The sequence below is a fragment of the Streptomyces sp. NPDC005574 genome, assembly GCF_040605435.1.
GTDB lineage: Bacteria > Actinomycetota > Actinomycetes > Streptomycetales > Streptomycetaceae > Streptomyces.
This window is the reverse complement of sequence record NZ_JBEXCW010000069.1, coordinates 1-46,074: the sequence shown is the minus strand read 5'-3', so window position 1 is coordinate 46,074 and position 46,074 is coordinate 1. Positions and strand designations below refer to the sequence as shown.

General features: G+C 72.6%; 41 protein-coding genes and 1 riboswitch. Of the genes, 26 read left to right on the top strand and 15 right to left on the bottom strand.

Annotated features, from left to right (window positions below; genetic code table 11):
* Positions 1-170 precede the first annotated feature (170 nt).
* Entirely contained in the window at positions 171-422 is a 252-nt protein-coding gene (locus tag ABZT03_RS31700) for a (2Fe-2S)-binding protein (RefSeq protein WP_356045805.1), read from the top strand.
* A 14-nt stretch (positions 423-436) separates the two neighbouring features.
* Here ABZT03_RS31700 and bfr read toward each other — a convergent pair whose 3' ends face one another.
* Positions 437-916 carry a bacterioferritin gene (gene bfr / locus ABZT03_RS31695; RefSeq protein WP_356045803.1) on the bottom strand — a complete coding sequence of 160 codons (480 nt, stop codon included), beginning with the start codon at positions 914-916 and terminating at the stop codon, positions 437-439.
* A gap of 173 nt (positions 917-1,089) precedes the next feature.
* Between bfr and ABZT03_RS31690 the strand changes: the two genes are divergently transcribed.
* The gene (locus tag ABZT03_RS31690) at positions 1,090-1,722 is read left to right on the top strand and encodes a sulfite oxidase-like oxidoreductase (RefSeq protein WP_356045801.1); all 633 of its coding nucleotides are present in this window, start codon (positions 1,090-1,092) and stop codon (positions 1,720-1,722) included.
* 13 nt (positions 1,723-1,735) lie between these two features.
* On the opposite strand, the gene ABZT03_RS31685 is transcribed toward ABZT03_RS31690, so the two are convergent.
* The 5 genes from ABZT03_RS31685 to thiO form a co-directional block, all read right to left on the bottom strand.
* Positions 1,736-2,614 carry a deoxyribonuclease IV gene (locus tag ABZT03_RS31685; protein WP_356045799.1) on the bottom strand — a complete coding sequence of 293 codons (879 nt, stop codon included), beginning with the start codon at positions 2,612-2,614 and terminating at the stop codon, positions 1,736-1,738.
* A gap of 34 nt (positions 2,615-2,648) precedes the next feature.
* Entirely contained in the window at positions 2,649-4,586 is a 1,938-nt protein-coding gene (pknB, locus tag ABZT03_RS31680; RefSeq protein ID WP_356045797.1) for a Stk1 family PASTA domain-containing Ser/Thr kinase, read from the bottom strand.
* Between the two features lie 136 nt (positions 4,587-4,722).
* The gene (locus tag ABZT03_RS31675; RefSeq protein ID WP_356045795.1) at positions 4,723-5,517 is read right to left on the bottom strand and encodes a thiazole synthase; all 795 of its coding nucleotides are present in this window, start codon (positions 5,515-5,517) and stop codon (positions 4,723-4,725) included.
* A gap of 3 nt (positions 5,518-5,520) precedes the next feature.
* Positions 5,521-5,721, bottom strand: coding sequence for a sulfur carrier protein ThiS (gene thiS / locus ABZT03_RS31670; protein ID WP_356045793.1), 201 nt, complete (start codon positions 5,719-5,721; stop codon positions 5,521-5,523).
* Positions 5,718-6,884 (bottom strand): glycine oxidase ThiO, encoded by a 1,167-nt coding sequence (gene thiO / locus ABZT03_RS31665; protein WP_356045791.1) that lies wholly within the window; start codon positions 6,882-6,884, stop codon positions 5,718-5,720. Before thiO ends, thiS begins: the two co-directional genes overlap by 4 nt.
* Positions 6,882-6,993: riboswitch (TPP riboswitch) on the bottom strand. (Overlaps the previous gene by 3 nt.)
* Before the next feature lie 141 nt (positions 6,994-7,134).
* On the opposite strand from thiO, the gene ABZT03_RS31660 reads away from it, so the two are divergent.
* The 5 genes from ABZT03_RS31660 (at position 7,135) to ABZT03_RS31640 (ending at position 11,680) form a co-directional block, all read left to right on the top strand.
* On the top strand, positions 7,135-8,361 hold the full coding sequence (locus tag ABZT03_RS31660) for an FAD-dependent oxidoreductase (protein ID WP_356045789.1): 1,227 nt from the start codon (positions 7,135-7,137) through the stop codon (positions 8,359-8,361).
* Between the two features lie 104 nt (positions 8,362-8,465).
* Positions 8,466-8,831: an Rv2175c family DNA-binding protein gene (locus ABZT03_RS31655; RefSeq protein WP_356045787.1), complete on the top strand. Its 366-nt coding sequence runs from the start codon at positions 8,466-8,468 to the stop codon at positions 8,829-8,831.
* 133 nt (positions 8,832-8,964) lie between these two features.
* Entirely contained in the window at positions 8,965-9,621 is a 657-nt protein-coding gene (thiE, locus tag ABZT03_RS31650) for a thiamine phosphate synthase (RefSeq protein WP_356045785.1), read from the top strand.
* 98 nt (positions 9,622-9,719) lie between these two features.
* Positions 9,720-10,643: a methylenetetrahydrofolate reductase [NAD(P)H] gene (gene metF, locus ABZT03_RS31645; protein ID WP_356045783.1), complete on the top strand. Its 924-nt coding sequence runs from the start codon at positions 9,720-9,722 to the stop codon at positions 10,641-10,643.
* A gap of 56 nt (positions 10,644-10,699) precedes the next feature.
* Positions 10,700-11,680, top strand: coding sequence for a hypothetical protein (locus ABZT03_RS31640; RefSeq protein WP_356045781.1), 981 nt, complete (start codon positions 10,700-10,702; stop codon positions 11,678-11,680).
* A gap of 61 nt (positions 11,681-11,741) precedes the next feature.
* Here ABZT03_RS31640 and ABZT03_RS31635 read toward each other — a convergent pair whose 3' ends face one another.
* The 5 genes from ABZT03_RS31635 to ABZT03_RS31615 all read right to left on the bottom strand — a co-directional run bounded on the left by ABZT03_RS31635 (position 11,742) and on the right by ABZT03_RS31615 (position 18,058).
* The gene (locus ABZT03_RS31635) at positions 11,742-13,250 is read right to left on the bottom strand and encodes an NAD(P)/FAD-dependent oxidoreductase (RefSeq protein WP_356045779.1); all 1,509 of its coding nucleotides are present in this window, start codon (positions 13,248-13,250) and stop codon (positions 11,742-11,744) included.
* Positions 13,251-13,329: 79 nt separating this feature from the next.
* Complete coding sequence (locus tag ABZT03_RS31630; protein ID WP_356045777.1) at positions 13,330-13,944, bottom strand: DUF4126 domain-containing protein; 615 nt, start codon at positions 13,942-13,944, stop codon at positions 13,330-13,332.
* A gap of 514 nt (positions 13,945-14,458) precedes the next feature.
* Positions 14,459-15,088: a TetR/AcrR family transcriptional regulator gene (locus tag ABZT03_RS31625; RefSeq protein ID WP_356045775.1), complete on the bottom strand. Its 630-nt coding sequence runs from the start codon at positions 15,086-15,088 to the stop codon at positions 14,459-14,461.
* Positions 15,089-15,162: 74 nt separating this feature from the next.
* Positions 15,163-17,247, bottom strand: a complete 2,085-nt coding sequence (locus tag ABZT03_RS31620) for a YhgE/Pip domain-containing protein (RefSeq protein ID WP_356045773.1) — start codon at positions 17,245-17,247, stop codon at positions 15,163-15,165.
* On the bottom strand, positions 17,219-18,058 hold the full coding sequence (locus ABZT03_RS31615) for an ATP-binding cassette domain-containing protein (RefSeq protein ID WP_356045771.1): 840 nt from the start codon (positions 18,056-18,058) through the stop codon (positions 17,219-17,221). Before ABZT03_RS31615 ends, ABZT03_RS31620 begins: the two co-directional genes overlap by 29 nt.
* Before the next feature lie 163 nt (positions 18,059-18,221).
* Here ABZT03_RS31615 and ABZT03_RS31610 point away from each other — a divergent pair, with 163 nt between their 5' ends.
* The 3 genes from ABZT03_RS31610 (at position 18,222) to ABZT03_RS31600 (ending at position 20,798) form a co-directional block, all read left to right on the top strand.
* Positions 18,222-18,788: an SAV_6107 family HEPN domain-containing protein gene (locus ABZT03_RS31610; RefSeq protein ID WP_356045769.1), complete on the top strand. Its 567-nt coding sequence runs from the start codon at positions 18,222-18,224 to the stop codon at positions 18,786-18,788.
* Between the two features lie 463 nt (positions 18,789-19,251).
* A complete protein-coding gene (locus ABZT03_RS31605; RefSeq protein ID WP_356045767.1) occupies positions 19,252-20,079 on the top strand; it encodes a methyltransferase in 828 nt (275 codons plus the stop codon).
* A gap of 317 nt (positions 20,080-20,396) precedes the next feature.
* Positions 20,397-20,798, top strand: coding sequence for a DUF3040 domain-containing protein (locus tag ABZT03_RS31600; protein ID WP_356045765.1), 402 nt, complete (start codon positions 20,397-20,399; stop codon positions 20,796-20,798).
* Positions 20,799-21,589: 791 nt separating this feature from the next.
* On the opposite strand, the gene ABZT03_RS31595 is transcribed toward ABZT03_RS31600, so the two are convergent.
* The 4 genes from ABZT03_RS31595 to ABZT03_RS31580 form a co-directional block, all read right to left on the bottom strand.
* Positions 21,590-23,974 (bottom strand): DUF3488 and transglutaminase-like domain-containing protein, encoded by a 2,385-nt coding sequence (locus ABZT03_RS31595; protein ID WP_356045763.1) that lies wholly within the window; start codon positions 23,972-23,974, stop codon positions 21,590-21,592.
* A complete protein-coding gene (locus ABZT03_RS31590; protein WP_356045761.1) occupies positions 23,971-25,344 on the bottom strand; it encodes a DUF58 domain-containing protein in 1,374 nt (457 codons plus the stop codon). Before ABZT03_RS31590 ends, ABZT03_RS31595 begins: the two co-directional genes overlap by 4 nt.
* Complete coding sequence (locus ABZT03_RS31585) at positions 25,344-26,378, bottom strand: MoxR family ATPase (RefSeq protein WP_356045759.1); 1,035 nt, start codon at positions 26,376-26,378, stop codon at positions 25,344-25,346. The genes ABZT03_RS31590 and ABZT03_RS31585 overlap by 1 nt, the downstream gene beginning before the upstream one ends.
* Positions 26,379-26,614: 236 nt before the next feature.
* A complete protein-coding gene (locus ABZT03_RS31580; RefSeq protein ID WP_356045757.1) occupies positions 26,615-27,163 on the bottom strand; it encodes a carbonic anhydrase in 549 nt (182 codons plus the stop codon).
* A 434-nt stretch (positions 27,164-27,597) separates the two neighbouring features.
* Here ABZT03_RS31580 and rsmH point away from each other — a divergent pair, with 434 nt between their 5' ends.
* The 16 genes from rsmH (at position 27,598) to ABZT03_RS31500 (ending at position 45,847) form a co-directional block, all read left to right on the top strand.
* Entirely contained in the window at positions 27,598-28,599 is a 1,002-nt protein-coding gene (gene rsmH, locus ABZT03_RS31575; RefSeq protein WP_356045755.1) for a 16S rRNA (cytosine(1402)-N(4))-methyltransferase RsmH, read from the top strand.
* Positions 28,600-28,653: 54 nt separating this feature from the next.
* On the top strand, positions 28,654-29,220 hold the full coding sequence (locus ABZT03_RS31570) for a hypothetical protein (protein ID WP_356045753.1): 567 nt from the start codon (positions 28,654-28,656) through the stop codon (positions 29,218-29,220).
* Between the two features lie 5 nt (positions 29,221-29,225).
* Entirely contained in the window at positions 29,226-31,175 is a 1,950-nt protein-coding gene (locus ABZT03_RS31565; RefSeq protein ID WP_356045751.1) for a penicillin-binding protein 2, read from the top strand.
* A 221-nt stretch (positions 31,176-31,396) separates the two neighbouring features.
* Positions 31,397-33,061 carry a UDP-N-acetylmuramoyl-L-alanyl-D-glutamate--2,6-diaminopimelate ligase gene (locus tag ABZT03_RS31560; protein ID WP_356045749.1) on the top strand — a complete coding sequence of 555 codons (1,665 nt, stop codon included), beginning with the start codon at positions 31,397-31,399 and terminating at the stop codon, positions 33,059-33,061.
* A gap of 4 nt (positions 33,062-33,065) precedes the next feature.
* Complete coding sequence (murF, locus tag ABZT03_RS31555; protein ID WP_356045747.1) at positions 33,066-34,496, top strand: UDP-N-acetylmuramoyl-tripeptide--D-alanyl-D-alanine ligase; 1,431 nt, start codon at positions 33,066-33,068, stop codon at positions 34,494-34,496.
* Complete coding sequence (gene mraY / locus ABZT03_RS31550) at positions 34,493-35,566, top strand: phospho-N-acetylmuramoyl-pentapeptide-transferase (RefSeq protein ID WP_356045745.1); 1,074 nt, start codon at positions 34,493-34,495, stop codon at positions 35,564-35,566. The genes murF and mraY overlap by 4 nt, the downstream gene beginning before the upstream one ends.
* Positions 35,548-36,966 carry a UDP-N-acetylmuramoyl-L-alanine--D-glutamate ligase gene (gene murD / locus ABZT03_RS31545; protein WP_356045743.1) on the top strand — a complete coding sequence of 473 codons (1,419 nt, stop codon included), beginning with the start codon at positions 35,548-35,550 and terminating at the stop codon, positions 36,964-36,966. Before mraY ends, murD begins: the two co-directional genes overlap by 19 nt.
* 76 nt (positions 36,967-37,042) lie before the next feature.
* Positions 37,043-38,404: a putative lipid II flippase FtsW gene (gene ftsW / locus ABZT03_RS31540; protein WP_356045741.1), complete on the top strand. Its 1,362-nt coding sequence runs from the start codon at positions 37,043-37,045 to the stop codon at positions 38,402-38,404.
* A gap of 6 nt (positions 38,405-38,410) precedes the next feature.
* Positions 38,411-39,505, top strand: coding sequence for an undecaprenyldiphospho-muramoylpentapeptide beta-N-acetylglucosaminyltransferase (murG, locus tag ABZT03_RS31535; RefSeq protein WP_356045739.1), 1,095 nt, complete (start codon positions 38,411-38,413; stop codon positions 39,503-39,505).
* A 139-nt stretch (positions 39,506-39,644) separates the two neighbouring features.
* The gene (locus ABZT03_RS31530) at positions 39,645-40,439 is read left to right on the top strand and encodes an FtsQ-type POTRA domain-containing protein (RefSeq protein WP_356045737.1); all 795 of its coding nucleotides are present in this window, start codon (positions 39,645-39,647) and stop codon (positions 40,437-40,439) included.
* Positions 40,440-40,718: 279 nt separating this feature from the next.
* Positions 40,719-41,921: a cell division protein FtsZ gene (ftsZ, locus tag ABZT03_RS31525; RefSeq protein WP_356045736.1), complete on the top strand. Its 1,203-nt coding sequence runs from the start codon at positions 40,719-40,721 to the stop codon at positions 41,919-41,921.
* Complete coding sequence (gene pgeF, locus ABZT03_RS31520; protein ID WP_356045734.1) at positions 41,918-42,658, top strand: peptidoglycan editing factor PgeF; 741 nt, start codon at positions 41,918-41,920, stop codon at positions 42,656-42,658. The genes ftsZ and pgeF overlap by 4 nt, the downstream gene beginning before the upstream one ends.
* Positions 42,659-42,664: 6 nt before the next feature.
* A complete protein-coding gene (locus ABZT03_RS31515) occupies positions 42,665-43,384 on the top strand; it encodes a YggS family pyridoxal phosphate-dependent enzyme (RefSeq protein WP_356045732.1) in 720 nt (239 codons plus the stop codon).
* A 129-nt stretch (positions 43,385-43,513) separates the two neighbouring features.
* Positions 43,514-44,164: a cell division protein SepF gene (gene sepF, locus ABZT03_RS31510; protein WP_356045807.1), complete on the top strand. Its 651-nt coding sequence runs from the start codon at positions 43,514-43,516 to the stop codon at positions 44,162-44,164.
* Positions 44,165-44,226: 62 nt separating this feature from the next.
* Positions 44,227-44,511, top strand: coding sequence for a YggT family protein (locus tag ABZT03_RS31505; protein ID WP_033318070.1), 285 nt, complete (start codon positions 44,227-44,229; stop codon positions 44,509-44,511).
* A 46-nt stretch (positions 44,512-44,557) separates the two neighbouring features.
* On the top strand, positions 44,558-45,847 hold the full coding sequence (locus tag ABZT03_RS31500; protein WP_356045730.1) for a DivIVA domain-containing protein: 1,290 nt from the start codon (positions 44,558-44,560) through the stop codon (positions 45,845-45,847).
* The last annotated feature ends 227 nt before the right edge of the window (positions 45,848-46,074 follow it).

Sequence of the window (46,074 nt, the reverse complement as noted above, 5' to 3'; positions counted from 1 at the left end):
GGCCCCGGGGCCCCTGCCACCCCGGGTTGATGTGGGGCGCGTATCACATACCATCCGCCCCCCACCCCACTTTTGCGGCTCCTGAGCGCCAGGTAAGGTTAGGTTAGCCTCACCGATCAACGGGCGCCCGGCCCATCGGTACGGCACGACCTGTCCATCCCGTCGGGGAGGTGAACCGCGTGTACGTGTGCAGCTGCTTCGGTGTGACCGAGGCGCAGGTGAAGCGGCACGCGGAGGGCGGTGCCTGCACCCCCCGCCAGATAGCCTCGGCCTGCAAGGCCGGCACGGACTGCGGTTCGTGCGTGCGCCGCATCCAGGCGCTGCTGGGACGGGACGCCCGCCCGCGCCGTGACCTCGCCGAGCAGGGGCAGCCGGTGTCGGCCACCCTCGGTGACCTCGACGAACTGGACGAGGCGGCCTGACTTCCCCCGGGGACTCAGCTCTCCGGCTGCTCGATCAGCTGCGCGATGTACAACGCCTCACCGAGCTTCTCCAGCAGTTCCAGCTGGGTGTCCAGATAGTCGATGTGGTGCTCCTCGTCGGCGAGGATCGACTCGAAGATGTTCGCGGACGTGATGTCGCCCTTGGTGCGCATCACCTCGATGCCCCGCCTGAGCCGGTCGATCGCCTCGACCTCGACCTGCCGGTCCGCCTCGAACATCTCCCGGACGGTCTGGCCCACCCGGACGTGGAAGAGCCGCTGGTAGTTCGGCAGCCCCTCCAGGAAGAGGATCCGGTCGGTGAGCACCTCCGCGTGCTTCATCTCGTCGAACGACTCGTGTCGCGTGTACTTCGCGAGCTTCGTCCAGCCGAAGTTCTCCTGCATCTTGGCGTGCAGGAAGTACTGGTTGATCGCGGTGAGCTCGCCGGTCAGCTGCTCGTTGAGGAATTCGATGACCTCGGGGTCGCCCTGCATCGCAGAGGCTCCTTCCAACCGGGGGAACTGGCAGATTGCGCCGCATGATTGCATCGGTCACGAAGATCGTCCAGTAAGTGTTCACTTAGTAAGTAAGTGCGGTCTCGGACCGAATTGCCCGGATGGGGAAGGGGGCGGTCGGCGCACCGTCCCCGGTCTGTCAGGATGGAGTCATGGGTCAGCCGGTGGAACGCGAGTCGGGAGCAGCGGCACACTCCGAGCTACCACCGGGGCAACGCCTGCAGCGCGGCTGGCCCGTCACCCACTACGGCCCGGTCCCCAAGTTCCGGCCCGAGCGCTGGGAGTTCCGGGTCTTCGGCGCGACCGCCGACGGCGAGAAGCGCTGCTGGACCCACGAGGAGTTCACGGCCCTGCCGTACGCCACGGTCCTGGCCGACCTGCACTGCGTCACGAAGTTCAGCATGATCGGCGCCGAGTGGGGCGGCATCCCGGCCCGCACCATCCTGGAGACCGCCCCGCCCGCACCCGGCGTCACCCATGTGATGGTGTGGGCGGAGTACGGCTTCAGCTCGAATGTGCGACTGTCGGACTTCGCGTCCGAGAGCACGATCTTCGCCACCCACAAGGACGGCGAGCTGCTGACCGCCGAGCACGGCTTCCCGCTCCGCCTGGTCGTCCCCCACCTGTACGCCTGGAAGGGACCCAAGTGGGTCCGCGGTGTGGAGTACATGACCGCCGACCGCCGCGGCTTCTGGGAGGAGCGCGGCTATCACAACATCGGCGACCCCTGGCGGGAGCAGCGGTACTCCTACCAGGAGGAGCCCGGCGAGGGCCCCGAGCTCTGACCCGCCCGCGCGGTCAGCCGTCCCGCAGCTTCTTCAGCCGCTCCACGTCCGCCGCGTGGCCCTCCCGGCCCCCGGGCGTCTCGATCACCAGCGGTACCCCGGCCGTGGCCGGGTGGGTGAACAGCGCCCGGAACGGGTCCTCGCCGATGTGGCCGGCGCCGATGTTCTCGTGCCGGTCCTTGTGGGCGCCGGCCACGTCCTTGGAGTCGTTGGCGTGGATGAGCCGCAGCCGGCCCTCGCCGACCGTGTCCACCAGCAGGTCCAGCGTCTGGTGCATGCCGTTCGGCCCCGTCAGGTCGTGCCCGGCCGCGAAGATGTGGCACGTGTCCAGGCACACCCCGAGCCTCGGATGGGCGTCCAGCGCCTCGAAGTACGGCCCGAAGTCCCAGGTGCGGGAGCAGAGCGAGGAGCCCTGTCCGGCGGTCGACTCCAGCAGAAGGTACGGATCGTCGTCGTGGGTGAGCTCCTCCAGCAGCGGCAGCAGGTACTCCCGCACCTGCTTCAGGGCCACCGACCGCTCCCGGCCGCCGGTCGCGCTCCCCGTGTGCACGACCACGCCCCGGGCGCCGATCGCCCGCCCCCGGCGCAGCGAATGCCGCAACGAGGTGACCGAGTTCTCAGCCGTCGCCGCGGTGTGCGAACCGAAGTTGATCAGGTACGGCGCGTGCACGTACGCCGGGATCGACTCCGCCTCGCACCCCGCGCGGAACGCCTCGTCCTGCCGCGGGTCGCCGGCGGGGGTGGCCCAGCCGCGCGGGTTGGCGACGAAGACCTGCACGGTCTCGGCCCCCAGTTCACGGGCGTAGGACAGGCCCACGGAGTGCAGGCCGCCGGCCACGGGGATGTGGCCGCCGACGGGGTTGCGGGACGGACCGGGTTGCTGGCTCTTCACCCGTTCAGGGTGTCATGGGCACGGGAGTGCCCGGTCACCTGATCTTGATGGTGATCGTGGACCCCTTGGGGGCCGTCTCCCCGCCCTCCACGGACTGGCTCCTGACGGTGTCGCCGAACAGCCCGAGCAGGCCCCGGCTCTCGTCGACCTCGAAGCCGGCGTCCTCGAGGGCCGACTTCGCGTCGTCCACGCTGTCCCCGACGACGTCCGGGACCTCGACCATCTCCGGTCCCTTGGACAGCGTCAGCGTCACCGTGTCGCCCTCCGCGGCCTCGGCGCCGTCCCCCGGGGTCTGCCGGGCGACCTGGCCCTTGTCGAACTCGGAGGTGACCTGCTCGGCGGACACCTTCACCTTCAGGCCCGCCTCGTCCAGGTCGGCGCGGGCCTCGTCGAGGCTCTCGCCGGTGACGTCGGGGACGTCCACCGGGCTGCCCTTGCTGACGAGGAGGGCGATCGCCGAGTCAGCGTGCCGTGTCGTGCCCGCGCCCGGCTCCGTGCTGATCACGGACCCCCTGGCGACCTCGTCGCTGAAGTCGCGGGTCACCATGCCGGGCGCCAGCCCGGCCTTGCGCAGCCGGCTCCTCGCCTCGTCGAGACGGACGCCCTCCAGGTCCGGCACCCGCACGGTCTCCGGGCCGTCGGAGATCGTCAGGGTCACGGTGTCGTGGTCGCGGATACGGCTGCGCGGGGCCGGGTCGGTCGTGATGACCGTGCCGCGCCGCACGGTGTCGCTGTAGTCGTGCTTCGACCTGCCGGCCTCCAGTCCGGCCGCCTCCAGCCGGCCCTTCGCCTTCGCCTCGGTCTGCCCCAGCACCGCGGGGACGGTGGTGAACTGACCGGAGTTGATGTACCAGACGCCCGCACCGACGCCCAGGACCAGCAGCACGGCGGCGATCAGGGTGACGAGCCCGCGCCGGGGCCGGGAGCGGCGGCGCGGCGGCAGCGGCGGGGGGCTCTCCAGCCGGCTGGTGCGGTTGAACACCGCCTGCTGCCCGGCCGTGGCGTCGTGGTCCTCGTTGACGGGCAGTGGGCGCACGGTCAGCGAACGCGGGATCACGCTCGTGCGGTCCTCGGCGTGCGCGGCGCCCGACGTGATCGCGCGCGGCGGCTCCGCGTCCAGCTGATCCTCGCCGAGCAGGGCGCGCACCACCCGGACCCGCGCCAGCAGCTCCACCGCGTCGTACGGGCGGACGCCGGCATCGCGCGCGGTCGCCGAGGCGACCAGCTCGTCCAGCTGGTGGGGCAGCCCCGGCACGACGGCCGAGGGCGGGGGCACGTCCTCATGGAGGTGCTTGTAGAGCACCACGGCGGCGGAGTCCCCGCCGTGCGGCTTCTCGCCGGTCAGCATCTCGTAGAACACGACACCGCACGCGTACACGTCGACGCGGGGGTCGGCGGCGCCGTCCGCGATCTGCTCCGGCGCGAGGTAGGAGACGGTGCCGAGCAGCGTTCCGGTGGTGCTGGTGACGGTGTCGACGGACCGGACGAGTCCGAAGTCGGCGACCTTGACCCGCCCGTCGTCCCCGATCAGCACGTTCTCGGGCTTCATGTCCCGGTGCACGAACCCGGCGCGGTGCGCGGCGCCCAGCGCGGCGAGCACCGGCTCCAGGATGTCCAGGGCGGCGCGCGGCTGCAGCGCCCCGCGCTCGCGCAGCACGTCCCGCAGGGTGCAGCCGGCGACGTACTCCATGGCGAGATAGACGTACGACCCGTCGGTGCCCTGGTCGAAGACCTGCACGACGTTGGGGTGCGCGAGCCGGGCCACGGACTTCGCCTCGCGGATGAACCGCTCGACGAAGGAACCGTCGGCCGCCAGCGCCGGGTGCATCACCTTCAGCGCGAGCACACGGTCCAGGCGGGTGTCCAGGGCCCGGTAGACCGTGGCCATCCCGCCGACCGCGATCCGCGCGTCGACGCGGTAGCGGCCGTCGAGCACCTGCCCGACAAGCGGGTCCTGAAGGGTCGTATCCACGCAGGTGAGTGTACGAGCCGCCACGGACAGCCCCACGGTTTCACCCGATATCGGGGCGGGACTGCAGCCGACCTGTGACGCTTCGCACACCGTGCCGAGGCCGCCGCGGACCGCCCGGCGGGGCCCGCGGCGCAGCTCAGAACGCGGGACGCTCCGGGTCCAGCACGGCCAGGCCCTCGCCGGGGGACGACGCCTGCGCGAAGTGCCGCCGCGGAATGCGGCCCGCCAGCCGGGCCAGCCGGCCCGCCTCCACCCCGGCCCGCATCGCGGCGGCCATCAGCACCGGCTCCTGCGCGCGGGTCACCGCCGAGGCCAGCATCACCCCGGCGCACCCCAGCTCCATCGCCAGCGCCACGTCGGAGGCCGTACCGGCGCCCGCGTCCAGGATCACCGGCACGCGCGCGTGCTCCACGATCAGCTGGAAGTTGTGCGGGTTGCGGATGCCGAGGCCCGAGCCGATCGGCGAGCCCAGCGGCATCACGGCGGCGCAGCCGACATCCTCCAGCTTCCGCGCCAGCACCGGGTCGTCGTTGGTGTACGGCAGCACGGTGAACCCGTCGTCGACGAGGGTCTCCGCCGCCTCCAGCAGCTCGACCGGGTCCGGCAGCAGGGTGCGCTCGTCGGCGATGACCTCCAGCTTCACCAGGGCGGTGCCCAGCGCCTCGCGGGCCAGCCGGGCGGTCAGCACCGCCTCGCCCGCGGTGAAGCAGCCCGCCGTGTTGGGCAGGACCCGGATGCCCAGCCGCTCCAGCACCGACAGGACGGAGCCGTGCACCGAGGGGTTCACACGCCGCATCGCGACGGTCGTCAGCTCCGTCCCGGACGCCACCAGCGCGCGTTCCAGGACGTCGAGGCTGGGCGCGCCGCCCGTACCCATGATCAGACGGGAGGTGAAGGGCGTACCGCCCAGGACGAAGGGGTCGTCGGCCATCGGTCAGCCTCCTTGGACGGCGGTGAGGACTTCCACGCGGTCTCCCTCGCGCAGGGAGGTGGCGGACCACCGCGCGCGCGGGACGACGGTCTCGTTGAGCGCGGCGGCCACGCCCGAGGGCGCCGCGGTGAGGGAGCGCACGAGGGTGTCCAGGCCGGTGCCCGGCTCGACCCGCAGGGGTTCACCGTTGACGGAGATGTTCATACGGGCTGCTCCACGCGGACGGCGGCGCCGAAGCGACGGGGTGTGAAGGGGCGGGCCTCGTCGGGCAGTTCACCCGTGGTCAGGGCGTGTGCCAGGACGTCGCCGGTGACCGGTGTCAGCAGCACGCCGTTGCGGTGGTGCCCGGTGGCCAGCAGCAGGCCCGGCAGGGCGGTCGGGCCCAGCAGCGGCGCGTTGTCGGGCGAGCCGGGGCGCAGTCCCGCGCGTGTCTCGGTCAGCGGCAGCTCGGTGATGCCGGGCACCAGCTCGTGCGCGTCGCGCAGCAGCTCGTACACCCCGCCCGCCGTCACGGTGGTGTCCCAGCCGAGCTCCTCGCTGGTCGCGCCGACCACCAGCTCGCCGTTCTCCCGCGGCACCAGGTAGACGTGGCTGCCGCGGACCACGGCGCGCACGGTCCGGCTCAGGAACGGCGCGTACGGCTTCGGCACGGTCAGCCGCAGCACCTGCCCCTTCACCGGCCGTACGGGCGGCAGCACGTCGTCGGGGACGCCGGCGAGCCGCCCGCTGAGGCTGCCGCCCGCCAGCACCACCTGGCCCGCGCCGAGCGCGGTCCCTTCGGCGGTCGTGACACCCGCCGCGCGGCCGCGGACGACGGTCAGCCGGTCGGCCCGGGTGCGGTGGAAGACGACGCCCGCCCGTTCGCAGGCCGCCACCAGCGCGCCCGCCAGCCGCCGCGGGTCCACCTGGTGGTCGCCGTCCACCCGCAGCCCACCGCGCACACCGGGCGCCAGCAGCGGTTCCAGGCGCCGGCACTCCCGCCCGGACAGCCACTCCGAGTCCAGCCCCGACCGCCCCTGGAGCGCGTGCAGTTCACGCAGGTGGGCGCGGTCGTCGGCGTCCAGCGCGACCGCGAGGGTGCCGCACCGCCGGTAGCCGAGGTCGTGACCGGTGAGGTCGGTCAGCTCCGCCACGAAGTCCGGATAGCGGCCGGCCGAGGCCAGGTTCAACCCGAGCAGGGTCTGCTCGCCGTGGTGCAGTTCGGTGACCGCGGCCAGCATCCCGGCCGCGACCTGCGCGGCTCCGCCACCCGGTCCGGGGTCCACCACGGCGGTCCCGAAGCCGCGCTGCGCGGCCCGCCAGGCCGTGACCAGGCCGATGATCCCGCCCCCGATGACGAGGACGTCTGAGGTCCGTGGAGACGACATGGGCGTCCAGCCCCTCCCTTCGCCGGCATGACCCGGATCAGGTTCGTACGGTCGGAGGCCGCCAGCCTCCCTCTCAGCCCGGTGCGTCCGGGCTCCCGCGAGTGCTCTACGTCCGCCACCCTAGTCCGCCGCCGCCCGTCTCGGTAAGGGAGCCTCACGCCGCGGCCGGTCCGCTCGGCGCGAGCGGTGTGGAACAGGTCACTGAGCACGACGGCTGACTGACAAATTGTCAGTTGTCTATGGTGATCAGGTGAGCGAGCAGACGCAGGAATCCGGCACGGCACCGTCGCGCGTGGTCGTCGTCGGCGCGGGCATGGCAGGGGTGCAGACGGCGGTCGCCCTGCGGGAGCAGGGCTTCACCGGCAGCGTCACGCTGATCGGCGCGGAGCCCCACCAGCCCTACGACCGGCCGCCGTTGTCCAAGGCGGTGCTGCTCGGAAAGGCCGAGGGCTCGGCCTTCGACGTCGACTTCGAGGCGCTCGGCATCGAACTCCGGCTCGGACGCGAGGTGACCGGCGTCCGCCCCGCCGACCACGAACTGGACACCGCCGAGGGGCCGGTGCCCTACGACGAACTCGTCCTCGCCACCGGCGCGGAACCCGTCCGGCTGCCGGGCGCCGAGGGCGTGCCCGGCGTGCACCTGCTGCGCACCCTGGACGACGCCGAGCGGCTGCGCCCGGTCCTGGCCCGGCAGCACGACATCGTGGTCGTGGGGGCCGGCTGGATCGGCGCGGAGTTCGCCACGGCCGCGCGCGAGGCGGGCTGCGCGGTGACGGTCGTGGAGGCCGCGGACCGGCCGCTCGCGGGTGCGCTGCCCGCCGAGGTGGCCGCCCCGATGGCCGGCTGGTACGCCGACCACGGGGTGACCCTGCGCACCCACGCGCGCGTGGCGCGCGTCGAGCCCGGCTCGGTCGTCCTCGACGACGGCTCCCGGCTGCCCGCCGGAGCCGTCGTGGTCGGCATCGGCGCCCGGCCCGCCACCGGCTGGCTGGCCGGCTCCGGCATCGCCCTGGGCGCCCGGGGCGACGTCCTGGCCGACGACCACCTGCGGTCCTCCGCGCCGGACGTGCACGCGGTCGGCGACTGCGCCTCGTTCCCGTCCGGGAGATACGGCGAGCGGCTCCTGGTGCACCACTGGGACAACGCCCTGCAGGGCCCGCGCACGGTGGCCGCGAACATCATCGGCGAGACCCCGGCGGTCTACGACCCGGTGCCGTACTTCTGGTCCGAGCAGTTCGGCCGTTTCGTCCAGTACGTCGGCCACCACGCGTCGGCCGACACGACCCTGTGGCGCGGCGACCCGGCCGGCCCCGCCTGGTCGGTCTGCTGGCTGCGCGAGGGCCGCCTGGAAGCCCTGCTGGCGGTGGGCCGGCCCCGGGACCTCGCCCAGGGACGGCGCCTGATCGAGGCGGGCACGCCGATGGACCCCGCGCTCCTGGCCGACCCGGCCAGGCCCCTGAAGGCGGCCACGGCCTAGGTCCCCTCGGGGGCGAGGCGCCAGGATCCCGCCGGGTGACGCGAAGCGCCAGGTGGCGGGGGCCCGGCTTCCGACTGTCGGTGCGGGATGGCACGCTTGATCCTGTGACCGAGATTGACGCAAAGATCGATGCTCTCGTCCCTGCCTGGCTCACCCTCCCCGACATCGCAGAGATGCTCGATGTCGAGGTGACGCGTGCGCGCCAGCTGGTCAAGGACGGCCACCTCATCGCCGTACGCCGTGGGGAGAACCGCGCACTGCACGTCCCCGCCGCCTTCATCGACGAGGACAAGGTCGTCAAGGGCCTGATCGGGACCCTGACCCTGCTGCGGGACGACGGCTTCTCCGACGAAGAGATGATCGAGTGGCTCTTCACCCCCGACCCGAGCCTGCCCGGCACCCCCGCGCAGGCCCTCAGTGAGAACCGCGGCACGGAGGTGAAGCGCCGGGCCCAGGCGCTCGCCGTCTGAACCGGCCGGCCGCACGACCCGCCCGGCGCACGGACCGCGGCCGGCCACGGCCGGGCGCCGCACCCCGGTCACGGCCCGGGTGCGGCGCGTCCGCGCGCCCCCGACCACGCACCGCCAACGGGGGGACCCACCCATGCCCGGCACCGCCACCGCACGCGCCCGACTCGCCGACGCCCGGCTCTACCTCTGCACCGACGCCCGCAGGCGCCAGGGCGACCTCGCCGAGTTCCTGGACGCCGCCCTGGCCGGGGGAGTGGACATCGTGCAGCTGCGCGACAAGGGCATGGAGGCGGCGGAGGAGCTGGAGCACCTCGGGGTCCTCGCCGACGCGTGCGCCCGCCACGGCAGGCTCCTCGCGGTCAACGACCGCGCGGACGTCGCCCACGCGGCCGGCGCCGCCGTCCTCCATCTGGGCCAGGGCGACCTCCCGGTTCCCGCCGCCCGCGCGATCCTCGGCGACGACGTCCTGATCGGCCGCTCCACGCACTCCGGACCGGAGGCCGCGGCGGCCGCCGCCCAGGAGGGCGTGGACTACTTCTGCACCGGCCCCTGCTGGCCCACCCCCACCAAGCCCGGCCGGCCCGCGCCGGGCCTCGACCTGGTCCGCCGCACCGCGGCCCTCGGCACCGACCGCCCCTGGTTCGCCATCGGCGGCATCGACCTCGGCAACCTCGACGAGGTGATCGCGGCGGGCGCCCGCCGGGTCGTGGTGGTACGCGCGATCACCGAGGCCGACGACCCGGGCGCGGCGGCGGCCGCGTTCGCCGAGCGGCTCCGGCACTCCGGGTGACCGGCCCGGCTGTCCGAGGGGTGGACAACAAGTCGACAAAGCGGGCAAAATTCCGCCTTTCGGTGGGACGATCGTCGCACCCTGGCTAACCTGCGGGTATGGCCCTCGGAACCGCATCCACCCGGACTGACCGCGCACGCACCGTGCGTGACATGCTCGCCGCCGGCAAGACGACACTGTCGTTCGAGTTCTCGGCGCCGAAGACGGCCAAGGGTGAGCGCAACCTGTGGAGCGCCCTGCGGCGGGTCGAGGCGGTCGCCCCGGACTTCGTCTCCGTCACGTACGGCGCCGGCGGCTCCACCCGGGCGGGCACGGTCAAGGAGACCGAGCAGATCGTCGCCGACACCACCCTCACCCCGGTCGCCCACCTCACCGCGGTCAACCACTCCGTCGCCGAGCTGCGCAACATCATCGGCCAGTACGCCGACGCCGGGATCCGCAACATGCTGGCCGTGCGCGGCGACCCGCCCGGCGACCCGATGGCCGACTGGGTGGCACACCCCCGCGGCCTGACCTACGCGGCCGAACTCGTCCGGCTCATCAAGGAGTCGGGGGACTTCTGCGTCGGCGTCGCCGCGTTCCCGGAGATGCATCCGCGCTCCGCCGACTGGGACACCGACGTGGCGCACTTCGTCGACAAGTGCCGGGCCGGCGCCGACTACGCCATCACCCAGATGTTCTTCCAGCCCGAGTCCTATCTGCGGCTGCGTGACCGGGTCGCCGCGGCCGGCTGCGAGACGCCCGTCATCCCCGAGGTCATGCCGGTGACCAGCGTGCGGATGCTGGAGCGGCTCCCTCAGCTCAGCAACGCGGCCCTCCCCGCCGGGCTGAAGGAGCGGATCCTCACAGCAAAAGACGATCCGTCCGCTGTACGCTCCATTGGCATCGAATATGCCACGGAGTTCTGCGCCCGGCTGCTGGCCGAGGGAGTGCCCGGACTGCACTTCATCACGCTCAACAACTCCACGGCGACGCTTGAAATTCACGAGAACCTCGGCCTGCACCATCCCCCGCAGGCCTAGACCGGCCGCACCGGTGTAGGACACACTGCGTAACGGCCACTGGGAGAGGGGCGTACATGGGCTGGACGGTCCTCTACATCGCGTTCGGCATCGTCGCGCTGTGGCTGCTGGGTGAGGTGCTGCTGCAGTACAAGGCGCGGCTGCGCTGGCGACTGCTGGCGTTCGTCGGGTTCGTCGGCGTGGTGTTCGGCGTACTCATCCCCTCCGTGATCGTCATCGGACTGGGCGCCGCCGCCTTCGCGGTCGGCCAGACCTACGTCACGCTGTCGTTCCGCCGCGGCTTCGCCTCGGGCTGGGCGGTCAGCCGCCCGGGCGGCGAGGCCGGCACCAAGCGGCGCCGCGGCAAGGCCGAGCACCAGGACCCGAGCCTGGAGGTCTCCGGACTGGAGGCCGGCGACGGCGCCTTCGGCGACCCGGACGGCCCCTACGGGCGTACCGGCCGGGGTCACGACTCCGAGGACGACTTCGACCGCGACGACGTGTTCACCCCCGCGCGCTCCGCCGACGCCACCGCCGCCGAGACCACCTCGGTGTACGAACCGCAGCCCCTGCCCGACGACACCGGCTCCTACGGCGTGTACAGCGACGCCGCGTACGCCGCCGCGGCCGACCCGTCCTACGCGGCCACCGGCCAGTCCCAGGACCAGTACGCGGCGGCCCAGGGCGCCGACCAGACGTACTCCTACGACGGCTACTCGGGCTACGACCAGCAGCAGTACGGCTACGACGCGACCGGGCAGCAGCAGTACGCCGCCTACTCCGACCCGTACATCGGCACCCAGACCTACGGCGCCGGCTACGACACCTCGTACGGCGGCCAGCAGTACGCCCAGCAGGGCTACGGCCAGGACCAGTACGCCGGCGCCGGCTACGGCGGCGAGACTCCGGCCGGCGGGGTGTGGGTGCCGCAGCAGCGCAGCACCGACGACGCCTACGGTGGCGAGCTGCCGCCGGAGCAGCAGTACGGCTACCAGGACAACGGGCAGAACCAGAACCAGAACCAGGGTCACGGATTCGACGAGCAGTACCGTTTCTGAACCGCCCGCACTCCCACCACGCCGCTCCTGACCGGGCGGCGTCCGGCCCGGCCGCCCGTGCTCACTGCGAGCCGCGGAAGTCCGGCCCTTCGACGATCAGCCCCGCCACCAGCGCGCCCGACATGCCGGCGTGCGGCAGACCGCCGCCGGGGTGCGACCAGCCGCCGACCCGGTACAAGCCCGGAAGTCGCGTGGTGTTGCCCGGGTGGAGGAAGCGGCCGCCGCCCGCGGCGAGTGCCGGCGCGGAGACCGCTCCGCCGGCGGCGCCGGTCTCCTCCGCACTGTGCCCGGGTGCCCGGACCTCCCGCCAGAGCAGCCGCTCGCGCAGCCCGGGGACGGCAGCCCCGGCCGCCTCGACGAGCAGGTCCGCGAACCGCTCCACGGTGTCCGGCCGCGCCCACCGGCCGCCGGTCGGCACCGCGGCGGACAGGACCACGGACTCGTGCCCGGCGTCGGGGCACAGGGACGGGTCGTCCGGTCTGAGGACCGTCACCGTGGGCCGCGCGATCGCGTCCGGCGCGGAGCTCAGGAAGTCGAGCTCGGCGGTGCGGTCGGGGGCGTGCACGACCGTGCGGTGCGCCGCGCCCGCCTCGCGCGCACCCCGCAGCGCCAGCAGCACCGAGAACCTGCCCGCCCGCGCAGCCTCCGGGTCCGGCCGCGGGTCGGTGTCGTCGTCCAGCCGGTGCCCGGTCAGAGCGTGCAGGCGTACCGGGTCCACACCGGCCACGACGTGGTCCGCCTCGCGCACCGAGCCGTCCGCGAGCTCGACGCCCGCCACCCGGCCGTCCTTCTCCACGACGGCCGTGACCTCGGCACCGAAGTGGAACTCGACCTTCCTGGCCACGCACCGATCGTGCACCGCCCGCGCCAGCTCCCGCATCCCGCCCCGCACGTACCAGATGCCGAAGGCGTGTTCCATGTACGGCAGGACGGCCGCGCTCGCCGGGGCGCGGCGGGGATCGAGGCCGTGGGCCAGGGCGTGGCTCTCCAGGAGGGCGGCGAGCCGGGGATCGCGCAGCTCCCAGGCGCCGACCTCGGCGAGGGTCGCGGCCCGCCGGGTGCGCAGCAGTCTGCGGTGCGGCACCGCGGGGTACGGCTCCTGACCGGCCAGCACCCGCCAGTTCGGCCACAGGGGTTCTTCCAGCAGGGGCCGCCTGGTCCGGTCCCAGGCTTCGCGGGCCCGCACCAGGAAGTCACCCCAGCGCTGCCCGGCTCCGTCGCCGAGCGCCGCGTCGAGAGCGGCGACGACACCCGCGCGCGAGGCGTTGGGAAGCGCGACCTCGGTGCCGTCGGCGAAGACGTGCCGCGCCGACGGGTCTACCTGGACCAGGTCGACGTGGTCCTCCAGGGGTTCCCTGCCGGTCTTCAGGAACAGGTCGCGGTAGACCGCGGGCAGGGGCAGCAGTCCGGGGCCCGTGTCGAAACGGAAGCCGTCGCGCTCGAAGCGGCGCACCGCACCGCCGTACGTCCCCGAACGCTCGTACACCGCCACCCGGTGCCCCGCGACGGCCAGCCGGCCGGCGGCCGCCATGGCGCCCATCCCGGCGCCGATCACCACAATCCGTGCCATGGGCGCGACTTTAGCGGCCACCACGGACAACCCGACGAGAGGCCCGGACCTCACCCGGCGGAGGCCGGACCCGGGTGGGTCAGCCCGGGCGGGGGCCCGCCCCCACGGCGAGCCGTCTCTCCTCCCGGCGCTGGGCCCGGCGGCGCAGGAAGCGCCGGATGCGGGAGACCAGGAAGCAGAGCACCAGCAGCCCGGCCAGCAGCAGGACACCGGCGATGACCGCGGCCGCCGTCGGATGGAACATCGCGAACGTGACGATCGCGCCGACCCCGAGATCCTCGGCCAGGCTCAGGGCGACGTTGGTGAACGGCTCCGGCGAGGTGTTGACCGCCATCCGCGTCCCGGCCTTCACCGTGTGACTGGCCAGCGCCGTCGAACCGCCCAGCACACCCGCCGCCAGGTCGGAGAGCGAGCCGCTCTGCCCGGCGAGCAGCGCGCCCACCCAGGCGCCCGCGGCCGGCCGGATCACGGTGTGCACGGAGTCCCACACCGAGTCGACGTACGGAATCTTGTCGGCCACGGCCTCGCACAGGAACAGGACGCCGGCCACGACCAGGACCTCGGGGCGTTGCAGGGTGGCGGGGACCTCGTCGCTCAGGCCGGTCGCGCCGAAGACGCCGAGCAGCAGCACCACCGCGTACGCGTTGATGCCGCTGGCCCAGCCGCTGGTGAAGACCAGGGGGAGTACGGACACGGAGGCGATCGTAACCAGTTGCCGGGCGGGCGTCGTGGGGGTGAGTGCGCAGAGCTGAGTATCCGTACCTAGTACGGGAGATGAGTACGCGCGCGGATGGGGAACGACCTGCGCGGACGGGAGAGTGGAGGCACGGAGAGGGGCGCGGCTCCGGCACCGGCGACACGGGGCGCCGGAACGGAGCGGCCCCGCATCCGCTCCTTCCGCCGGCGGGTGTCGGCGGGAGCGAGGCACGGAAACCCGTCAGTGGAGTACGGGGGAGCACGGGGGAGCACGAGAAGGCGCCGGTTCGAGGTGGCCCGCGGGGGACGCGGCCACGGCGGACCGGCGCCTTCTCGTGCTCCGAGCCCATTGCTAGCCGTGACCGGAAAGGTTCACCGGCTCGCGACGCCCCACGGTACTTCGCCGCGTTGTCGCATCACCCGAGTACATCCAGTACGCGGGCGATGCTCCGCCTTGCGATGCACCGCACCGGACGCCGCGAGCTTCCCGGCAGACCTGTCCGGTCACGGCACTAGCGGTGCCCGCTGACGCGCCCCTGCAACAGGCGGGACAGCGCCGCGTGCACGTCGTCCAGGGAGCGCTCCGGCTGGAACGACTGCCAGTCCAGGGCGGCCACCAGGACCATGCCGACCAGAGCGGCCGCGGTCAGCGGGACGTCGATCTCGTCGCTGAACTCGCCGTTGGCCACCCCGTCGCGCAGCACGTCCTCGATGGCGGCGACGACCTGCCGCCGCACCACCATCAGCGTGGACTGCCAGGCCCGGTTGGTGCGCCACAACTCGGCCACGTACAGCTGGGTGAAGGCCGGATAGCGCGCGATGAAGCCGAGTCCCGCGCGGATCATCGCGTCCAGCGCGTCGACCTTGCTGCCGCCGTCCCGGGCCGTCTGCTCGGCCGCCTCCCGGAGCGAGGCGGTCAGCAGGCCCACGCCGTGCCGCAGCAACTCCTCGAAGAGGACGGACTTGCTCGCGAAGTTGTAGTAGACGGTGCCCTTCGCGACACCGGCCCGCTCGGCGATCTCGTCCACGGTGGTGGCGGAGAAGCCCTGCTCGGCGATGAGCGTGACGGCCGCCTCGTAGAGCTTCTGCCGGGTGGCCTCGCGGCGCGTACTGCCGCCCGACGGGGTGCTGCTGCGTTCCATGGCCCCGATTGTCACAGCAACCTGTCCCGGCGATCGCACGGGAGCCGCGGCCGCCGGTGAGTTCGCGGTGGTGTTCACAGGCTCAGCTCCGGGTGCAGCCGGTCCAGGGTCCACACCTGCCGGCGCCGGGCCGACAGCGCGGTGAGCGCCAGGGCGCCCGCGGTGAAGGCCGTCAGCACGGCGCACGCCTGCCACACGGGCCCCAGGCCGCCGCCCGTGATCAGCCTCCTGAGCGCCTCGACGACGTAACTCATCGGCAGGAAGGGGTGGATCGCGTTGAAGAAGCCCGGGCTGGTCTGCACCGGGTAGGTGCCGCCCGCCGACGTCAGCTGCAGCATCAGCAGCGCCAGCACGAGGATCCGGCCCGCCGCCCCGAAGCGCGCGTTCAGCCACTGCACGAGCGCGGCGAAACACGCCGTCACCAGGAACAGGAACCCGATCGTCCCCGCCGCGCGGGCCATCTCCAGACCTATCGCCCAGTGCAGCACCGACATCAGGGCCACCGTCTGGAGCACCCCGACCGCGACCACCGGAAGCCAGCCCGCCAGCGCGATCCGCCAGGCCGGGGCACCCGCGGAGAGGGCACGCCGGTTCATCGGCGTGATCAGCATGTACGCCACCATCGCGCCCACCCACAGGGACAGCGGGATGAAGTACGGCGCGAACCCGGTGCCGTAGTTGGGCGCCTTGTGCAGGTCGTGGGAGACGAGCTGGACCGGGTCCGCCATCACGCCGGTGCGCCGGTCGCGGTCCTTCTTGCCGTAGTCGGGGATCTTCGCCGCACCGTCGTGCAGACCGTCCGACAGCTTCTCGGAGCCGTCGGCGAGCTTGTACATCCCGCCGTTGAGGTCCTCGGCGCCCGTCTTCAGCTTGCCGACGCCCGCGTCGAGGCCGGCCGCGCCGGTCTCGGCCGTACCGAGCCCCGCGTGCAGAGTCTTCGCGCCGGCGGCGACCTTTCCGGCGCCCTCGTTCAGCTTGTCGATCCTGGAGACGGCGTCGTCGAGGTCCTCGGAGAGGTGGGGCGCGCGGTCGGCGAGCGCCTGCGCCTGCTTCTGCAGCGTGCCGAGGTTGCCGTCGAGCTTGTCCAGGTCGCCGTCCTGGTCGGCGACCAGCGCGCTGACGTCGTCGGCGACCTTCGCCACGTCGGCGGCCGCCTGCCTGGCCTTCTTCAGGTCGGCGCAGGCCGGGTCCGGCACCGCGGGGTCCTCGCAGCGCGCCGCGTAGACGTCGTCCAGGGCGTCCGAGGCCGCGTGGGCACCCCTGGCGGCGACCGGGGCGCTCTTGACCAGCGTGTCGAGGTTGTGGCGGATCGCCGCGGCCGAGTCGGCGACCAGACGGGCCGTGTCGCCGATGGTCCGCTCGTTGTCCTTGAGGAACGGGCCGACCTTGCCGGCCACCCCGTCGACCTTGTCGGCGAGGGCCTGGGTGCCGCCCGCGACCTGCCGGGAGCCGTCCTCCAGGTCACCGGCCCCGCTGTGCAGCTTCGTCAGCCCGGTGGCCAGTTTTCCGCTGCCCTGCTTGGCGTCCGACAGCCCGTCGGCGAGGTCCTTGGAGCCCTTCTCCGCCTTCCCGATGCCCCCTTCGAGCCGGTCGGCCCCGCCGGCGGCCTTCACGGTCTGGCCGTGGATGTCGGAGAAGGAGATGAAGATCCGGTCCAGGAACGACCGTGACGTCTTGGTGGAGGCGGCCGTCCGCACCTCGCTGAAGACCGTCCGGGAGATCTGGCCGACGATGTAGTTGTTCGCGTCGTTCGTCCGCACCTGGAGCGCGCCGGTCTCCGGGGAGTCCCCGGAACTGGACGCGATCCGCTGGCTGAAGCCGGCCGGCATGGTCAGCGACAGGTAGTACGTGCCGTTCTCCACGCCCGCGCGCGCGTCGTCCGCGCTCACCTCGTGCCACTCGAAGGTGTCACTGTCGCGCAGGCCCTTGGTGATGTCGTCGCCCGCCGTGATCCTCTTCCCGCCGGCGGTCGCCCCCCTGTCGTCGTTGACGAGCGCCACGGGGATGCGGTCGAGACGGCCGTACGGGTCCCAGAACGACCACAGGTACAGGGCGCCGTACAGCAGGGGCAGCACCAGCAGCGCCACCAGCGCGGCGCGTGGCAGCTTCCCCCGGCCGAAGCGCCTCAGCTCAAGAGCGGCCAGTTTCGGTGAACGCATCGGCCTTCTCCTTGTCCTCTGCGGTTTCCGCGGTCACCGCGGCTTCTTCGGTCTCTACGGCCATGGCGGCCGCTTCGGCTTCCTGGCGGGCGGTGTCGGCCGCCTCGGGGGTCCCGGCGACCTGGGTGGTCACCCTGACGGCGTCCTCCGGGGCCTCGGCGCACACCGCCACGACCGTCGTACCGGCCTCGGTGAGGGACCTCAGCAGGGCCCACACCTGGGCCCGTTCGGCCTCCGACAGCTTCAGGTCGGTGTCGTCGACTCCGAGCAGGCCCGGGCGGCCGATCAGCGCCAGGGCGACGGACAGACGCAGGGCCTCCAGCCGCTCCAGATCCCGTACGGCGGTACGTGAGCCCTTGGGCAGGCACTCCGGGTCGAGGCCGGCGGCGGCGAGCGCGGTGCCCACACGCTCCGTCGCCTCGGCCCGGCGCTCGGCCCGGGGGCGCAGCAGCCCGCGCAGCGGACCGCCGAAGCGGCGCTGGAGCAGGGCCCGTTCCGCCAGGTGCTCGCCGACGGTGAGGGCCGGATCGAGGTCGGTGACCCCCGCGACGTTGGCGACCGCGCTCACCCGGCGCAGGGCGGTCATCTGCCGCGGCAGTTCGAACTCCCCCACCACGGCCACCCCCTGAGTGGGTTTCATCCGCCCGGTGAGCGCGAGCAGCAGGCAGGTGCGGCCCGTGCCCGACGGCCCCTCGACCGCCACCAGAGAACCGGGCCCCGCGTCGACGTGGACCCCGCGGAAGGTCCAGCCGCGAGGCCCCCTGAGTCCGAAGTCGCGGGCCGTGACCCCGAGTCCGTGCGGACCGTCCACCGCTCCCACCCCCTGCACTTTTTTGAACTGACTGGTCAGTGCAAAAACTAACGCGAACCTTCGAGCGAAGCAAAAGCCCAGGTCAGAACGGATTGTCAGTGCCATACCGCACGATGAGCACATACGGCCACAGTGCCGTCACCCAGACGACAGGAGGTTCGTCATGGCCAACTACCACGCAGCCGCCGCCCGTCGGCGCCGCGCCACCGGCCCTGCCCCCTCACTGAGCGGCCCGGCAAGCGATGTGCACCCCGTGCTCCGTCGGACCACGGCACCGCCCGCCGCCCTCGACCTGCTCGCCCAGGCCCGCGCCGGCCTCGACGAGGCCACCGTCCTGGAAACACCCAACGAGCGCTACGCGACAGCCCACCTCGCAGCCCTGCGCACGGCCGCGGCCGTGCTCGCCGCCCGAGGGCGCCCGGAGACCACCCCCCGGCGCCGGGCGCGCATCAGGAGCGCCTGGGAAGTGCTCCCCGAGATAGCGCCCGAGCTCACCGAGTGGAGCGCGCTGTTCGCCTCCGGCGCCCGGCGCCGGGCGCGCGCCGAGGCCGGCATCCAGGGCGCCGTCGGCCGCCGGGACGCCGACGACCTGATACGCGACGTGGCGATGTTCCTCCGCCTGGTCGAACGGATGCTGGTCCTCCAGCCCGTCCTGCCCCAGCCCCGCCAGGACGCGCGCGAGCCGCAGAACACCGACCCCGCCGACCGCGACATGCCGGACGCGGGATGACGGCCCCGGGGACCGCTCCCGGCGGCGGCGCGCCTTCCGTCCCCGAGTCCCGCGTGCGCGACGGGCCGCGGCGGTGGGGGAGGGGCTGAGAGGGAGTCGGCGCCGGTGCTCGGCCGGGTCGGCGGCGTGTCCGCCGGCTTGCCGTGGCGCTCGACTCGTGCGGGTGCTCGCCAGTGGCGCGCTGCGGTGCTCGCCTGCGGTGCCGTGCGGTGGTCGCTCGTCGCCGTGGTCGCCGGCCGTGCTCATCGGCCGCGGGGCTCACCGTGTGGTCCCGCCCCGGTGCTCCGGGGCGCGGGCGGGTGCCGTGGGGCAGGCGTGGGCGCGTCACCGCGATGACCAGGTGCGGGGGCGGAGGCAATAGGGTGGGAGGCGCCTGAAGCCTTCCCTCCCGCTCCCCGGGCCGGGAGGCGCACCGTTCGCTCCGCCGTGCAAGAGGCGGTGCCGCGCCGAGGAGTCAACTGCCGTGTCGGACCCGATGCGCCCGCCCGTCTCCGCCGACCGCCCGCAACCGGCGTCGCTGCGCTCCGACCCCTCCCGCCCCCGCGCCTCCCTGCGTACCGCCGTGGTCTGGGAGGTCCTCCAGGACGCCCTGGACCGCCGGGTCAAGGCCGCGGGCCGGGAGTCGCTGGACGTCCTCGACACCGGGGGCGGCAGCGGCAACTTCGCCGTGCCCCTGGCCCGCCTCGGGCACCGCGTCACCGTCGTCGACCCCAGCCCGAACGCGCTGTTCGCCCTGGAGCGCCGCGCCGCCGAGGCAGGGGTCGCCGAACGGGTCCGCGGGGTCCAGGGCGACGTCCACGGCCTTTTCGACGTCGTCGAGCGCGGCGGCTACGACGCCGTGCTGTGCCACGGCGTCCTGGAGTACGTGGACGACCCGGCCGAGGGCATCCGCAACGCGGTGGCCGCCCTGCGGTCCGAGGGCGTCCTGAGCCTGCTGGCCGCGGGGCTCGGCGGCGCCGTGCTCGCCCGGGCCCTGGCCGGCCACTTCACGGAGGCCAGGCAGGCGCTGGGCGACCCGGACGGCCGCTGGGGCACCGGTGACCCCGTGCCGCGCCGCTTCACCGCCGAGCAGCTCGCCGGACTGGTCGAGGGCGCGGGTCTCGCCGTCGGCGCGGTGCACGGCGTGCGGGTCTTCGCCGACCTCGTCCCCGGCGTGCTCGTGGACACCGAGCCCGGTGCCCTGGACGCGCTGCTGAAGCTCGAGGCCGCGGCGGCGGAGCTGCCGGCCTTCCACTCCGTGGCCACGCAGCTTCACGTGCTCGGGGAGACACGGGTGCCGGGGGAGGCGTGAGACGTCTCGCGTGCTCCCCGCGTACCTCCGATGCGCGCGGGGCATGACAAGGGACGCACCGCTGATCAGGGGCTCGGCTGCGCATGGAGTACGCCACAGGCCCCCCGATCGGCCGCCGTGCGCCGTATGATCGAGGGAGACCGCCCGGCATGACGGGTCGGCCGCTGGGGAATGGAATCTTCAGCGAGTCGGTGCGTCCATGTCGGATCCCGGTTGGCCAATTGGCGTAGAGGGGCGGGTTTCACGGGGGCGATTCCCTGCCTATCCTGAAGGGACCCCCCGGGTCGCCCCGGCGACTGCACGATGAGGAGGACTCCGTGCCGCTCTCGGAGCACGAGCAGCGCATGCTCGAGCAGATGGAGCGAGCGCTGTACGCCGAAGATCCCAAGTTCGCGTCGGCGCTCGAGGGAAGCGGGCTGCGTACGTACACCCGGCGTCGGGTCTACCAGGCGGTCGCGGGCTTCCTCGTGGGTATCGCGCTCCTCATGGCCGGTATGGTCGCCAAACAGGTCTGGCTCAGCGTGGTGGGATTCCTCGTCATGCTGGGCTGTGCGGTCCTCGCCGTGACCGGCTGGCGCAAGGCCCCCAAGCCGGGTGAACAGCCCGCCGGGGGTGCCGCGCAGGTCCAGGGCCGCCGTCAGGGACGGCAGCGGCGCTCGATGATGGACCGGATCGAACAGCGCTGGCAGCGGCGCCGCGACGAACAACAGGGCCACTAGCTGGCCGGCTCGTCGAGCGGCTCTCGCAGATCTTCGTGAGGGGGTGCCCACCCACCGGGTGGACACCCCCTCACGCATGCGGTCCGCCCGGCGCGGCGCCCGGCGGACGACGGCGCCCCCGACCTGCTCGCGGGCGCGAGTACGCAGCGGCCTGAGACCGACGCGGGCGGATCGGCGCGCTGCCCCAGGGCGGGCGCGGTGAGCGGACCCCGGGGCCAGGCATCACGGCCGGACCTCCGGGCGGGCTGACGGCCGGCCTCAGGGCAGCTGACGGCAGGGCCGTAGGGCGGCGGGCTGACGGGCCGAGGCCCAGCAGGGGCGTGCGGCCCTGGACCCGCGCGGGCGTTGCGGCCCGAGGCCCACAACGCCGCAGGGCCTGGGAGCCCGCACGGTGTTGACGGCCGGGAGCCCCCCAGCGCGGGCGTGATGGCCTGGGGTCCGCAGCGGCGCGCGGCCCGGAAGCCACAGCGGTGTCGACGGCCGGGAGCTCCCGACGGCAGGCGGGACGCCCTGGGGCCGCAGCTGAGCGCGGGCCCGGCAGCCGGGACGCGCAGCGGTCGGGGCTCCCCGTCCGGGGCGGGCGGCCCTGGTCCCGACAAGGCCCACAGCCCGCGGTCTCAGCCCCGGCGCGACGACGATGTGCTCGGCGACGGCCCACACGGCTCCGCCCAGCCGAGGTGCCCCCGACAGGTGTCACTCCCGCCGCAGTTCCGCGGCGCGCCGATGCCGCGCGGCCTCCGAGCGGGCGCGCCCCGGACGGGACTCGGGCCCGGGCCCGAGTCCCGTCCGGGTCAGGTCTGCCGGCCCGGTCTGCGGAGGGTGGGGCGGACCGTCGAGGCGCGGGTCTTCGTGGCGGTCCACCATTCCGACGCCGACCAGACCACTCTGACGGCCGATCGGGGGGCGACCAGCGCGCGCACCCGGGTGCGTCGGCTGGTCGTGCCCCGCAGAGCGACGTGCACCCGGCGAACGTCCTCCGCGAGGCCCGCCGTCGGGTGGGGCCGCGGCGCGTAGAGGACCTGCTCCACCGCGTCCGCCACCCGGTGCACGGCCGCCCCGGTCGCCGGATCGAGATGCCCGAGCGCGACGATCCGGGCCGCCGCCCTGCGCGGGGTCTGCGACTCGTCCGGTGGGATGCCGAAGTCCCAGGCCGTGTCGGTGAGCTCCTGCCAGACCGTCAGGGTGTGCGGCACCACGTCCGCCTCGGTGCGGCCGTGCCCACCCAGCCGTACGGCTCTGGTGCGCAGCCGCCACAGCATCGGCGTCAGCGGCAGCAGCAGGACGACCAGCCCGCCGAGGATCCAGGCAAGCCGCTGCGGCCACGTCGGACCGTCACCGCCACCGGCCGCCACCGCCTGCGCCGACTCGCTCGGGCACCCCTCCAGCTTCCTCAGCTGGGCCGAGCAGCTCTCGCTCGCCGAGGGCCCCGTCGACGGCGACGCGGACGTCCCCGCGGAGGGCCGGGCCACGTCGGGCAGCGAGCTGCCCGAGGAGTCCGGCACGGTGTACGACGGCACCGAGCCGCGGGTCGGGGTCGGCTCGAAGCGGGTCCAGCCCACACCCTCGAAGTACAGCTCGGGCCAGGCATGCGCGTCCTTCAGCCCCACCGACACCGAGCGGTCCGCCTGCGGGGTACCGGGTGCGAAGCCCACCGCAACCCGGGCCGGGATGCCGAGGGTGCGGGCCATCGCCGCCATCGCGAAGGAGAAGTGGACGCAGAAGCCCTGCTTGTCCTTCAGGAAGCGGGCGATCGCCTCGGAACCGCTGCCCGCCTGCACCTGGGTGTCGTACTCGAAGCCGCCGTTCACCGCGAAGTAGTCCTGGAGCGCGACGGCCTGCTCGTAGGGGTTCGTCGAGCCCGCCGTGACCTCGCGGGCGGTCCTCGCGACCACCGGGGGCAGGGAGTCCGGCAGTCTGGTGTAGTCGCGCTCGATGTTCGAGGGCGGCTTCGGCGCCGCGGCGAGCTGCTCCGCCGTCGGCTCCACGTCGAGGCTCTTCACCTCGTACGTGGCGCCGCGGGTGTTCTGGCCGTGGTCGCCGACCAGCGTCATGCCCACCGGCTCGTAGCGCCAGTTGCCCTTGATGTCCACGCCGCTCGGCGGGTACGGCATCGGCAGCCAGTCCTGGGCGTACCAGTCCGCGGCGGCGACCGTGGTGTCGATCTCGGTGCGTTTGACGTCGGGGGAGAGACCGGTCGGCGTGGGGAACTCGTCGGGCACGCCGACGATGTGCCGCTTGGACGGTTTCCACGTGGTGCCGTCGAAGTCGTCGAGGGACACGATCCGCAGGTACATGCCCGAGAGGTCGGTGCTGGAGGTCTTCAGGGACAGGACCTGGCGGTCCTCGTCCACGTTGAGGCTGTCGCGCAGCGACACCAGCGGGTTCACCGCGGAGATCGTGCCGCCGCCCCCGGTGCCGTTGCCCACGCCCGCCCCGGTGCCGTCCAGGAGGCCGCCGCTCATCGCCGGCAGGGCGAGCGGCACCACGAGGGCGAGGCCCAGCGCGACGACGCCGATGCGCCGCCCGGTGCGGACCGGTGCCACGGCCGGGGCGGACTCCCCGCCCGGCGTGCGTGGCGCCCCGCCGAAGACCCGCCCCCACTGCGAGAGCCGGTCGCGGCCCTCGGCCAGGAGCATCAGCAGATAGCCGGCCGCCGCGATCAGGAACCACACCCAGTCGCCGGACCCCTCGGACAGTCCCGCCGCGACCGAGTAGAGCGCGAGCAGGGGCAGTCCGGCCGGGGCCGCGCTGCGGAAGGTCACCGCGAGGGCGTCCACCGCCAGACCTATCACCAGGACGCCGCCGACGAGCATCAGCCGGATGCCGTCGGAGGACAGCGGGGCCGGGATGGCGTACCGGGCGATGTCGTCGCCGCCCTGCCGGAGCACGTCGGCGAAGTGCCGGAAGGCCTCGGGGCCGGGGATCAGTCCGGCGAAGGCCTGCTCGCGGGCGAAACTCACGGTCAGCAGGATCAGGGTGACCAGGGCCTGGGCGGCGATCGTCAGCGGCCGGGCCAGCGGAACACGCCTGGCCGCGGCGCCCACCATCGTCTGGATGCCGAGCAGGACGGCCGCCTGGAGGATCCACACGGCCGGGTCGACCAGAGGCAGCAGGGCGCACGCCGACATCAGCGTCGCCGCCCAGGCGAACAGCGCCAGTCGCGCCCGTCCGCTCATGACCACCCACCCCCCTCGCTCGTGCGTCCCGCCGCGCCGATGCCCGTGCGCTCCTGCTCCGCCTGGCGCCACAGCTCGCCGAGCGGCGCGCCCCGCGGTACGCGCACGACCGTCCAGCCCGCCTCACGCAGCATCCGCAGCCGCTCCCCGCTCTCCTCCAACGGGCCGGGCACGCCGGTCGGTTCCCGCACCCAGTCCTCGCTGTCCAGGAGGAAGGCGACGGCCCCTCCGCTGCGCCGGCGCATCTTGGCGACCACCGCGGCCTCCTCCTCGTCGAGGTCGCCGAGGAACGCGAGGAGCAGTCCCTCGTTGCCGCCGCGCAGCACGTCGTAGGCGCGGGAGAGATTCGTGCCGTCGGAGTGGTCGACCACCGCGAGGGTGTCCATCATCAGTCCGGCCGCGTCCGCCGACTCCTGGCTGGTGCCGGCGAACCCGTCGGCGCCCTCGCCGGGCACGGCGGTCCCGGTGTCCGTCAGCAGCCGTACCGAGAAGCCGCGTTCGAGCATGTGGACCAGGGTGGAGGCGGCGCCGGACACGGCCCACTCGAAGGCCGAGTCGGGGCCGGCACCGGCGAAGGCGACGCCCCGGGTGTCGAGGAGGACCGTGCAGCGGGCGCGCTGCGGCTGCTCCTCGCGGCGCACCATCAGCTCGCCGTAGCGGGCGGTGGACCGCCAGTGGACGCGGCGCAGGTCGTCGCCGTAGCGGTAGCCGCGCGGGATGACGTCGTCCTCGCCGGCCAGGGCGAGCGAGCGCTGGCGTCCGTCGCCGTACCCCTTGGCCTCGCCGCTGAGTCTCACCGGCGGCAGGGGCTCCACGCGCGGGATCACCGTCAGGGTGTCGTACGTGGAGAAGGACCGGGTCAGTTCGCACATGCCGAACGGGTCGGTCAGGCGCAGCTGGAGCGGGCCCAGCGGATAGCGCCCGCGCAGGTCGGAGCGGACCCGGTAGGACACCTCGCGGCGGCCGCCCGGCTCCACCCGGTCGAGCACGAAGCGGGGGCGGGGGCCGAGCACGTAGGGCACCCGGTCCTGGAGCATCAGCAGGCCGGTGGCCAGCCGGGAGACGTTGTCCATGCGCAGGTGGACGCGGGCCTCGCTGCCCGCGGGCACCCGCGCGGGGGAGAGCCGGCGGCTGCCCGCGACCCGGTAGCGGGTGCGGTACAGCACGGTGGCGCAGACCAGGGGGAGGGCCGCCAGCAGCAGGCCCACCCGCAGCAGGTCGCTCTGTCCCAGGACGTAGGCGCAGACGGCCGCGGCGATGCCGGCGGCCAGGAACGAGCGGCCGCGGGTGGTGAGACCGGCCAGGGCCGTGCGTACGCCGCCCTTGTCGCCCCGGTCGGGTTCCGCCTGCCCGGTCCCGCCGCCGGACATCACAGCCTCCGCGGCGGCTGCTGGCCGTACGCCGGAGCGCCGCGGCCCGGTCCGAGGCCGCCCTGGTGGGGCGCCGCGGGTACCGGGATGCGCTGGAGGATCTCCTGCACGACCTGCTCGGCCGTGCGCCGGTTCAGCTGGGCCTGCGCGGTCGGCAGCAGCCGATGCGCCAGGACGGCCACGGCCAGGGCCTGCACGTCGTCCGGCAGGGCGTACTCCCGGCCGCCGAGAGCCGCGGTCGCCTTGGCCGCGCGCAGCAGGTGCAGCGTCGCGCGCGGGGAGGCGCCCAGTCTGAGGTCGGGGTGCGTGCGGGTGGCGGCCACCAGGTCCACCGCGTACCGACGGACGGCCTCGGCGACGTGCACACCGCGGACGGCGTCGATCAGTTTCAGGATCTCGTGCGCGTGCGCCACCGGCTGGAGGTCGTCCAGGGGGCTGGCCCCGCCGTGGATGTCGAGCATCTGCAGCTCGGCCTCCGCGCTCGGGTAGCCGATGGAGATCCGCGCCATGAAGCGGTCGCGCTGGGCCTCCGGCAGCGGGTAGGTGCCCTCCATCTCGACCGGGTTCTGCGTGGCCACCACCATGAAGGGGCCGGGCAGCTCGTAGGTCTGCCCGTCGATGGTGACCTGGCGCTCCTCCATGGACTCCAGCAACGCCGACTGGGTCTTGGGGGAGGCGCGGTTGATCTCGTCGCCGATCACGATCTGCGCGAAGATCGCTCCCGGTTTGAACTCGAAGTCCCGGCGCTGCTGGTCCCAGATGGACACCCCGGTGATGTCCGAGGGCAGCAGGTCGGGCGTGAACTGGATCCGGCGCACCGAACAGTCGATGGACCGCGCCAGCGCCTTGGCCAGCATCGTCTTGCCGACGCCGGGGACATCCTCCAGCAGAAGATGTCCCTCGGCGAGGAGCACGGTCAGCGAGAGCCGTACGACCTCCGGCTTGCCCTCGATCACGCTCTCCACCGAACTGCGCACGCGTTCCACCACGGCGGTCAGATCAGTGAGGCTCGCTCGATCGTCATAGGTCGTCACCCGGCCCTCCTCGGCCCGTTCTTTCCGGGCCGACGCTGTGATGCGGACCGGCCCACCCCGAAACACGGACACCACGCGGGAAAAGCTCCGCGTGACGCCACACCCCGCATTCTTGCTGCCGTTACCGTTTCGTGTCACTCGACTGTGGACAACTGCCCGCGTTATGTCGGGGCTTACGGCGTTTTCGGGCTCCTACGGCGGGATCCCGGCGGGGAAACACGGTGGACCGGTCCCTCTCAGGCCGGGTCGATCTCGCGCAGCAGCCCGGTCCTCACGTCGAAGACGAAGCCGCGAACCTGGTCGGTGTGCAGCAGGAACGGCGAGGTGCGCACCCGCTGCATCGACTGCCGTACGTCCTGGTCGACGTCCCGGAATGCCTCCACGGCCCAGGCGGGACGCTGGCCCACCTCCATCTCCAGATCGTGCCGGAACTCCTCGGTGAGGGATTCCAGACCGCAGCCGGTGTGGTGGATGAGGACCACGCTACGCGTGCCGAGCGCGCGCTGGCTGATCGTGAGGGAGCGGATCACGTCGTCGGTGACGACGCCCCCCGCGTTGCGGATGGTGTGACAGTCGCCGAGCTCCAGGCCGAGCGCGGCGTGCAGGTCGAGGCGGGCGTCCATGCAGGCCACCACGGCGACCTGGAGGACCGGGCGGGCGTCCATCCCGGGGTCGGTGAAGGCGGAGGCGTACTGACCGTTGGCCTCGACGAGACGGTCGGTGACGGTGCCGCCGGCGGATATGGCGCCTCCGGGCCCTGCGGGAACCGATGCAGAAGTCGTCATACCTATGACGGTACTGGTCACGTGCGGTCCGGGCCCGCTGTGAGAGGGGACAAAGAACATCAATGAGCCTTGTTGTGAGTTAACCCACAGGGCCGCTCGAGGTGTGCTCCAACGAGTGAACAGCCCCGCTCCGGGGCTTCACGAGCACCCGCTGCCGCGCCGTGCAGGCTGGTTGATTGACCGCGAGACACCGTGGACTAAAGTGACGCGAAGCGGAGGGCCGGGTCTCCCGATCCCCCCGCTGGACTGCTGTCACCCGGAGAACCCGGCGGTTCTCCGGAGTTCTCCCCACGTGCGCGGCGCGTACGCACGGCTCGGCCTCCTCCCGCCCCCGGTCGGCCGACGCCTCCCGGCGCCGGCAGGCCCCACTCCACGAGCGGGCGGGGACCCGGCGGTGTGTGCGGTCGGGCCGGACCTGAGAGGGCCCAATTTCCATGGGGCGCGAAGCGCATTCGACCACGGCCGGTGGTGGGCGACGGGAGGGACAGAGCCGACATGTCCCGGTGATGCTCCAGCGGTGCCTGGACCTGCTGGCACCCGCCCTGGAGCAGCCGGGAGCGGTGGTCGTCGACTGCACCCTCGGCCTCGGCGGCCACAGCGAGGCCCTGCTCACCCGGTTCCCCGAGGCCCGGCTGGTCGCCCTCGACCGGGACAAGGAGGCGCTGCGCCTGTCCGGCGAGCGGCTCGCCCCCTTCGGCGACCGGGCCACCCTGGTGCACGCCGTCTACGACGAACTGCCCGAGGTGCTGGAGCGGCTGGACCTGCCGAAGGTGCGGGGCGTCCTCTTCGACCTCGGCGTCTCCTCCATGCAGCTCGACGAGGCCGACCGCGGCTTCGCCTACGCCCAGGACGCCCCGCTCGACATGCGCATGGACCAGACGACCGGGATGAGCGCGGCCGAGGTCCTCAACACCTACCCGCCGGGTGAACTCGTCCGCATCCTGCGCGCGTACGGCGAGGAGAAGCAGGCCAAACGGATCGTCAGCGCGGTCGTGCGGGAGCGCGTGAAGGAGCCGTTCGACAACAGCGCGCGGCTGGTGGAGCTGATCCGCGACGCGCTGCCGCAGGCCGCCAAGCGCACCGGCGGCAACCCGGCCAAGCGCACCTTCCAGGCCCTGCGCATCGAGGTCAACGGCGAACTCTCCGTGCTGGAGCGGGCCGTCCCGGCCGCGGTACGGGCGCTCGACGTGGGCGGGCGCATCGCCGTCCTGTCGTACCACTCGCTGGAGGACCGGCTGGTCAAGCAGGTGCTGACGGCCGGCGCCGCCACCACCGCGCCCGCCGGGCTGCCGGTCGTGCCCGAGCGCTACCAGCCGCGGCTCAAGCTCCTCACGCGCGGTGCCGAACTTCCCACGGAGGAAGAGGTCGCCGAGAACCGGCGGGCGGCACCGGCGCGTCTGCGCGGCGCCGAGCGTGTCAGGGAGGACGTCGAGTGAGGCAGCCGAAGGGGCGGGTGTGCGGGGCCGGAACCCGGACCCAGGGGAGGGTGAGTGAGTAGGAAACCCGAGCTGAAGGGCAGGGCCGCCCGGCTCGCGCGGCTCTTCCCGGCGGGACCGGGGCAGGCCGCCCGCGCGCCCTTCGTGCTCCTGGTGGTGCTGCTGCTCGGCGGTGGTCTCATCGGCCTCCTGGTGCTGAACTCGGCGCTCAGCGAAGGCGCCTTCCGGCTCGACGACCTGCAACGGGACACCAAGAGCCTGACCGACGAGGAGCAGGCCCTCCAGCGGGACGTCGACGCCTACTCCGCCCCGGACGCCCTCCAGCGGCGGGCCGCCGAGCTCGGCATGGTGCCCGGCGGCGACCCCGCCTTCCTGAACCCCGACGGCACCGTCCGGGGCGTCCCGAGCCCGGCACCCGCCGCCCTGCGGCAGGACCCGGAGCAGTACCCCCTGCTCCTGGCGCCCGAGGCCCTGACAACAGCACCGCCCGCCGCTGCCGCGACGCCTACCGGCCCGGCCGCCGCGCCGCCCGCGTCCGCCCCGGCCCCCGCCGCCACGGCCGGGTCCACCGCGCTCCCGCAGCAGTCAGTCCAGCCCACCACCACGATCCCCGGCAGGTGACGGAAGTGTCCGACAGGGAACCGCCGCGCCGCCGCGTGCCCGGCCCCGCACGGCCCGCCCGTCCCGCCGGCCGGCGGCAACCGGGCCCCGGAGCCCGCCCGGCCCGCCGCCCGCCGGCGCCGCGCGCCACGGCCCCCCGCGTCATCCGGCTGGGCAGCCCCCGCCCCCGGCTGCGCATGGTCAGCCTCGCGCTGACCCTCGTCCTGATCGCCTTCGTCGTACGGCTGCTCCAGGTGCAGGCCGTCGACGCGAGCACGTACGCCGCCAAGGCGGAACAGAACCGGTATGTCGGGCAGGTGCTGACCGCCGAGCGCGGCGGCATCACCGACCGCTCGGGCGTGGCGCTGGCGGCCAGCGAGGACGCCTACGACATCACGGCCGACCCGACGATGTTCACCCGCGCCCGGCTGAAGGTCGGCGACGGCCCCCAGCAGGCGGCGGCGCTGCTCGCGCCGATCCTCGGCCAGGACCAGGACACGCTGGTCAGGAAGCTGGAGACGAACGGGCGCTACATCCGGCTCGCCGTCCGCCGGACCCCGCAGGTCTGGAAGCAGATCAAGGACCTGAAGAGCGCGCTGGCGACGAAGGCGGCGACCGACCCGACCACCGTCAACGCCCTCGCCGGCGTCTTCTCGGTGCCCAGCAGCAAGCGGGTGTACCCCAACGGGGAGCTCGCCGCCGGGATACTGGGCTGGGTCAACGACTCGGGCAAGGGCGGCGGCGGCATCGAGCAGCAGCTCAACGGCGTGCTGTCGGGCAAGGACGGCAAGATCCGCTACGCCCAGTCCGGCGGCCGGCAGGTGCCCACGGCGGGCTCGACCGAGACGCCCGCCGTGCCGGGCAGCGACGTCGAGCTCACCATCGACCGGGACATCCAGTGGGCCGCCCAGAACGCCATCACCGAGCAGGTCGCGAAGTCCAAAGCGGACCGCGGCTACGTGATAGTGCAGGACACCCGGACCGGCGAGATCCTCGCGATGGCCAACTCGCCCGGCTTCGACCCGAACGACCTCTCGCGGGCCGACTCGGCGGCGCTCGGCAACGCGGCCCTCCAGGACGCCTACGAGCCCGGTTCCACCGCCAAGATCATGTCGATGGCGGCCGTACTGCAGGAGAACGTCGCGACCCCGCTGACCCATGTCGTCGTGCCCAACCGGCTGCACCGCGGCGACCGCCTGTTCAAGGACGACATCGACCACGCGACCTGGAACCTGACCCTCAACGGGGTCCTGGCCAAGTCCAGCAACATCGGCACCATCCTCGCGACCGGTCAGCTGGGCAGGACCCAGCAGCAGGCGAACCGGGTCCTGTACTCGTACCTCCACAGGTTCGGCATCGGCCGGCCCAGCGGTCTCGGCTTCCCCGGCGAGACCGACGGCATCCTCGCCGCGCCCGACAAGTGGTCGACCTCGCAGCAGTACACGATTCCTTTCGGCCAGGGCGTGTCCCTCAACGCTATGCAGGCGGCGTCCGTCTACTCGACCATCGCCAACGGCGGAGTCCGGGTGGAACCGACGCTCGTGCGCGGCACGAAGGGGCCCGACGGCCACTTCACACCCGCTCCGGAGCCCAAGAAGACCCGGGTGGTCAGCGCGAGGACGGCCAGGACCCTGGCGCGCATGCTGGAGTCGGTCGTGGACGACGTGGAGGGCACCGGCACCAAGGCCCGTATCCCCGGCTACCGGGTGGCGGGCAAGACCGGTACGGCCAACCGTGTGGATCCGGCCACCGGCAAGTACCACGGCTACACCTCGTCGTTCGCCGGGTTCGCGCCCGCCGACAAGCCGCGCATCACCGTCTACTGCGCGATCCAGAACGCCACTTCGGGCAGTTACTTCGGCGGCCAGATCTGCGGGCCCATCTACAAGCAGGTGATGGAGTTCGCACTGAAGACGCTCCAGGTCCCGCCCACCGGGGCCAAGCCCGCGAACCTGCCCGTCACGTTCGGCCCCTGACCGCTCCCGACCGTCCCCGCTCCCGACCGTCCCCGCTCCCGACCGTCCCCGCTCCCGACCGTCCCCGCTCCCGACCGTCCCCGTCCCCGACCGTCCCCGTCCCCGACCGTCCCCGTCCCCATCAGGCCCCGTCCCGTCCGCCCCCCGCTCCCTGACCGTCCCGCCCCTCCCTGACCGGCACCACCGTCAGCACCACGGGAAAGACCACCAGGAACCAGCTCGTGACAACGATCACCCCCGATCCCGGCAACCGGCTCCCGACCGGGCCCTCGCTTCGCTCCGGAGCGGGTACGCCCGGTACGCTCACCGCCGTGCCACACGCCGATCAGTCCCAAACCACCCAGAAGGGCGCACCCGTGACATATCCGGGACCGCCCAGGCCGGTTCAGGTCTCCGCCACACCCCTCGCGGAGCTCGCCGATCAGCTGGGTGCCGCGCAGCCGGCCAGTCCCGGGGACGCCGCGGAGGTCACGGGCATCACCCATGACTCGCGCGCCGTCCGCCCCGGAGACCTCTACGCCGCCCTCCCCGGCGCCCGCCTGCACGGCGCCGACTTCGTGACGCAGGCCGCCGGCCTCGGCGCGGTCGCCGTGCTCACCGACCCGACCGGCGCCGAACGCGCGGCCGCCACCGGGCTCCCGGTGCTGGTGGCCGCCGATCCCCGGGGGCGGATGGGCGAGCTGGCGGCCACGATCTACGGCCACCCCGGCCGCGATCTGCTCCAGATCGGCATCACCGGCACGTCCGGCAAGACCACCACCGCCTACCTGGTGGAGGGCGGGCTGCGGACGGTCCGGTCCACCGGACTGATCGGCACGGTCGAGACGCGCATCGGTGACGACCGGATCAAGTCCGAGCGCACCACCCCCGAGGCCACCGACCTCCAGGCCCTGTTCGCCGTCATGCGCGAACGCGGCGTCGAGGCGGTCGCCATGGAGGTCTCCAGTCACGCACTGGTCCTCGGCCGCGTCGACGCCTGCGTCTTCGACGTCGGCGTCTTCACCAACCTCAGCCCGGAACACATGGAGTTCCACTCGGGCATGGAGGACTACTTCCAGGCCAAGGCGCGGCTGTTCACCCCCGAACGCAGCCGGCTCGGCGTGGTCAACCTCGACGACGAGTACGGCCGCAGGCTGGTCCGGGAGGCCACCGTCCCGGTCGTCACCTTCTCCGCCGAGGGCCACCCCGACGCCGACTGGCGTGCCGAGGACGTCCGGATCGGCCCGCTGGGCTCGGAGTTCACGGTCGTCGGGCCCAAGGGCGAGCGGATCGGCGCCCGCTCGCCGCTGCCGGGCTCCTTCAACGTGGCGAACACCCTCGCCGCGATCGCCGCCCTCGCCGCCGCCGGCATCGACCCGCAGACCGCCGCCGACGGCGTCGCCGCCGTACCGGGCGTACCGGGCCGCCTGGAGCGCGTGGACGCCGGGCAGCCCTACCTCGCGGTCGTCGACTACGCCCACAAGACGGACGCCGTCGAGTCGGTCCTGCGCGCCCTGCGCAAGGTCACCGAGGGCAAACTGCACGTGGTTCTCGGCTGCGGCGGCGACCGGGACACGACCAAACGCGCCCCGATGGGCGCCGCCGTGGCCAGGCTCGCCGACACCGCCGTACTGACCTCCGACAACCCCCGCTCCGAGGACCCGCTCGCGATCCTCGCCACCATGCTCGGCGGCGCGGCCTCCGTGCCGGTGCACGAGCGCGGCGAGGTCCAGGTCTGCGAGGACCGGGCCGCCGCGATCGCCGCCGCCGTGGCCCGCGCGCGGCCCGGCGACACCGTGCTCGTCGCGGGCAAGGGCCACGAGCAGGGCCAGGACATCGCCGGGGTGGTCCGTCCCTTCGACGACCGCCAGGTGCTTCGCGAAGCCATCGAGCAGACCCAGGGATGAACTTGTGATCGCCCTCTCCCTCGCCGAGATCGCAGCAGTCGTCGGCGGGCAGACGCACGACATACCGGATCCTTCCGTCCAGGTCACCGGACCGGTCGTCCGGGACTCCCGGGAGGCCGGGCCCGGCAGCCTCTTCGTCGCCTTCTCCGGCGAGCGCGTGGACGGCCACGACTTCGCGAAAGCGGTCGTCGAGGCGGGCGCGGTCGCCGTACTGGCGGCCCGGCCCGTGGGCGTCCCGGCGATCGTCGTCGACGACGTCCAGACGGCCCTCGGAGCGCTCGCCCGCCATGTCGTACGACGGCTCGGCGCCACCCTCGTCGCCCTCACCGGCTCCGCCGGCAAGACCAGCACCAAGGACCTGATCGCCCAGGTGCTGCAGCGCCGGGCGCCCACCGTGTGGACCCCGGGCTCGCTCAACAACGAGATCGGGCTCCCCCTCACCGCGCTCAGCGCCACCGAGGAGACGCGGTTCCTCGTCCTGGAGATGGGCGCCCGCGGCATCGGTCACATCCGCTACCTCACCGGCCTGACCCCGCCGCGCATCGGCCTCGTCCTGAACGTCGGCACCGCCCACATCGGCGAGTTCGGCGGCCGTGAGCAGATCGCACAGGCGAAGGGCGAACTCGTCGAGAGCCTCCCGTCGGCGGACGAGGGCGGCGTCGCGGTCCTCAACGCGGACGATCCCCTCGTACGGGCCATGACATCCCGTACGAAGGCGAAGGTGATCCTTTTCGGAGAGTCCGGCGAAGCGGACGTTCGGGCCGAGAACGTGCGACTCACGGACAGCGGACAGCCTGCCTTCAGCCTTCACACACCCTCCGGTGCAAGCGAAGTGACCATGCGCCTGTACGGTGAGCACCACGTGTCGAACGCGCTCGCCGCGGCCGCCGTCGCCCACGAACTGGGCATGTCCGCGGAAGAGATCGCCACCGCACTCTCCGAGGCGGGCACCCTCTCCCGCTGGCGTATGGAGGTCACCGAGCGCCCGGACGGCGTGACGGTCGTCAACGACGCCTACAACGCGAACCCCGAGTCCATGCGAGCCGCCCTGCGCGCGCTCGCGGCGATGGGCAGGGCCACACAGGCAGCCGGGGGTCGGACGTGGGCGGTGCTCGGCAAGATGGCCGAGCTCGGGGACGAGGCGCTCGCCGAGCACGACGCGGTCGGACGGCTCGCCGTCCGGCTCAACGTCAGCAAGCTCGTCGCGGTCGGGGGCAGGGAAGCGTCCTGGCTGCAACTGGGCGCATATAACGAGGGTTCGTGGGGTGAGGAGTCGGTGCACGTGTCCGACGCACAGGCGGCGATCGACCTGTTGCGCAGCGAGCTGCGCCCGGGGGATGTCGTACTCGTGAAGGCGTCCCGGTCGGTCGGGCTCGAGAGCGTGGCGCAGGCGCTCGTCGAGACCGGTGCCGAGGGTGAGGTTTCCGCCCGATGATGAAGCAGATCCTGTTCGCAGGTGTCATTGGCCTCTTCCTGACCCTGGTCGGCACCCCGTTGCTGATCAAGCTGCTGGCCCGCAAGGGCTACGGCCAGTACATCCGCGACGACGGCCCGCGCACGCACGGCAGCAAGCGCGGTACGCCGACCATGGGCGGTATCGCCTTCATCTTCGCGACGGTCGTCGCGTACTTCGCGTCGAAGCTCATCACCGGCTACCCCCCGTCGTACTCCGGCCTGCTGGTGCTCGGCCTGATGGTCGGCATGGGCCTGGTCGGATTCCTCGACGACTACATCAAGATCGTCAAGCGGCGTTCGCTGGGCCTGCGGGCCAAGGCGAAGATGGCCGGCCAGCTGATCGTCGGCATCAGCTTCGCGGTGCTCTCGCTCCAGTTCTCCGACGCCCGCGGCAACACCCCGGCCTCCACGAAGCTGTCGTTCATCACGGACTTCGGCTGGACGATCGGCCCGGTGCTGTTCGTCATCTGGGCGCTGTTCATGATCCTCGCGATGTCCAACGGCGTGAACCTGACCGACGGTCTGGACGGACTGGCCACCGGCGCCTCCGTGCTCGTCTTCGGTGCCTACACGTTCATCGGCGTCTGGCAGTTCCAGGAGTCCTGCGCCAACGGCGAGACGCTGACGAACCCCAACGCCTGTTACGAGGTGCGCGATCCGCTGGACCTCGCAGTCATCGCCTCGGCGCTGATGGGCGCCTGCCTCGGCTTCCTGTGGTGGAACACCTCGCCGGCGAAGATCTTCATGGGTGACACCGGTTCGCTCGCGCTCGGCGGTGTGCTCGCCGGCCTCGCGATCTGCTCCCGCACCGAGCTGCTGATCGCCCTGCTGGGCGGCCTGTTCGTCCTCATCACCATGTCGGTGGTCATCCAGGTCGGTTCGTTCCGGCTGACCGGCAAGCGCGTCTTCCGCATGGCGCCACTCCAGCATCACTTCGAACTCAAGGGGTGGTCCGAAGTCCTTGTCGTGGTCCGCTTCTGGATCATCCAGGGCATCTGTGTGATCGTCGGACTGGGTCTCTTCTACGCGGGATGGGCAGCAGACAAGTGACCGACTGGCAGGGGAAGCACGTCACCGTCGCCGGGCTCGGCGTCTCCGGCCTCCCGGCCGCCAGGGTCCTGCACGGACTCGGCGCCCGCGTCACCGTCGTCAACGACGGCGACGACGAGCGGGCCCGCGCCCAGGCCGCCGAACTGGAGGCCCTGGGCGTCACCGTGCGCCTCGGCGACGGCGCCACCCTGCCCGACGGCACCGAACTCGTCGTCACCGCACCCGGCTGGAAGCCGGACAAGCCGCTGTTCACCGCCGCCGCACAGGCCGGCGTCCCCGTCTGGGGCGACGTCGAACTCGCCTGGCGGCTGCGCGGACCCGACGCGGCGCCCTGGCTGGCGGTCACCGGCACCAACGGCAAGACCACCACCGTCCGGATGCTCGCCGCCATCCTGGAGGCGGCGGGACTGCGCACGGCCGCCGTCGGCAACATCGGCGTCTCGCTCCTCGACGCGGTGCTCGGCGACGAGCCCTACGACGTGCTCGCGGTGGAGCTGTCGAGCTACCAGCTCCACTGGGCGCCCTCGCTGCGCGCCCACTCCGCCGCCGTACTGAACCTGGCGCCCGACCACCTCGACTGGCACGGCTCCATGGAGGCCTACGCCGCCGACAAGGGCCGTGTCTACGAGGGCAATCGCGTCGCCTGCGTCTACAACGCGGGCGACAAGGCCACCGAGGACCTGGTCCGCGCGGCCGACGTCGAGGAGGGCTGCCGGGCCGTCGGGTTCACCCTCGGCGCTCCCGGGCCGTCCCAACTCGGCGTCGTGGACGGCATCCTGGTCGACCGCGCCTTCGTGGAGAACCGGCAGCGCAACGCCCAGGAACTCGCCGAGGTCTCCGACGTGAACCCGCCGGCCCCGCACAACATCGCCAACGCCCTTGCCGCGGCGGCCCTCGCGCGCGCCTACGGGGTGCCCGCGGCCGCCGTACGGGACGGTCTGCGGGCCTTCACCCCCGACGCCCACCGCATCGCGCACGTCGCCGACGTGGACGGGGTCGCCTACGTCGACGACTCCAAGGCCACCAACACCCACGCCGCGGAAGCCTCGTTGGCCGCCTACGAGTCGATCGTGTGGATCGCCGGCGGCCTGGCGAAGGGGGCCGCCTTCGACGAGCTGGTAGCCAAGTCGGCGCAGCGCCTGCGGGGTGTGGTGCTGATCGGCGCGGATCGGGCGCTCATCCGCGAAGCCCTCGCGCGACACGCCCCGGAAGTACCCGTCGTCGACCTCGACCGGACCGACACTGGGGCGATGCTCGCGGCTGTCGAGGAGGCACGGCGGCTCGCGGTCGCGGGCGACACGGTGCTGCTGGCCCCGGCCTGCGCCTCCATGGACATGTTCACCAACTACAACAAGCGCGGCGACGCGTTCGCGGAGGCGGTTCGCGGACTCGGCGCCTGACCCGGCCGGCCGCCTGCCGGGCGACTCTGGGGAGGACGCGTGGGACCGTCGAGGCCGACCTACAGCGGAGTTGACGATGCCCAGTAGCCGTACCGGACGTCCGCCCGTGCAGCGGGCCGCCAGGCGGCCCGTCGTGGCCAGGCCCAGGCGGGAGAACCCGCTCCAGCGCCTCGTCACGCGGGCGCGCAAGGCCTGGGACCGGCCGCTGACCGCGTACTACCTGATCCTCGGCGGCAGCGTCCTGATCACCGTGCTCGGACTGGTGATGGTCTACTCGGCCTCCCAGGTCACCGCGTTGCAGATGTCGCTGCCGGGCTCCTACTTCTTCCGCAAGCAGATGCTGGCCGCCGTCATCGGCGGCGGTCTGCTGTTCGCCGCCTCCCGCATGCCCGTGAAGCTGCACCGGGCACTGGCCTATCCCATCCTGGCCGGTGCGGTCTTCCTGATGGCCCTCGTGCAGGTGCCGGGGATAGGGCGGTCGGTCAACGGAAACCAGAACTGGATCTCCGTCGGCGGCCCCTTCCAGCTCCAGCCCAGCGAGTTCGGCAAGCTCGCCCTCGTGCTGTGGGGCGCCGACCTGCTGGCCCGCAAGCAGGAGCGGAAGCTGCTGACCCAGTGGAAGCACATGCTGGTGCCGCTGGTGCCGGCCGCCTTCATGCTGCTCGGGCTGATCATGCTCGGCGGCGACATGGGTACGGCGATCATCCTCACGGCGATCCTGTTCGGCCTGCTGTGGCTGGCCGGCGCCCCGACCCGGCTGTTCGTCGGCGTGCTGGCGATCGCCGCGACCCTCGGGGTGATCCTCATCAAGACCAGCCCCAACCGCATGGCCCGCCTCGCCTGCATCGGCGCCACCGAGCCCCGGTCGGGCGCCGCCGACTGCTGGCAGGCCGTGCACGGCATCTACGCCCTGGCCTCCGGCGGGCTCTTCGGCTCAGGACTCGGTGCGAGTGTGGAGAAATGGGGCCAACTGCCCGAAGCCCACACCGACTTCATCTTCGCCGTCACCGGTGAGGAACTGGGTCTGGCGGGGACGCTGTCGGTGCTCGCCCTCTTCGCGGCTCTAGGCTATGCGGGTATCCGCGTGGCCGGACGTACGGAGGACCCCTTCGTGAGGTATGCCGCGGGAGGCGTGACCACCTGGATCACCGCGCAGGCGGTGATCAACATCGGTGCGGTGCTCGGTCTGCTGCCGATCGCCGGTGTCCCGCTCCCGCTGTTCTCCTACGGAGGATCCGCCCTGCTGCCGACCATGTTCGCCATCGGGTTGCTGATCGCCTTCGCGCGCGACGATCCCGCTGCGCGGGCGGCGCTGTCGATGCGGCAACCTCGCTTTGGTAGAAAGCGGGCTGGAGGCCCCGTGCTCGACAGGGGGCCTCGGAGATGGAACACGATGCGACGGCGTGCCTCGGCGGCGCGTTCGTCCGGAGAGCGGTGAATTTCGGTGCATGTCGTACTCGCCGGCGGGGGGACCGCCGGCCACATCGAGCCCGCGCTCGCCCTCGCGGACGCCCTGCGCAGGCAGGACCCGACCGTGGGAATCACGGCCCTGGGCACAGAACGCGGCCTCGAGACCCGTCTCGTACCCGAGCGCGGTTACGACCTCGCGCTGATCCCCGCGGTACCCCTGCCCCGCAGGCCCACCCCGGAGCTGATCACCGTGCCGGGGCGGCTGCGCGGCACGATCAAGGCGGCCGAGCAGATCCTGGAGCGCACCAAGGCCGACGCCGTCGTCGGCTTCGGCGGTTACGTGGCCCTGCCCGGCTATCTGGCCGCCAAGCGCCTCGGCGTGCCGATCGTCATCCACGAGGCCAACGCCCGCCCGGGCCTCGCCAACAAGATCGGCTCGCGCTACGCGGCCAGGGTCGCGGTGTCCACCCCCGACAGCAAGCTGCGTGACGCGCGGTACATCGGCATTCCGCTGCGCCGGTCCATCGCGACCCTCGACCGGGCCGCCGTGCGTCCGCAGGCCCGCGCCGCCTTCGGGCTCGACCCCAACCTGCCGACGCTGCTGGTCTCCGGCGGCTCGCAGGGCGCCCGCCGCCTCAACGAGGTGGTGCAGCAGGTCGCGCCCTGGCTCCAGCAGGCCGGCATCCAGGTCCTGCACGCGGTCGGCCCGAAGAACGAACTGCCGCAGGTGCAGCAGATGCCGGGGATGCCCCCCTACATCCCGGTACCGTACGTGGACCGGATGGACCTCGCGTACGCCGCGGCCGACATGATGCTCTGCCGCGCGGGCGCGATGACCGTCGCCGAACTCTCCGCCGTCGGACTCCCGGCCGCCTACGTCCCGCTGCCCATCGGCAACGGCGAACAGCGGCTCAACGCCCAGCCGCTGGTCAAGGCCGGCGGCGGTCTCCTGGTCGACGACGCGGAGCTGAGCCCCGAGTGGGTGCGGGAGAGCGTCCTGCCCGTGCTCGCCGACCCCCACCGGCTGTACGAGATGTCCCGCGCGGCCGCCGAGTTCGGCCGCCGGGACGCCGACGACCTGCTCGTCGGCATGGTGTACGAGGCGATCGCCTCGCACCGCCGCCAGTAACGCATGGGCGAGTGAGCCGAAGGGGTGCGCCGGTGTCGAGAGGTCGAGCGCGCGGAGGCCCGAAGGGCTGAGCACGGTCGGGCTCCCGACACCGGCTGAGGCGCCCCGGAGGCGAACCGAGCCCGGAAAAGGAGTACGCGTGGCCGGATCGACGACCGCCGAGCGCGGTGAACGCCGGCAGAGGTCGTCCGGCCCGCCGCCCGTACGCAGGCTGAGACGGCTCCGCCTTCGTACGATCGTCATCCTGGCGGTGGCCCTGGTGGTCGTGGGCGCCGCGACCGTCTGGGTGCTGTACGGGTCGAACTGGCTGCGCGTGCAACGCGTCTCGGTGTCGGGGACGGTCGTCCTGACGCCCGCGCAGGTGAGCGCGGCGGCCGACGTCCCGGTCGGGCAGCCGCTGGCCTCCGTCGACACCGGCGCGATCGAGGCCCGGCTGCGCCGGCGGCTGCCGCGGATCGACGTGGTGGAGGTGGTCCGTTCCTGGCCACACGGAATCGGCCTGAAAGTGACCGAACGGACGCCGGTCCTACTCGTCGGAAAATCCGGGAAGTTCATCGAGGTGGACAAGAAGGGTGTCCGTTTCGCCACTGTTTCGCAGGCCCCGAAAAACGTGCCCGCACTGGAATTGTCGGTGTCCCGGACCGGCTCACGGGCGGCGAGTCTGCGCCGCTTCGGCGAGGACCGGCTGGTGCGTGAGGCGGTGGCGGCCGCAGGCGCCCTCCCCCGCGCGGTCGCCGCGGGCACCCGGACCGTCAAGGTGCGTTCCTACGACGACATCTCGCTGGAGTTGAGCGGCGGCAGGACCGTCGTGTGGGGCAGCAGCGAGAAGGGCGCGGCGAAGGCCCGTACACTCACCGCTCTCATGAAAGCGGCTCCCGGCGCACGGTACTTCGACGTCAGCGTTCCCACCGCCCCCGCGTCAGCGGGGAGTTGACGCACATCGGCGCAGGCCAGCACCCTGGTTGGGCACCGCTATGGCTGATCACATAGGGTGAAAAGAAAAACGGGAGGTTCGGCGTGTTCGTTGAACGTGCGCCACTTGTCGACTTAGTGTCCTGTTCAGAAGACTCCGGAGAACAGACATACTGGTAACCCTAAACTTCAACGTTAGGGTTCGGGTCGGCGATACGGACCGGCCCAATCGGCATCAGTCGTCGGACCGCGGCAAGGCCGCGAAGCGGCGACACGTAACTCGAGGCGAGAGGCCTTCGACGTGGCAGCACCGCAGAACTACCTCGCAGTCATCAAAGTCATCGGTGTCGGCGGCGGTGGTGTCAATGCCATCAACCGGATGATCGAGGTCGGTCTCAAGGGCGTCGAGTTCATCGCCATCAACACCGACGCGCAGGCGCTGTTGATGAGCGACGCCGACGTCAAGCTCGACGTCGGCCGCGAACTCACCCGCGGACTCGGCGCCGGCGCCAACCCGGCCGTCGGCCGCAAGGCCGCCGAGGATCACCGCGAGGAGATCGAGGAGGTCCTCAAGGGGGCCGACATGGTCTTCGTGACGGCCGGCGAGGGCGGCGGCACCGGCACCGGCGGCGCGCCCGTCGTGGCCAACATCGCCCGCAACCTCGGCGCCCTCACCATCGGCGTGGTCACCCGCCCGTTCACCTTCGAGGGACGGCGGCGCGCGAACCAGGCCGAGGACGGCATCGCGGAACTCCGCGAAGAGGTCGACACCCTCATCGTCATCCCCAACGACCGGCTGCTGTCCATCTCGGACCGCCAGGTCTCCGTCCTCGACGCCTTCAAGTCGGCGGACCAGGTCCTGCTGTCCGGTGTGCAGGGCATCACCGACCTCATCACCACGCCCGGCCTGATCAACCTCGACTTCGCCGACGTCAAGTCGGTCATGTCCGAGGCCGGTTCGGCGCTCATGGGCATCGGCTCGGCCCGCGGCGACGACCGCGCGGTGGCCGCGGCAGAGATGGCGATCTCCTCGCCGCTCCTGGAGGCGTCCATCGACGGCGCCCGGGGTGTGCTGCTGTCCATCTCCGGCGGCTCCGACCTCGGCCTGTTCGAGATCAACGAAGCCGCCCAGCTGGTCAGCGAGGCCGCCCACCCCGAGGCCAACATCATCTTCGGCGCGGTCATCGACGACGCGCTCGGCGACGAGGTACGCGTCACCGTGATCGCGGCGGGCTTCGACGGCGGTCAGCCGCCTGCCCGCCGGGACACCGTCCTCGGCTCCTCCTCGGCCTCGTCCTCCGCCCGCCGGGAGGAGCCCACTCCGGTACGGCAGCCGGAGGCCCGCCCGGCCTTCGGCTCGCTCGGCAGCGTCACGCCGAAGGAGGAGCCGGAGCCCACCCCCGAGCCGGCCAACGAGATCCCGGTCGCCCCGCCCGTCCCGCCGTCGCGGACCTACTCGGACAGCGCGGCCGAGGAACTGGACGTGCCGGACTTCCTGAAGTGACCGCACAGCGCTCCGAAACGAGCACCGCGGGCGGCGCCCACTTCGCCTTCACCGACCGGTGGGGCGGAGTGAGCGCCGTTCCGTACGAGGAGCTCAACCTCGGCGGGGCGGTCGGCGACGACCCCGCCGCCGTACGCCACAACCGCGAACTGGCCGCCAAGTCCCTCGGACTCGAGGCGGCCTCCGTGGTGTGGATGAACCAGGTGCACGGAGCGGACGTGGCGGTGGTGGACGGACCCTGGGGGTCAGCCGCCGACATCCCCGCGGTGGACGCGCTCGTCACCGCCCGGCGCGGCCTCGCCCTCGCCGTCCTGACCGCCGACTGCACGCCGGTGCTGCTCGCCGACCCCGTCGCCGGGGTCGCCGGGGCGGCGCACGCGGGCCGGCCCGGCATGGTCGCAGGCGTCGTCCCCGCCGCCGTGCGGGCCATGGTGGAACTCGGTGCCGAGCCCTCCCGGATCGTCGCCCGCACCGGCCCCGCCGTGTGCGGCCGCTGCTACGAGGTGCCGGAGGCGATGCGCGCCGAGGTCGCGGCCGTCGAACCGGCGGCGCACGCCGAGACGAGCTGGGGCACCCCCGCCGTCGACGTGACCGCCGCGGTGCACGCCCAGCTCGACCGCCTCGGGGTGCGTGACCGGGAGCGGTCGTCGGTGTGCACGCTCGAGTCCGGCGACCACTTCTCCTACCGCCGCGACCGCACCACGGGCCGGCTCGCCGGCTATGTCTGGCTGGACTGACGGGACATGACCGACCGTAAGGGCGAACTCGCCGCGAACCTGGCGAAAGTGGAGGAGCGCATCGCCACCGCGTGCGCGGCGGCCGGGCGCGAGCGTGCCGAGGTGACCCTGATCGTGGTCACCAAGACCTATCCCGCCAGCGATGTGCGGATTCTCTCGGAACTCGGTGTCCGGCACGTCGCCGAGAACCGCGACCAGGACGCGGCGCCGAAAGCGGCGGAATGCACGGATCTGCCGCTTGTCTGGCACTTCGTCGGCCAGTTGCAGACCAACAAGGTGCGATCCGTGCTCGGTTACGCGGATCTCGTGCAGTCCGTCGACCGTTCCAGGCTCGTGACGGCTCTGTCCAAGGAGGCCGTGCGGGTCGGGCGCGAGATCGGGTGCCTCATCCAGGTCGCGCTCGACGCCGGGGCCGACGGCCGGGGGGAGCGCGGTGGTGTGGGTCCCGGCGGGGTCGCGGAGTTGGCGGACCTGGTCGCCGGGGCTCCGGGGCTGCGGCTCGACGGTCTGATGACGGTCGCGCCGCTCACCGGCGCGTACGCGGGCCGCGAACAGGCGGCGTTCACGCGGTTGATGGATTTGTCGACTGACCTGCGCCGAACCCATCCTGCTGCGAACATGGTGTCGGCAGGGATGAGTGCGGACCTCGAGCAGGCCGTGGCGGCCGGGGCGACACATGTGCGCGTCGGTACCTCGGTACTCGGTGTCCGCCCCAGGCTCGGGTAACGTCGCCAGGAAGTCGGACCACAGCAGAAAATATGGTCAATGCCGCCGCAGGGCGGGCGTAACGACCTCGTGGATCGCGGGCACTTGGCAGCAGTCAGCCGATCCACCACAGAGCGGAGGACTCAGAGCATGGCCGGCGCGATGCGCAAGATGGCGGTCTACCTCGGCCTCGTGGAGGACGATGGGTACGACGGCCGCGGTTTCGACCCCGACGACGACTTCGAACCCGAGCTGGACCCGGAGCCCGAGCGGGACCGCCGACGGCACGAGCCGTCACACCAGTCGCACGGCTCGCACCAGTCCCATCAGCTCGAAAGGGACGAATCGGTACGAGTAGTGCAGCCCCCGGCGCCGCGGGACCCGGTGCCCCGATCCGCTTCGCTCGGCGCGGAATCCGGGCGCCCGGCGCGTATCGCGCCCGTGGCATCCATCACACAAGAACGCGCGAGCCTGGAGAAGAACGCACCGGTGATCATGCCCAAGGTCGTGTCGGAACGAGAGCCTTACCGGATCACCACCCTCCACCCGCGGACCTACAACGAGGCCCGTACCATCGGGGAACACTTCCGTGAGGGCACCCCGGTGATCATGAATCTGACCGAGATGGACGACACGGACGCCAAGCGACTTGTCGACTTCGCGGCCGGTCTCGTCTTCGGCCTGCACGGCAGCATCGAGCGGGTGACGCAGAAGGTGTTCCTGTTGTCGCCTGCTAACGTCGATGTCACGGCGGAGGACAAGGCCCGTATCGCAGAGGGCGGGTTCTTCAACCAGAGCTGAGACGCACGACCGGTACAGCAGTACGGGGAAGTACGGAAACAGGGGAGAGGGAAGCACAAGCAATGAGCGTGGTCCTGGATGTCGTCTACATCGCGCTGATGTGCTTCCTCATCGTGCTCATCTTCCGGTTGGTCATGGACTACGTCTTCCAGTTCGCCCGCTCGTGGCAACCCGGCAAGGCGATGGTGGTCGTTCTGGAGGCCACCTACACTGTCACTGATCCACCGCTCAAGCTTCTGCGGCGGTTCATTCCGCCGCTGCGTCTCGGGGGCGTGGCGCTCGACCTGTCCTTCTTCGTACTGATGATCATCGTCTACATCCTGATCTCCGTCGTGAGCCGGCTGTGAACGATACGGTCTTGCCGAATGCCGACGACTACGTTGAGGTGAAGAGATGCCGTTGACCCCCGAGGACGTGCGGAACAAGCAGTTCACGACCGTCCGCCTCCGAGAAGGCTATGACGAGGACGAGGTCGATGCCTTCCTCGATGAGGTCGAAGCCGAACTGACCCGTCTGCTCCGTGAGAACGAGGACCTGCGCGCCAAACTGGCCGCGGCGACGCGTGCTGCTGCCCAGAACCAGCAGAACATGCGCAAGCCTCCGGAGCAGCAGGACCAGCAGCACCAGCAGCAGGGGATGCAGCAGCAGGGCATGCCCCAGCAAGGTATGCCGCAGCAGGGCATGCCTCAGCAGGGAATGCAGCAGGGCATGCCCCCGCAGGGCATGCGCGGTCCGGGCGCTCCCGTACCGGCCGGCATATCGGGCCCGCCGCAGGGGATGGGTGGCCCCATGGGCGGCCCGCCCCAGCTGCCGAGCGGTGCGCCGCAGCTGCCCCCGGGCGGCCAGGGCGGCCCCCAGGGCCAGGGCCAGATGGGTCAGGGCCAGATGGGCCAGGGCCCCATGGGTCAGGGTCAGATGGGTCAGGGCCAGATGGGCCAGGGCCCCATGGGCCAGGGTCCGATGGGTCAGGGCCCCATGGGCCAGGGCCAGATGGGCCAGGGTCAGATGGGCGGACAGCCCCCCATGCAGCAGCAGATGGGTGGCCCGATGGGCGGTCCCATGGGCGGCCCCGGTCAGGGCCCCGGTGGCGACAGCGCCGCGCGTGTCCTCTCGCTGGCCCAGCAGACCGCCGACCAGGCGATCGCCGAGGCCCGCTCCGAGGCCAACAAGATCGTCGGCGAGGCGCGCAGCCGTGCCGAGGGTCTCGAGCGTGACGCCCGTGCCAAGGCCGACGCCCTGGAGCGGGACGCGCAGGAGAAGCACCGCGTCGCGATGGGCTCCCTGGAGTCCGCCCGTGCCACGCTGGAGCGCAAGGTCGAGGACCTGCGGGGCTTCGAGCGCGAGTACCGCACGCGGCTGAAGTCCTACCTGGAGTCGCAGCTGCGTCAGCTGGAGACCCAGGCCGACGACTCGCTGGCCCCGCCGCGCACTCCGGCGACCGCGTCGCTGCCGCCGTCCCCGGCGCCTTCCATGGCTCCGGCCGGTGCGAGCGCCCCGTCCTACGGTGGCAACCAGGGCATGGGCGGTGGCCCGGCTCAGGCCGGTCCGTCCTACGGCGCCCAGCAGCAGATGTCGCCGGCGATGACCCAGCCGATGGCGCCGGTACGGCCGCAGGGCCCGTCGCCGATGGGTCAGGCTCCCTCGCCGATGCGCGGTTTCCTGATCGACGAGGACGACAACTGACGGCCTCTAGTACGCCTTAGGCGTCGGCAGCGTTCAGGGCGGGGCCCCGGAGAAATCCGGGGCCCCGCCCTTTTGCGTGACGTGATGTTGCTCGCAGCACCGGGGGCGGGGCGTGGCCGGTCCCCGGGTCCCGGATCCCCGACGACGTGGCCGGGGGCCGCCGCGCGAGAGAGGCGGGTGGCCCACAAACGCCGACGGCCCGGCCCCGCGTGGTCGCGGGGCCGGGC

Excerpts from the sequence above, each read along its gene's own strand:
- ABZT03_RS31515 (WP_356045732.1), top strand. The coding sequence starts at position 42,665 with ATGACCGACCGTAAGGGCGAACTCGCCGCGAACCTGGCGAAAGTGGAG.
- ABZT03_RS31635 (WP_356045779.1), bottom strand. The coding sequence starts at position 13,250 with ATGGCACGGATTGTGGTGATCGGCGCCGGGATGGGCGCCATGGCGGCC.
- ABZT03_RS31675 (WP_356045795.1), bottom strand. The coding sequence starts at position 5,517 with ATGGCCGACGACCCCTTCGTCCTGGGCGGTACGCCCTTCACCTCCCGT.
- ABZT03_RS31595 (WP_356045763.1), bottom strand. The coding sequence starts at position 23,974 with ATGAGCGGACGGGCGCGACTGGCGCTGTTCGCCTGGGCGGCGACGCTG.
- ABZT03_RS31590 (WP_356045761.1), bottom strand. The coding sequence starts at position 25,344 with ATGTCCGGCGGCGGGACCGGGCAGGCGGAACCCGACCGGGGCGACAAG.
- ABZT03_RS31505 (WP_033318070.1), top strand. The coding sequence starts at position 44,227 with ATGAGCGTGGTCCTGGATGTCGTCTACATCGCGCTGATGTGCTTCCTC.
- ABZT03_RS31580 (WP_356045757.1), bottom strand. The coding sequence starts at position 27,163 with ATGACGACTTCTGCATCGGTTCCCGCAGGGCCCGGAGGCGCCATATCC.
- ABZT03_RS31625 (WP_356045775.1), bottom strand. The coding sequence starts at position 15,088 with ATGGAACGCAGCAGCACCCCGTCGGGCGGCAGTACGCGCCGCGAGGCC.
- ABZT03_RS31500 (WP_356045730.1), top strand. The coding sequence starts at position 44,558 with ATGCCGTTGACCCCCGAGGACGTGCGGAACAAGCAGTTCACGACCGTC.
- ABZT03_RS31620 (WP_356045773.1), bottom strand. The coding sequence starts at position 17,247 with ATGCGTTCACCGAAACTGGCCGCTCTTGAGCTGAGGCGCTTCGGCCGG.
- thiS (WP_356045793.1), bottom strand. The coding sequence starts at position 5,721 with ATGAACATCTCCGTCAACGGTGAACCCCTGCGGGTCGAGCCGGGCACC.
- thiO (WP_356045791.1), bottom strand. The coding sequence starts at position 6,884 with ATGTCGTCTCCACGGACCTCAGACGTCCTCGTCATCGGGGGCGGGATC.
- sepF (WP_356045807.1), top strand. The coding sequence starts at position 43,514 with ATGGCCGGCGCGATGCGCAAGATGGCGGTCTACCTCGGCCTCGTGGAG.
- rsmH (WP_356045755.1), top strand. The coding sequence starts at position 27,598 with ATGGGGCGCGAAGCGCATTCGACCACGGCCGGTGGTGGGCGACGGGAG.
- bfr (WP_356045803.1), bottom strand. The coding sequence starts at position 916 with ATGCAGGGCGACCCCGAGGTCATCGAATTCCTCAACGAGCAGCTGACC.
- thiE (WP_356045785.1), top strand. The coding sequence starts at position 8,965 with ATGCCCGGCACCGCCACCGCACGCGCCCGACTCGCCGACGCCCGGCTC.
- ftsW (WP_356045741.1), top strand. The coding sequence starts at position 37,043 with ATGCCCAGTAGCCGTACCGGACGTCCGCCCGTGCAGCGGGCCGCCAGG.
- ABZT03_RS31690 (WP_356045801.1), top strand. The coding sequence starts at position 1,090 with ATGGGTCAGCCGGTGGAACGCGAGTCGGGAGCAGCGGCACACTCCGAG.
- ABZT03_RS31640 (WP_356045781.1), top strand. The coding sequence starts at position 10,700 with ATGGGCTGGACGGTCCTCTACATCGCGTTCGGCATCGTCGCGCTGTGG.
- murD (WP_356045743.1), top strand. The coding sequence starts at position 35,548 with ATGGGCAGCAGACAAGTGACCGACTGGCAGGGGAAGCACGTCACCGTC.
- ABZT03_RS31610 (WP_356045769.1), top strand. The coding sequence starts at position 18,222 with ATGGCCAACTACCACGCAGCCGCCGCCCGTCGGCGCCGCGCCACCGGC.
- mraY (WP_356045745.1), top strand. The coding sequence starts at position 34,493 with ATGATGAAGCAGATCCTGTTCGCAGGTGTCATTGGCCTCTTCCTGACC.
- metF (WP_356045783.1), top strand. The coding sequence starts at position 9,720 with ATGGCCCTCGGAACCGCATCCACCCGGACTGACCGCGCACGCACCGTG.